Annotated in this window: 49 protein-coding genes and 2 pseudogenes (2 of these 51 cut by a window edge); 30 read left to right on the top strand and 21 right to left on the bottom strand. The window is 62.6% G+C overall.

All coding sequences use genetic code 11. The features are described 5' to 3' along the window. Positions 1-424: the 5' end (the start) of an ABC transporter substrate-binding protein gene (locus GA0061105_RS10300; protein ID WP_092749932.1), read on the bottom strand. 860 nt of this gene lie to the left of the window's left edge; the window shows 424 of its 1,284 coding nt (coding positions 1-424); its start codon is at positions 422-424; the stop codon falls past the left edge of the window. A 44-nt stretch (positions 425-468) separates the two neighbouring features. Then, complete coding sequence (locus GA0061105_RS10295) at positions 469-2,784, bottom strand: alpha-L-rhamnosidase (protein ID WP_092749930.1); 2,316 nt, start codon at positions 2,782-2,784, stop codon at positions 469-471. Between the two features lie 141 nt (positions 2,785-2,925). On the opposite strand from GA0061105_RS10295, the gene GA0061105_RS10290 reads away from it, so the two are divergent. Continuing rightward, positions 2,926-3,984, top strand: a complete 1,059-nt coding sequence (locus GA0061105_RS10290) for a LacI family DNA-binding transcriptional regulator (RefSeq protein ID WP_064695257.1) — start codon at positions 2,926-2,928, stop codon at positions 3,982-3,984. A 51-nt stretch (positions 3,985-4,035) separates the two neighbouring features. Here the strand turns inward: GA0061105_RS10290 and GA0061105_RS10285 are convergent, their stop codons facing one another. Continuing rightward, positions 4,036-4,947, bottom strand: a complete 912-nt coding sequence (locus tag GA0061105_RS10285; RefSeq protein ID WP_064695256.1) for a dihydrodipicolinate synthase family protein — start codon at positions 4,945-4,947, stop codon at positions 4,036-4,038. A 138-nt stretch (positions 4,948-5,085) separates the two neighbouring features. Between GA0061105_RS10285 and GA0061105_RS10280 the strand changes: the two genes are divergently transcribed. Beyond that, positions 5,086-5,790: a GntR family transcriptional regulator gene (locus GA0061105_RS10280; protein WP_064695255.1), complete on the top strand. Its 705-nt coding sequence runs from the start codon at positions 5,086-5,088 to the stop codon at positions 5,788-5,790. A gap of 19 nt (positions 5,791-5,809) precedes the next feature. Here GA0061105_RS10280 and GA0061105_RS10275 read toward each other — a convergent pair whose 3' ends face one another. Both GA0061105_RS10275 and GA0061105_RS10270 read right to left on the bottom strand, forming a co-directional pair. Beyond that, positions 5,810-7,147: an alpha-L-fucosidase gene (locus GA0061105_RS10275; RefSeq protein ID WP_092749928.1), complete on the bottom strand. Its 1,338-nt coding sequence runs from the start codon at positions 7,145-7,147 to the stop codon at positions 5,810-5,812. 89 nt (positions 7,148-7,236) lie between these two features. Continuing rightward, positions 7,237-8,244: a LacI family DNA-binding transcriptional regulator gene (locus GA0061105_RS10270; RefSeq protein ID WP_082929020.1), complete on the bottom strand. Its 1,008-nt coding sequence runs from the start codon at positions 8,242-8,244 to the stop codon at positions 7,237-7,239. 189 nt (positions 8,245-8,433) lie between these two features. Here GA0061105_RS10270 and GA0061105_RS10265 point away from each other — a divergent pair, with 189 nt between their 5' ends. The 12 genes from GA0061105_RS10265 to GA0061105_RS10210 all read left to right on the top strand — a co-directional run bounded on the left by GA0061105_RS10265 (position 8,434) and on the right by GA0061105_RS10210 (position 23,262). Continuing rightward, complete coding sequence (locus GA0061105_RS10265; protein WP_092749926.1) at positions 8,434-10,359, top strand: ABC transporter substrate-binding protein; 1,926 nt, start codon at positions 8,434-8,436, stop codon at positions 10,357-10,359. Positions 10,360-10,460: 101 nt separating this feature from the next. Further along, the gene (locus tag GA0061105_RS10260) at positions 10,461-11,447 is read left to right on the top strand and encodes an ABC transporter permease (protein WP_092749924.1); all 987 of its coding nucleotides are present in this window, start codon (positions 10,461-10,463) and stop codon (positions 11,445-11,447) included. A gap of 13 nt (positions 11,448-11,460) precedes the next feature. Beyond that, complete coding sequence (locus GA0061105_RS10255) at positions 11,461-12,594, top strand: ABC transporter permease (protein WP_064695251.1); 1,134 nt, start codon at positions 11,461-11,463, stop codon at positions 12,592-12,594. Further along, on the top strand, positions 12,584-13,633 hold the full coding sequence (locus GA0061105_RS10250) for an ABC transporter ATP-binding protein (protein ID WP_092749922.1): 1,050 nt from the start codon (positions 12,584-12,586) through the stop codon (positions 13,631-13,633). Before GA0061105_RS10255 ends, GA0061105_RS10250 begins: the two co-directional genes overlap by 11 nt. Beyond that, positions 13,633-14,691, top strand: a complete 1,059-nt coding sequence (locus GA0061105_RS10245) for an ABC transporter ATP-binding protein (protein ID WP_092749920.1) — start codon at positions 13,633-13,635, stop codon at positions 14,689-14,691. Before GA0061105_RS10250 ends, GA0061105_RS10245 begins: the two co-directional genes overlap by 1 nt. Continuing rightward, the gene (locus GA0061105_RS10240; RefSeq protein ID WP_092749918.1) at positions 14,691-15,524 is read left to right on the top strand and encodes a 5-deoxy-glucuronate isomerase; all 834 of its coding nucleotides are present in this window, start codon (positions 14,691-14,693) and stop codon (positions 15,522-15,524) included. Before GA0061105_RS10245 ends, GA0061105_RS10240 begins: the two co-directional genes overlap by 1 nt. A 51-nt stretch (positions 15,525-15,575) precedes the next feature. Continuing rightward, positions 15,576-17,441, top strand: a complete 1,866-nt coding sequence (locus GA0061105_RS10235; RefSeq protein WP_092749916.1) for a GH39 family glycosyl hydrolase — start codon at positions 15,576-15,578, stop codon at positions 17,439-17,441. 11 nt (positions 17,442-17,452) lie between these two features. Then, entirely contained in the window at positions 17,453-18,277 is an 825-nt protein-coding gene (locus GA0061105_RS10230) for a sugar phosphate isomerase/epimerase family protein (RefSeq protein ID WP_092749914.1), read from the top strand. Next, positions 18,274-19,290 (top strand): hydroxyacid dehydrogenase, encoded by a 1,017-nt coding sequence (locus GA0061105_RS10225; protein WP_092749912.1) that lies wholly within the window; start codon positions 18,274-18,276, stop codon positions 19,288-19,290. Before GA0061105_RS10230 ends, GA0061105_RS10225 begins: the two co-directional genes overlap by 4 nt. Before the next feature lies 1 nt (position 19,291). After that, on the top strand, positions 19,292-20,707 hold the full coding sequence (locus GA0061105_RS10220) for an enolase-like domain-containing protein (protein WP_092749910.1): 1,416 nt from the start codon (positions 19,292-19,294) through the stop codon (positions 20,705-20,707). Between the two features lie 82 nt (positions 20,708-20,789). Then, on the top strand, positions 20,790-22,532 hold the full coding sequence (gene araD / locus GA0061105_RS10215; protein WP_245304255.1) for an L-arabinonate dehydratase: 1,743 nt from the start codon (positions 20,790-20,792) through the stop codon (positions 22,530-22,532). Positions 22,533-22,542: 10 nt separating this feature from the next. Beyond that, positions 22,543-23,262 (top strand): ribonuclease activity regulator RraA, encoded by a 720-nt coding sequence (locus tag GA0061105_RS10210; RefSeq protein ID WP_092749908.1) that lies wholly within the window; start codon positions 22,543-22,545, stop codon positions 23,260-23,262. A gap of 367 nt (positions 23,263-23,629) precedes the next feature. Here GA0061105_RS10210 and GA0061105_RS10205 read toward each other — a convergent pair whose 3' ends face one another. From GA0061105_RS10205 to GA0061105_RS10195, 3 genes are all read right to left on the bottom strand, one after another. Continuing rightward, positions 23,630-24,160: a c-type cytochrome gene (locus GA0061105_RS10205; protein ID WP_092749906.1), complete on the bottom strand. Its 531-nt coding sequence runs from the start codon at positions 24,158-24,160 to the stop codon at positions 23,630-23,632. Positions 24,161-24,602: 442 nt separating this feature from the next. Continuing rightward, the gene (locus GA0061105_RS10200) at positions 24,603-27,758 is read right to left on the bottom strand and encodes an efflux RND transporter permease subunit (protein WP_092749904.1); all 3,156 of its coding nucleotides are present in this window, start codon (positions 27,756-27,758) and stop codon (positions 24,603-24,605) included. Continuing rightward, positions 27,758-28,822 (bottom strand): efflux RND transporter periplasmic adaptor subunit, encoded by a 1,065-nt coding sequence (locus tag GA0061105_RS10195; protein WP_092749902.1) that lies wholly within the window; start codon positions 28,820-28,822, stop codon positions 27,758-27,760. Before GA0061105_RS10195 ends, GA0061105_RS10200 begins: the two co-directional genes overlap by 1 nt. Positions 28,823-29,049: 227 nt before the next feature. Here GA0061105_RS10195 and GA0061105_RS10190 point away from each other — a divergent pair, with 227 nt between their 5' ends. From GA0061105_RS10190 to GA0061105_RS10180, 3 genes are all read left to right on the top strand, one after another. Then, complete coding sequence (locus tag GA0061105_RS10190) at positions 29,050-29,736, top strand: response regulator (protein ID WP_092749900.1); 687 nt, start codon at positions 29,050-29,052, stop codon at positions 29,734-29,736. A gap of 2 nt (positions 29,737-29,738) precedes the next feature. Further along, positions 29,739-30,998 (top strand): HAMP domain-containing sensor histidine kinase, encoded by a 1,260-nt coding sequence (locus GA0061105_RS10185; protein ID WP_092749899.1) that lies wholly within the window; start codon positions 29,739-29,741, stop codon positions 30,996-30,998. Between the two features lie 100 nt (positions 30,999-31,098). Next, positions 31,099-32,553 (top strand): efflux transporter outer membrane subunit, encoded by a 1,455-nt coding sequence (locus GA0061105_RS10180; protein WP_092749897.1) that lies wholly within the window; start codon positions 31,099-31,101, stop codon positions 32,551-32,553. A 17-nt stretch (positions 32,554-32,570) separates the two neighbouring features. Here the strand turns inward: GA0061105_RS10180 and GA0061105_RS10175 are convergent, their stop codons facing one another. Genes GA0061105_RS10175 through GA0061105_RS10155 form a run of 5 tightly spaced genes read right to left on the bottom strand, consistent with a single transcriptional unit; the run spans position 32,571 to position 38,481 of the window. After that, positions 32,571-33,407: an HpcH/HpaI aldolase/citrate lyase family protein gene (locus GA0061105_RS10175; RefSeq protein WP_092749895.1), complete on the bottom strand. Its 837-nt coding sequence runs from the start codon at positions 33,405-33,407 to the stop codon at positions 32,571-32,573. Beyond that, a complete protein-coding gene (locus GA0061105_RS10170; protein WP_092749893.1) occupies positions 33,404-33,856 on the bottom strand; it encodes a MaoC family dehydratase in 453 nt (150 codons plus the stop codon). Before GA0061105_RS10170 ends, GA0061105_RS10175 begins: the two co-directional genes overlap by 4 nt. Next, positions 33,856-35,721 (bottom strand): acetyl/propionyl/methylcrotonyl-CoA carboxylase subunit alpha, encoded by a 1,866-nt coding sequence (locus GA0061105_RS10165; RefSeq protein WP_092749891.1) that lies wholly within the window; start codon positions 35,719-35,721, stop codon positions 33,856-33,858. The genes GA0061105_RS10170 and GA0061105_RS10165 overlap by 1 nt, the downstream gene beginning before the upstream one ends. 7 nt (positions 35,722-35,728) lie before the next feature. Then, complete coding sequence (locus GA0061105_RS10160) at positions 35,729-37,339, bottom strand: carboxyl transferase domain-containing protein (protein WP_092749889.1); 1,611 nt, start codon at positions 37,337-37,339, stop codon at positions 35,729-35,731. Continuing rightward, positions 37,336-38,481 (bottom strand): isovaleryl-CoA dehydrogenase, encoded by a 1,146-nt coding sequence (locus tag GA0061105_RS10155; RefSeq protein WP_092749887.1) that lies wholly within the window; start codon positions 38,479-38,481, stop codon positions 37,336-37,338. The genes GA0061105_RS10160 and GA0061105_RS10155 overlap by 4 nt, the downstream gene beginning before the upstream one ends. Before the next feature lie 131 nt (positions 38,482-38,612). On the opposite strand from GA0061105_RS10155, the gene GA0061105_RS10150 reads away from it, so the two are divergent. Continuing rightward, entirely contained in the window at positions 38,613-38,867 is a 255-nt protein-coding gene (locus GA0061105_RS10150; RefSeq protein ID WP_092749885.1) for a type II toxin-antitoxin system prevent-host-death family antitoxin, read from the top strand. Between the two features lie 120 nt (positions 38,868-38,987). Continuing rightward, entirely contained in the window at positions 38,988-39,272 is a 285-nt protein-coding gene (locus GA0061105_RS10145; RefSeq protein WP_425348758.1) for a hypothetical protein, read from the top strand. A gap of 1 nt (position 39,273) precedes the next feature. On the opposite strand, the gene GA0061105_RS10140 is transcribed toward GA0061105_RS10145, so the two are convergent. Further along, positions 39,274-40,332 (bottom strand): AraC family transcriptional regulator, encoded by a 1,059-nt coding sequence (locus GA0061105_RS10140; RefSeq protein ID WP_092750334.1) that lies wholly within the window; start codon positions 40,330-40,332, stop codon positions 39,274-39,276. A gap of 82 nt (positions 40,333-40,414) precedes the next feature. Here GA0061105_RS10140 and GA0061105_RS10135 point away from each other — a divergent pair, with 82 nt between their 5' ends. The 11 genes and pseudogenes from GA0061105_RS10135 to GA0061105_RS33305 form a co-directional block, all read left to right on the top strand. Continuing rightward, positions 40,415-41,182 (top strand): SDR family NAD(P)-dependent oxidoreductase, encoded by a 768-nt coding sequence (locus tag GA0061105_RS10135; protein WP_092749883.1) that lies wholly within the window; start codon positions 40,415-40,417, stop codon positions 41,180-41,182. A gap of 22 nt (positions 41,183-41,204) precedes the next feature. Further along, positions 41,205-42,392, top strand: a complete 1,188-nt coding sequence (locus tag GA0061105_RS10130) for an acetyl-CoA C-acyltransferase (protein WP_092749881.1) — start codon at positions 41,205-41,207, stop codon at positions 42,390-42,392. Between the two features lie 18 nt (positions 42,393-42,410). Beyond that, the gene (locus GA0061105_RS10125; RefSeq protein WP_092749879.1) at positions 42,411-43,538 is read left to right on the top strand and encodes an acyl-CoA dehydrogenase family protein; all 1,128 of its coding nucleotides are present in this window, start codon (positions 42,411-42,413) and stop codon (positions 43,536-43,538) included. 61 nt (positions 43,539-43,599) lie between these two features. After that, a complete protein-coding gene (locus GA0061105_RS10120; protein WP_064695227.1) occupies positions 43,600-44,832 on the top strand; it encodes a 3-methyl-2-oxobutanoate dehydrogenase (2-methylpropanoyl-transferring) subunit alpha in 1,233 nt (410 codons plus the stop codon). 1 nt (position 44,833) lies between these two features. After that, positions 44,834-45,847 (top strand): alpha-ketoacid dehydrogenase subunit beta, encoded by a 1,014-nt coding sequence (locus GA0061105_RS10115; RefSeq protein WP_064695226.1) that lies wholly within the window; start codon positions 44,834-44,836, stop codon positions 45,845-45,847. Positions 45,848-45,850: 3 nt separating this feature from the next. Then, on the top strand, positions 45,851-47,095 hold the full coding sequence (locus tag GA0061105_RS10110; protein ID WP_092749877.1) for a dihydrolipoamide acetyltransferase family protein: 1,245 nt from the start codon (positions 45,851-45,853) through the stop codon (positions 47,093-47,095). Between the two features lie 3 nt (positions 47,096-47,098). Further along, positions 47,099-48,496 carry a dihydrolipoyl dehydrogenase gene (lpdA, locus tag GA0061105_RS10105; protein WP_092749875.1) on the top strand — a complete coding sequence of 466 codons (1,398 nt, stop codon included), beginning with the start codon at positions 47,099-47,101 and terminating at the stop codon, positions 48,494-48,496. A 292-nt stretch (positions 48,497-48,788) separates the two neighbouring features. Continuing rightward, positions 48,789-49,040, top strand: a complete 252-nt coding sequence (locus GA0061105_RS10100) for a type II toxin-antitoxin system ParD family antitoxin (RefSeq protein WP_092749873.1) — start codon at positions 48,789-48,791, stop codon at positions 49,038-49,040. After that, positions 49,040-49,333 (top strand): type II toxin-antitoxin system RelE/ParE family toxin, encoded by a 294-nt coding sequence (locus tag GA0061105_RS10095; RefSeq protein ID WP_092749871.1) that lies wholly within the window; start codon positions 49,040-49,042, stop codon positions 49,331-49,333. Before GA0061105_RS10100 ends, GA0061105_RS10095 begins: the two co-directional genes overlap by 1 nt. Positions 49,334-49,592: 259 nt before the next feature. Then, positions 49,593-49,890 (top strand): annotated as a pseudogene (locus GA0061105_RS10090) (helix-turn-helix domain-containing protein); the annotation flags it as partial. 133 nt (positions 49,891-50,023) lie between these two features. Next, positions 50,024-50,233 (top strand): annotated as a pseudogene (locus GA0061105_RS33305) (ATP-binding protein); the annotation flags it as partial. A gap of 156 nt (positions 50,234-50,389) precedes the next feature. On the opposite strand, the gene GA0061105_RS10085 reads toward GA0061105_RS33305, so the two are convergent. The 7 genes from GA0061105_RS10085 to GA0061105_RS10055 all read right to left on the bottom strand — a co-directional run. Continuing rightward, positions 50,390-51,151 (bottom strand): slipin family protein, encoded by a 762-nt coding sequence (locus tag GA0061105_RS10085; protein WP_092749869.1) that lies wholly within the window; start codon positions 51,149-51,151, stop codon positions 50,390-50,392. Positions 51,152-51,179: 28 nt separating this feature from the next. Next, positions 51,180-52,583: an NfeD family protein gene (locus tag GA0061105_RS10080; RefSeq protein ID WP_092749867.1), complete on the bottom strand. Its 1,404-nt coding sequence runs from the start codon at positions 52,581-52,583 to the stop codon at positions 51,180-51,182. Positions 52,584-52,899: 316 nt separating this feature from the next. Further along, positions 52,900-53,886 carry an ABC transporter ATP-binding protein gene (locus GA0061105_RS10075; RefSeq protein WP_092749865.1) on the bottom strand — a complete coding sequence of 329 codons (987 nt, stop codon included), beginning with the start codon at positions 53,884-53,886 and terminating at the stop codon, positions 52,900-52,902. Next, a complete protein-coding gene (locus GA0061105_RS10070; protein WP_092749863.1) occupies positions 53,883-54,854 on the bottom strand; it encodes an ABC transporter ATP-binding protein in 972 nt (323 codons plus the stop codon). Before GA0061105_RS10070 ends, GA0061105_RS10075 begins: the two co-directional genes overlap by 4 nt. Next, positions 54,854-55,771: an ABC transporter permease gene (locus GA0061105_RS10065; RefSeq protein ID WP_092749861.1), complete on the bottom strand. Its 918-nt coding sequence runs from the start codon at positions 55,769-55,771 to the stop codon at positions 54,854-54,856. The genes GA0061105_RS10070 and GA0061105_RS10065 overlap by 1 nt, the downstream gene beginning before the upstream one ends. Next, positions 55,768-56,688 (bottom strand): ABC transporter permease, encoded by a 921-nt coding sequence (locus GA0061105_RS10060; RefSeq protein WP_092749859.1) that lies wholly within the window; start codon positions 56,686-56,688, stop codon positions 55,768-55,770. Before GA0061105_RS10060 ends, GA0061105_RS10065 begins: the two co-directional genes overlap by 4 nt. Positions 56,689-56,742: 54 nt before the next feature. Further along, positions 56,743-57,671 carry the 3' portion of an ABC transporter substrate-binding protein gene (locus GA0061105_RS10055; RefSeq protein WP_245304252.1) on the bottom strand. Its footprint extends 589 nt past the window's final position, so the window shows 929 of its 1,518 coding nt (coding positions 590-1,518); its start codon lies beyond the right edge, outside the window; its stop codon occupies positions 56,743-56,745.

Raw genomic sequence — 57,671 nt, 5'->3', positions numbered from 1 at the left:
CCGCCATCGCCGTGCCGAAGGGAACGCCGTAAAGCTTGTCTTCGGCGCGGACGACGGATTTGAAACCTTCATCCACCTTTGCCTGCGACGAAAGGCTGCTAAGGTCGACGAGCGTCTGAGCAGGCTTCAGCGCCTGCAGCAGCGAGCCGGAATTATAGAGGAACACGTCTGGCATTTCACCCGTCGCCAGACGCGTCTTGACGATATTGTCGCCTTCGCCGCCGCCCGGCCGCTGTTCGATTTCGATGGTCACGTCGGGCGCCTTGGCCTGGTAAGCAGCAACCAGTGCCTCGGCGGCCGCGACAGTATCGGGACTGTTGTCGATCAGGAATGACAGCGTGGTTTCCGCGTGCGACGGGCTAGCCGCTGCCAGCGCAACAAGCGTGGACGCGCCCGCAAGAATGAGCCTTATCCGATGTGTCATGACGTTCCTCCTCTGAACGGTGTGACCTATATGCTCCTCAGTAATCAGCTAAGGGAAAAGACCAGCCGGTGCGTGCCCGGGGGAAGAACCGCCTCCTCGATGACGGGCTCCCCATTGAGCGACGGGTTCCGGTGCCGCCGGCCGGGCCGGAAGCGGCCGACGCAACCCTCCGGAAGCGTCAGCACGTAGGTGACCTCGCTGCCGGCGCAGGTCCAGCCGGCCTCTATGCGCCCCTGGCTGATATCGTGATAGGCTGAAACCGGGGAAAGCGACGCGATCGGCGCGGGATCGACGATCACCTCGGCAAATCCGGGCGCCTCCGGGCTCGGCGAAATGCCGGCGACGCATTCGAACAGCCATTGGCAGACGGCGCCATAGGCATAATGATTGTAGCTGTTCATATCGGGTTCGTAGATGGTGCCGTCGGGTGCCATGGAATCCCAGCGCTCCCAGATCGTCGTCGCCCCCTTCGACACCTGGTAGAGCCAGCCCGGCACGTCTTCCTGCAGGAAGACCTTTTCGGCAAGGTCGTCCATTCCGAGCTTCGTCAGGGCCGGCAAAAGGGCAGGCGTGCCGATGAAACCGGTGCCGATCTTGTAGTTGGCGTCGACAATCACCTTCCGGAAATGCTGCCGGGCGGCTTGCTGATGCTCCGCCGGTATCAGATCATAGAGGAAAGCCAGTGCATAGGATGTCTGGTCGTTATGGGCGAGCCGCCCCGCCGGCGTGATGAACTCGTTGGCAAAGGCCAGCCGGATCTGATCGGCGCGGCTTTTCATCTGCTCTTCGAGCCCATGCTCGCCGAGAATGCCGGCGATCTTCGCCAGGAGATCCGTCGAGATGAAGTGGTAGAGGGTCGCTGCGCAGTCGTCGGCAATTGTCGGGCGCGGCTTTCTGTTATCGCCGACCGGCTGCAGCCAATCGCCGAAGGTGAAGCCGCGGGCGCCCCAATGCGACGGCGGCCGGACGATCGGGCCATTCGAGATGGACCAGACGAAATCGACCCAGCGAACCATCGAGCCCAGGCATTCCGAAAGAACGGCCCGATCGGCGTAATGGGTGTAGAGCACCCACGGGATCACGACGATCGCGTCCCCCCAGCCGGTCGAGCCGGCATAGCCCGGGAAATTGTCGGGGTGCAGACGCGTCGGGTCGGGCGAGAAATGCGAGACGGCGCCGTCCTCGCGCTGGTCGGCCATTACATCCCGCAGATATTTCCGAAGGAAGGACTGGCTGTCGCTCAGCCAGCAGGCGGTTGCGGCAAACACCTGGGCATCACCCGTCCAGCCAAGCCGTTCGTCGCGTTGCGGGCAATCTGTGGGCACTTCGATAAAATTGCCCCGCTGCGACCAGATGGTATTCTCAACCAGGCGATTGACGAGAGGATTGCCAGAGGTGAAGCCGCCGGCCGGTTCCGGTACCGACGAGATCGGGATCGACGCGATCTCAAGAATTTCGGCATCGCCTTTGATCGTCACCCTTGCATAACGGAAGCCGTGAAAAGTGAAATGCGGCGCATAAGTTTCGTCACCATCTCCGTGCAGCGTATAGAGGGTGTGCGCGGCAGCGGCGCGATAGTTGCGATTGTCGAAGTGGCGCTCCGGCCCGAGGACTTCGGAGTGCTCGACCCGCACTTCGGTGCCGCCGACGCCACGGACCGTGTATCTGACGTAGCCGCCGACATTCTGGCCAAAATCGTAGATCGTCCTGCCTTCATGATCGGTCCAGCTCTCGACAGGGGCGAGCGGCTGCAGTTCCCGCACCGCTGCCGTCTCATGCGCGACGAGCAGTCCTTTGTCGAAGGCCAATCGCTCTGTACCGTGCGTTTCGGCTAAGTTTTCGGCAAGCCCGTCGTAAATCTCGCCGAAATAGATTCCCGACTTCAGGATCGGCAAAAGGCCGCTTTGCCAGGTCGTATCGGTGGAAAGGATGGTGCCGCTGGGGCCGACCAGATCCGCAATGGCCCCGATCCTGTCGCCCCAGCAGTTGGGAATAGACTTGGCGCCCCACATGATGGGCGAGCGGTACCACCCGTCGGCCAGCCAGATTTCTATCCGGTTGACGCCTGACTTCAGCAGTTTCGAGATGTCGTATCGCTGATAGGCAATGCGGTCGTCGTAATTCGTCCAGCCGGGTGTCAGCAGATCGTTGCCGACGCGGGTGCCGTTGATGAAGCAGCGATAGAGACCGAGCGCCGAGATGAAGAGTTCGACCGGAAGGCCGGTGCCGTCATGATCGAAGGTCTTGGAGACGAAGCTTGCGGCCGTTCCCTGGCCGCGGTCCGACAGTGGTGCAATCATCTCTCCGGACCAGGAGCGAGAAACGAGGTTGCCATCGATGGCTGCCGGCTGAAAGTTCATCAATTCCTCCCAACGAGTTGTAGAACGTTCTCCATATAACGTTCTACATTTTTTTCGGGAGCGCAATAGAAATTTCGTCGCCAGTCTGCCATGGTGGTTCTACGGGCGTCGTGACGGCCCGCAGCGTAGCCCAGAGATTTCATGTCAATCGAAGAGAAGAAAAGACTGCAACGAAATGATCGCGTGACGATCCGAACAGTGGCAACGCATGCAGGCGTATCGGTCGCCGCGGTCTCCAAGGTGATGCGGAACGCCTATGGCGTCAGCGAAGCGCTGCGGGCGAGAGTGAACGACGCTATTGAAGCGCTTGGATATCGGCCCTCACGCGCAGCGCGCGGGTTGCGCGGCCGCACTTTCACCATCGGCGTGCTGTTGATCGACATCCGCAATCCCTTCCTTCCGGATGTGATTGCCGGCGTAAACGGCGTGCTGGCGCCTTCGCATTACCAGGCGATGATCGGCGTCAGCGATGCGCGCGTGCAGCTGGAAACGTCGTTGATCGAGTCGATGATCGACTACAAGATGGATGGCCTGATCCTGGTTGCGCCGCGCCTGCCCTCGGAAATCATCGCAAAATTCGCCACTCAGATACCGATCGTCGCGGTCGGTTATCACGATGCCGGCGCAACGGCCTTCGATACGGTCAATGCCGACGATCAGCGCGGGGCGGAAATTGCGGTGGAAGCGCTGCTTGCCTGCGGTTATCGCGACATCGAAATGCTGAGCCTCGGCGAGCGTGAGGGGCACCAGGTCTCTGTCGTGCGCCAGCGCGAGATCGGTTTCCGCCGGGCGATCCAGCGCGCCGGGTTGGGATCGTCTGCGCCGATCACTAAAATTCCGATCGCCCCGCCAAAGCGCGAGGAAACGATGCGAAAGTTCCTGTCGAGGAAGAACAGGCCGCGCGCCGTGTTCTGCTGGAGCGATCTCGACGCCATCACCCTTCTGAGCCTCGCCATGGAGATGGGTGTGCGTGTGCCCGAAGATCTTGCCGTCGTCGGATATGACAATTCGTCGACTGCAGCGCTCGGCCTCGTCAATCTCGCAAGCATCGATCAGTCGGGCAGGGAGCTCGGCCAGGTCGCTACCCGGACATTGATTTCGAGAATAGAGGGCCGCACCGGCGCTGAGCATATTTTCCAGATACCGTCGCTGGTCAGCCGCAATAGCCTCACTCGCTCCGGTAACGCTCCAGACACATAGCGCCGGACATGATAAGGCCGGCTGCCGTTGCGTGCTGCCGGCCTCACAGTCTCAGGCGGCTTTGCCGAGTTTCGAGGGACGCGTGGCGGCAGCCTTCTCGACCATCGCGGTAACTTCGGTGCGCCGTGCCCCCGAAAGCGGCAGGCGGGGCATGCGGACGCGTTCGGAGCCGCGGCCCATGATCTGCTCGGCGAGCTTGATCGACTGCACGAGATCATGCTCGGCATCGAGATGCAGAAGCGGCATGAACCAGCGGTAGATCCTGCGGGCCTCTTCCCAGTCGCCGCGTTCGGCGGCTGCCACGAGTTGCACGGATTCCTCAGGGAAGGCGCTGGTCAGGCCGGAAACCCAGCCCTTGGCGCCGAGCATGAGGCCCTCGAGCGCGACGTCGTCGAGGCCGGCAAAGATATCGAAACGGTCGCCGAAGGCGTTAATGAGATCGGTGAAGCGGCGCGGATCCGGGGCGCTTTCCTTGACCGCCTTGATATTCGGCACGTCGGCAAGCACCTTCAGGACGTCCGCGCCGATGTTGACGCGGTAGGCCGGCGGATTGTTGTAGAGCATGATCGGCAGCGAGGTCGCCTCGGCGACCGTGCGGAAATGCGCGATCAGCTCCTCCGGCTTCGGCACATAGACCATGGCCGGCAGCAGCATCAGGCCGTCGGCGCCGAGCTTTTCGGCATCGCGGGCATAGGCGACGGCGCGGCGCGTATCGAATTCGGAGACGCCCGTCACAACCGGAACGCGGCCATTGACGACCTCGACGGCGGCTTTGAGGATCGTGCGCTTCTCATCGGGATCGAGCGAATTGTTCTCGCCGCAGGTGCCCATGACGATCAGTCCGTTGACGCCGTCATTGACAAGCGCGTCCTGGACGCGCTGGGTCGCGGTCAGATCCACGGACAGATCTTCATTGAATTGCGTCGTTACGGCGGGAAATACGCCCTTCCATCCTGTTGTCATCGATTGAAACTCCGTTAAGGTCGGCTCCTTATATACAAACTGTCGACAAGATTCAACCATTTTGATTTCGACAAACCCATGGGCGTTGCGGAAAACGGCTAAAACGCAATAAAAGGCTCTCATCAAGGGGAGGAATGCATGCAGAATGACGCGGAAAATGTGCGGGTGCGCGGTTCCGGCACGCAGAGCGTCTACGCCGCGCTGCGCCGGGAAATCTTGTCGATGGCGCTGGAGCCTGGCAGTCCGCTCGATGAGGTGCGGCTGTCGGAGCGTTTCGGCATGTCGAGGACGCCCATTCGCGAGGCGCTGTTGCGGCTTTCCGCCGACGGCCTCGTCACGACCCTGCCGAACAGGAACACGATCGTTGCACCGATCGATTTCGCCAACTTGCCCACTTATTTCGAAGCGCTGACCCTGATGTATCGGGTGACGACGCGCGCAGCCGCCGGGCGGCGGAACGATGCGATCATGGCGACTATCCGCCGGCACCAGAAGGATTTCGCCGGCGCGGTTGCCGCGCGCGACGCCTTTGCGATGATCGAGGCGAACCGCGAATTCCACGTGGCGATCGCCGAGCTTGCGGGCAATTCCTATTATACGGCCTTCTTCGCCAGGCTGCTCGACGAAGGCAGGCGCATCCTTCGCCTTTATTATTCGACCTTCGACGACCGGCTGCCGCGCCAATATGTTGATGAACATGAGGAAATCATCGCTGCGATCGAGGCCGGAGACGCCGAACGCGCCGATCGGCTGGCGATTGCCCATGCCGGCCAGATCGTTCGCCAGATCCAGGATTATCTCGCCCGTAACCTCGACCGGCCGGTGGCGATCGGCCTGTCCTGAAGCAACGGGGAGCGAGGCGTTAGGCCTGAATGCCGGCCGCAATCCCCACCTTGAGCTTTACCTCGATGACCGGGACGGTGACCTTAGGGCGGCGCACCGGCAGGACGAATGTCAGTTCATCCTCGGCAACCGGGAACTGAGTATTAGCCCATAGTGTATTGGCCGACGGGCGCAGCCAGGTGACTTCGCTGGCGTCATGCAGGAATTGTGCATATTCGATCTTGCCCGCCAACGCATCGAAATGCAGATGTTTATAGGGCCAGTTGAACAGGTGGATGTAGAGGCGGTCGCCGTTCTGCGTCAGGCGGCAATCGGGCGGAGCGGCAAAGTCCGACTGAGTGCAGCCGACGATGCTGCGCTCGTGCAGTGCCATCCATTCCTCGTAAGCGGCAAGGGCTGCCATCGCGCGATGATCGAGCGTTCCACGTCCCGTCGGCCCGACATTCATCAGCAGATTGCCGCCGATGGCAACGGTGCCGACCAGCATCTGCACCAGCTGCTCGGTGCTTTTCCAGGTGTCCTCGTCACGGTGATAGCCCCAGGAGCCGCTGAGCGTCTGGCAGGCTTCCCAGACGACGCGCCGGCCGTCGCGTTTCGGCCAGGCGCGCGGCATATATTGCTCGGGCGTGACGATGTCCGGCTGCAAGCCGGCAAGATCGAGCCGATTGTTGATGATGATGTCAGGCGCAAGCTCGCGCACCAGGCGCACGAGCTTCTCGCTTTCCCAGTCCCGGTGGCCTTTACCGACCAGATCCCCGAGCTTCCATTGCGGATAGCTGAAATCGAACCACATGATGTCGATCCGCCCGAACTCGGTCAGCAGTTCGCCCACCTGCTCGCGCATGAAGGCGGCGTAGCGCCCGATGTCGCGGCCTTCGTTGATCTTCGCCGCATCGGCATGATTTCGCTGCGGGTGGCGCGGATCGACCGTGAAGTCGGGATGATGCCAGTCGATCAGTGAATAGTAGAAGCCGATCCTCAGGCCCTCGGCGCGGAAGGCGTCGACGAAAGGCCCCAGCAGATCCTTTCCATAAGGCGTGTTGGTCACCTTGAAGTCGGTGGCCTTGGTATCCCAGAGGCAGAAGCCTTCATGGTGCTTGGTGGTCAGCACCACATATTTCATGCCTGCGGCCTTGGCGCGTCTCGCCCATTCCCTGGGCTCGTAGAGATCGGGATCGAAATGATCGAAATATTTTTGGTAGTCGGCGTCGGTGAGCTCTTCGCGGCTCTTGACCCATTCATGGCGCGCCGGCAGGGCATAGAGCCCCCAATGCACGAACATGCCGAACCGGTCGTGAACGAACCAGGCCTTCTTCTCCTCGGGCAAGGCCAGTGACTGCAGGCTATCGGAGTCCATGGATTTTCCTCCTGTTCAGACTTCAAGAGCTGGAAGCATGGTGTCGTCCGAAACCGCGGTAGCCTTCCGGCATCATGCTGAGGTGGCGTTCAAGTCGTTTCGCGGATGATGAGTTCAGGCACGATGACGATGCCGTGCTGACGGTTCTTGGTGGCGATACGGCTGAGCAGCAGGCGCACGGCTTCCTCTCCCATTTCCCGTTTTTGCACGCGCAACGTCGTTAGCGCCGGGGACAGCAGTTCGGCAGCCGGGATGTCGTCGAAACCGATCAGGGCGATCTGCTCGGGGATCGAAATGCCGGCAGCCCGGAAGGCCTTCATGGCGCCGATCGCATTGAGGTCGTTGTAGCAGACGAGGGCATCGATATCGGGCGCTTCCGCCAGCAATTGCGCGGCCGCGGTTTGCCCGCTCGCGGCTGTCGGATCGCAATAGACGATGCCGTGCGCCTTCAGCCCATGGACGGCGAGCGTCTTGCGGATGCCGACAAGACGGCTCTTGCCGCCGAAGGAGCTGCGCGGCCCCGCAATGATCGCAATCCTGCGGCGACCGCGCTCGACCAGATGATCGATTGCACGCGACGCCCCGGTTTCGTAGTCCGTGACAATCGTTCCCGCCACTTCGGGGGGAGCTTCGCGGTTGATGAGCACCGCAGCGCGATGGTGTGCGAGCGCCTTGTGGAGGGCGGCATCCGGCAGGCGCGCGCTGCAGACGATGATGCCGTCGACCCGGTGGCGCAGCAGCGCCTCGATGAGTTCGCCTTCGCGTTTGCTGTTCTCGACGACGTTAGAGAGAAGCAGGTTGTAGCCGGCAGCACTCGCCGCGTCCTCGGCTCCTCTGATGACCTCGGGAAAGAACGGATTGGTGATGTCGGGGACGAGAAGGCCGATGGTCTTCGAGCGGTCGGATCGCAACCCGCGTGCGAAGGGATTGGGTCGGTAGTTGAGTTCGTTCGCGGCTAGGAGAATGCGCTGCGTGGTCTCGGCGCTGGCGCCGCCCTGATCGTTGAGCACGCGCGATACCGTCATCGGCGATACGCCTGCGGCGCGCGCGACATCGGCGATCGTTATCTTGGATTCCGGCTCTTTGGTGCGGCTCAACGGGACAGTCTCTCGGAGGTGCAATGTTTACGATAACGATAACTAACACAATTTCTGAGAATGCCAAGGCGTCCAGGTTCAGTATGCGGACTTCAGAATCTTTTTGACAATTTGGAACGGTAACGTTAACGTAAGAGCTGGAGGAAATACGTTAACGATAAGCTAGAGCGAGATCATTGGGAGGAGACTATGCAACACGTCAGAATTCTACGACGGCAGGTCGTCTCGACCGTTGCCGCTGCTGTCCTCATTGGTTCCGGTTGGGCGGGTGCGGCCTTTGGTTTTCAGGAGGCGCCGGAACTCAAGACGCTCGTCGACGCCGGCAAGCTGCCGCCGGTCGAACAGCGGCTGCCGAAGGAGCCGCTGGTGCTCACGCCGCTGGAATCGGTCGGCAGCTATGGCGGCATCTGGCGCACGGCCACCTTCGGCGGCGGCGACAGCGAGATCGAACGTTCGATCGGCTATACGAGACTGGTCCGCTGGAACCCGGAATGGACCGAGGTGATCCCCGACATCGCCAAGAACGTCGAAGTCAATGCCAATGCGACCGAGTATACGTTCACCCTGAGGCAAGGCACGCGCTGGTCGGACGGCGAACCCTTTAGCGCCGACGATCTGGTCTGGTGGAACGAGAATGTGCTTCGCAACAACAAGATCACGCCCGCAGCACCCAACTGGCTGACCGCGGGTGGCGAGACAGTCAAGGTCGAGAAGATCGGCGACGACAAGGTCGTCTTCAAATTCGCTGCGCCGAACGGCCTGTTCCTGATGAACATGGCGACAGTGCGCGGCTCCGATATCCTGGCGGCTGCCCCGGCGCATTACCTCAAGCAGTTCCACAAGGATTTCAATCCCGACGGAATCGACGCCCTGGTGAAGGCGGCGGGCGCAACCGACTGGGTCCAGCTCTTCAACAACAAGATCGGATTTCCCGGCCGCTGGCGTGATCTCGGCCGCCCGACGCTCGATGCCTGGGTGTTGACTGCGCCCTATAATGGCACGACCCAGGTCGTCGGCGAACGCAATCCCTATTATGCCAAAGTGGATACGGCGGGGAACCAGCTGCCCTATTTCGATCGCATCACCATCGACGTGATGCAGGATACCCAGGCGATCATCCTGAAGGCGATCAGCGGCGAAATCGACATGCAGAACCGCTTCATCGAGACGACGGACGCCCGCACGGTGATCGTGCAGAACCAGCAGAAGGGCGGCTACGGGCTGTTCATCGCCCGGCCGGCCTGGTCGAACGCCCTGCTGATCACGCTCAACCAGACCCATAAGAATCCGGCGCTCCGCGCCGTCTTCTCCAACAAGGATTTCCGCATTGGTCTCAGCTACGCCATCAACCGCGAGGAGCTCAACCAGCTGATCTATGCCGGACAGGCAAAGCCCTATCAGGCAGCACCGCGCGAAGGCACCGCGCTTTATGACGAGAAGATGGCGACGCAATATCTCGAATATAACGTGGATCTTGCCAATCAATATCTCGACAAGGCCGGCCTCACTAAAAAAGATGCCGAAGGCTTTCGCCTCGGCCAGGATGGCAAGCGGATCACCTTTGCAATCGACGCCTTGACCGGAAGCCCGATCCAGGTTGACGCCCTCGAGATGATCCAGCGCTACTGGCGGGCCGTCGGCATCGACATGCAGCCGCGCCCGGCCGAGCGGTCACTGATCTTCTCCCGCCTGCAGAACAACGAGAATGACGGCCTGGGATGGGTGGGCGGCGGCGGTTATGACTTCCTCGGCCTGCTCGATCCCAAATGGTATTTCCCGCACGAATATGAATCGAGCTTCGCGACCGCCTGGGGCCTCTATTACCAGAACCCCAAGGATCCGAACGCCGAGGAACCAAGCGCGGCCGCCAAGAAGCAGATGGATCTCTATCGGCAGGTGCAGGAAGCTCCGACGCTCGAAAGGCAGCTTGCCGCCATGAAGGAACTGCTGGCGATCACCCGTGACGAGTTCTACGTCATCGGTACGAACCTGGAGCCGGACCGCGTCGGCATCGTCAAGACCAACATGCACAACGTCCCGAAGGTCATTCCGAGCACGTCGTTCTACATGACGCCGGGACCGGCCAAGCCGGAGACTTTCTACTACCAGCAGTAAGACACATGATCGTCCGGAATGGCGTCCGCCGGCGCTATTCCGCCACCAGCCTCGCCCCATCATCCAGACCGATCGGTATCGCCGGTTGAAGGAGCTCGAATATGGCCGGCTTCATCATCAGACGTCTGCTCTACATGATCCCGATGATGTTCGCGATCTCGGTCGTGACCTTCATCATCATTCAGCTGCCGCCGGGCGACTTCCTGACCGCGATGACCGCGCGTCTGGCCTCGCAGAACGAAACGATCGATCCCAGCGTCATCGCCGGCCTGCGCGAACGTTATGGCCTCGATCAGCCTTGGGCCGTCCAATATTGGAAATGGATCAGCGGCATCCTGCTGCGCGGCGATTTCGGCCAGTCCCTCGATTGGAACAAGCCGGTCAGCGAACTGATCTGGGCGCGCATGGGATTAACGATGGTGGTCTCGGTCACCACGTTGCTCTTCGTCTGGGCGGTGGCCTTTCCGATCGGCATATATTCGGCCGTGCGGCAATATTCGCTCGGCGACTATTTCGCCACCTTCTTCGGCTTTCTTGGGCTTGCCGTTCCGAATTTCCTGCTGGCGCTGGTGCTGATGTTCATCTCGGCGCAATATTTCGGCCAGAGTGTCGGTGGGCTGTTTTCGCCCACCTATATCAACGCGGTCTGGAGCTGGGCCAAGCTCGGCGATCTCATGTCGCATATGTGGATCCCGGTTGTCGTCCTCGGCACCGGCGCCACAGCCGCCCTGATCCGCATCATGCGCGCCAATCTGCTTGACGAGCTCAACAAGCCATATGTCGACATGGCCCGCGCCCGGGGCTTAAGCGAAATCCGATTGTTGTTGAAATATCCGGTGCGGGTGGCGCTCAATCCGTTCGTCTCGACCGTCGGCTGGGTGCTGCCGCACCTTGTATCGGGTTCGGTGGTGGTCTCCATCGTGCTCAGCCTGCCGATAACGGGACCGCTCCTGCTCAACGCGCTTTTCGCCCAGGACATGTATCTGGCGGGCACCTTTATCCTGCTGATGAGCATGCTGACGCTGATCGGCACGCTGATCTCAGACCTGCTGCTTGCCTGGCTCGATCCGCGCATCCGCAACGGCTGAAGGGGGATAGACAATGACCGATCAAGCCATCGCACTATCGCCCGAACCAATTCGCAATTCCGATGCCGTCGCCGGCCAATGGAAACTCATCTGGCGGCGCTTCTGCCGCCATCGGCTGGCGCTTGCGGCGGGCGTCGTGATCTTCCTAATTTACCTGGTCGCGCTGTTTGCCGAGGTCCTGGCCCCGGTTTCCTCTCAGACCTACGATTCCCGCTACACCTATGCGCCGCCCCAGCAGCTGAGATTCGCCGGCTACGACGCGGCGGGGAGATTTCACCCGCTCTATGTCAACGGCTACTCAATGAAGGTCGATCCGATCGCGCTCAGCCGCACCTATGTGCCCGATCCGGCCGTCGTCATTCCCGTGGGATTTTTCGTCAAAGGCGAGCCTTACCGGCTCTGGGGGATGTTCGATCTCGACCGGCACCTGATCGGCCCGGTCGAGGCGGGCAAGCCATTCTACCTGTTCGGCGCCGACCGGCTCGGCCGAGACGTCTTCAGCCGGACGGTGCACGGCACCCGGATTTCCATGTCCGTCGGCCTGATCGGGGTGGCGATCAGCCTCATCCTCGGCATCATCCTCGGTGGCATTTCCGGGCTCTATGGCGGCTGGGTCGACGATGTCATCCAGCGCTCCATCGAACTCATCAATTCCATTCCGACCATCCCGCTGTGGATGGGGCTTGCTGCCGCCGTTCCGATCAGCGCCGATCCGATCCTGGTCTATCTCTGGATCACGGTCATCCTGTCGCTGATCGGCTGGACCGATCTGGCGCGCGTGGTGCGGGGGCGTTTCCTGTCGCTGAAGACGGAGGACTTCGTCATCGCCGCTCACCTCGATGGCTGTTCGCGGATGCGCATCATCTGGCGGCACATGGTTCCTTCCTTCATGAGCCACATCATCGCCTCGGTGACGCTTGCCATCCCGACCATGATCCTTGCCGAAACCGCGCTCTCCTTCCTCGGCATCGGGCTGCGCCCGCCGGTGGTGAGCTGGGGCGTGCTGCTGCAGGAGGCGCAGAACATTCTCGCCGTCTCGAGCGCTCCCTGGCTGTTTCTTCCCGGCATAGCGGTGATCGTCACCGTGCTCGCCCTCAATTTCCTCGGTGATGGACTACGTGATGCTGCAGATCCCTATGAATACTGATCACAATTTTGCCACCGCTGGCGGCCGGCACGGGCATCGCGACCCGCTGATCGAGGTCGATGACCTCAGGACCCATTTCTTCGGCGGGGCGGGTACGGTGAGGGCAGTCGATGGCGTCTCCTTTGGTATCCCGCGCGGCAAGACGGTTTGCGTCGTCGGGGAATCCGGCTCGGGCAAGAGCATTACCGGCCGCTCGATCCTCAACCAGGTTCCGCGCGGCGGGCGGATCGTCTCGGGCGCCATCCGCTACCGGCCGGATCCGGCGGCACCCGCCATCGATCTGGCGACGCTCCATCCGCGCGGCCGCGACATGCGGGCGATCCGGGGCGCCCAGATCGGCCTGATCAGCCAGGAGCCGATGGCGGCGCTTTCGCCCGTCCATACGATCGGCAACCAGATGGTCGAAGTGATCCGGCTGCATCTGAAGATGGGCCGCAAGGAGGCGCGTGAACATGCGATCGAAACCTTGGCCCTGGTCGGCATCCCCCGTCCCGCCGAACGGATGGAAAGTTATGCCTTCCAGTTTTCTGGTGGCATGCGTCAGCGCGTCTGCATCGCGCTCGCGCTCGCCTGCCGCCCGAAGCTGCTGATCGCCGACGAGCCGACCACGGCACTCGACGTGACCACGCAGGCGAATATCCTCGATCTCCTCGCCTCGCTGCAGGCCGAGTTCGGGTTGTCGGTGCTGTTCGTCACCCATGATCTCGGCGTCGTGGCCGAGATCGCCGACGAGGTCGTCGTCATGTATCTCGGCCGCGTCGTCGAGGCGGGCGATGTCGACACGATCTTCCACGCACCTGTTCATCCCTACACCAAGGCCCTGCTGCAATCGGTGCCGCGCATGCATGGGCAACCGAGCCAACGGCTCGCGACCATCGACGGCATGGTGCCCTCGCGTTTTGCCCGGCCCGAGGGCTGCAGCTTTCATCCTCGGTGCAAGCAGGCGAGGGCGGGCCTCTGCGACCGCAAGGATCCCCAATCCGTCGTCATTGGTGAAGGGCACGTCGCCAGCTGTCTGCTTTATGAGGGAGGATTGTGATGACCGGTTCCGCGACACCACGCAGCCCGCTGCTTGAGCTCAACGATCTCAGGATGCATTTCCCCATTCGCAAGGGCGCGTTTCGGCACGTGGTCGGGCACGTCAAGGCGGTCGATGGCGTTTCGCTTCGCGTCGAGGACGGCGAGACGCTCGGTATCGTCGGCGAATCCGGTTGCGGCAAGTCCACGCTTGCCCGCACCGTGCTGCGCATCTATCGGCCGACAAGCGGAGAAATCCGCTATCGCGATCGCAGCGGCGGCACTGTTGATCTCGCGGGGCTGTCAGGCCCCGGGCTCAAGGAGATTCACCGCGACCTGCGCATGGTGTTCCAGGACCCGCAATCTTCGCTCAACCCGCGCCTTCCCGTTATCGACATCATCGGCGAGGTGCTTGGTGTCAACGGCATCGTCAAAGGCCGGGAACTCGAACACCGGGTCGCCGATCTCATGCAGAGCGTCGGTCTGCGGCCGGAATATATGCGCCGCTATCCCCATGCTTTTTCCGGCGGCGAACGCCAGCGTATCGGCATTGCCCGGGCGTTGGCGTCCAATCCGCGCCTGGTGATTGCCGACGAGGCCGTCTCGGCGCTCGATGTCAGCGTGCAGGCGCAAACCATCAACCTGTTGCAGGATCTGCAGGAACGGTTCGGCCTCACCTATCTCTTCGTCGCCCATGACCTCTCGGTCGTCAGGCACATCTCGGACAACATCGCCGTCATGTATGTCGGCCGTGTCGTTGAAAAGGCTCCGACGGAGCAGATCTTTTCCCGCCCGCGCCATCCCTATACCGAAGCACTGCTTTCGGCGGTGCCGATCGCCGATCCGAGGATGCGCCGTCACGGCAGGCGCATCCGGTTGACGGGCGAGGTGGCCGACCCCGCCCATCCGCCTCCCGGCTGCGCATTCCATCCGCGTTGCCGCTACGCAACCGAGCTTTGCAAGCAGGAGGTGCCGGGCTTACGCACCGTGACCGCCGATGGGCATGAAGTCGCCTGCCACTTCGCCGAATCCTTAACCCTCAATCCCTTTGCCGACCGTACAATTTCGGAGTTCAATTGATGCCCGAATTCATTCCACGCTCCGAGCAGCGTCCCATTGTGGGTACCTCCTCCAGGACGCTCGATCTCATCTATTTCGACCTCGTCACGCTTCCGGCCGATGGCTGGGACGCGCGGCGGCTGCCCTTGCACGAAAGCCTCTACGTCGTGCTGTCGGGGCAGGTGGATATCGAAGTGGATGGTGTTAGCTTCGAAGCCGTGGGCCGGCGAGCCGATATCTGGGGAGGTGACGCGGACTCGGTTTATGCGCCCGTCGACGCCATTGTCCGGATATCGGCCCGTGGCGGCTCCGCGGAAATTGCCATTGCCGGCGGCATTTGCGAGACGCGCTACGCTCCGTTTCGGGTGACGCCCGACGAGGTGGACGCAGTCAATGTCGGCTCGCCCGACACGCATAGCCAGCGGCGGATTGTCCACCTGCTCGGGCAACGCCAGAACGGCCGCTGCGGCAATCTCCTGGTGAGCGAACTCTATGCCGGCGAGGGCTGCTGGTCGGGCTACCCTCCCCACAAGCACGATACCGAAGACGGCGATGCCGAGACCCTGCATGAGGAGCTCTACCACTACCGCTTCCTGCCGGAGACCGGCTTCGGCAGCCAGATCACCTATGACGACGACGGCCCGGTCAAGATCCTCATGACCCGCCACGGCGACACCTTCCTGCTCGACCGGGGCTACCACCCTACGGTCACCTCTCCGGGGCATCGCGGCTATATCTTCACCATTCTCGTCGGCAAGCATCGCCGCGGGCTGATCCAGCGCTTCGACCCCGCCCATCAGCATCTGACCAAGACCATCCCGGGCATCGATGCGATGCGCGACAAGTTCAAATGATCCCGGCGTCTGCCGCTTTGCGGACACTGCCCGTTTGAGGAGAGACGATCCATGCGTGAACGTACGCGAATAAACGTCGACGCCGGTGAGGCGGTGCGCCCTTTCAACCGGTTCTGGCGCGGCACCGGCTTTTCGCCGGCCGAACTGCTGCTCGAACCCGAGATGCGCCAGATGCTCGCCTATATGGGCGGGCTGCCGAACGAAGGCATTCGTTTCCTGCGTGTGCACTATCTCTACAATCTGCTGCGCTCGACCGGTGCCGCCGATTATGACTGGTCCCTGCTCGACCGCGCGCTCGACGTGATGGTCGAACACCGCCTGAAGCCGTTCTTCGAACTGATGGGCAATCCCTCGGGCCTTTTCACCGATTATGAGGACATGGACCAGGTCAGGCGCTGGCGAGATCTGGTGACGACGACGGCGGAGCGCTACGGCGCGCGTTACGGCATGGACGAGTTGCGCAGCTGGTATTTCGAAACGACGAACGAGGCCGACTCCGGCTGGTGGAACTACGGGATCAAAGGCTACACCAATTATTACGACGCCTGCGTCGCCGGGCTTGATGCCGTCGATCCCGGCCTTCCTATGGGCGGGCCCGGCACTGCCCGTACGCTCTCGCCGATCTTTCGCGCCCTGATGGCCCATTGCGACAGCGGCACGAGCTGCCTGACCGGCGAGGGACCGCCGCGCCTCGACTATATTTCGATCCACGAAAAGGGCGTCAACGGCAGCAAGGATGACCTGACCCCGAAAACCCAAGCCATCGTCGACCGCACGCTTCTCGTCGTCGACTATCTCAAGGAGCATCATCCGCGGCTCGCGGGCCTACCCATCGTCAACGACGAATGCGATCCGCAGCTCGGCTGGAGCGATCATCACAGCTGGCACGGCAAGGCCTATTACGCCGGCATCATTGCCCGCATCATCGAGCAGCACGACCGACGGATCATCGCCCCGAAGGCAGCGAATTTCACTTTCCTCAGCAATGACCATGCTTTTATCGGTGGCTGGAGCCAGCGCACGGTCTTTGCCTATTTCGGTTCGCGCAATTTCACCAAGGCGCAATGGGAGCATAAGACCGATCTCGAGACGCTGGTCACCGATGTCGAGCGCGCGCCACCCTTCGACCTCATCAAGAAGCCCGGCCTCACATCGATGGAATTGCTGGCAACGCTTGGCGACACTGTCTGCAACGTCACGGCCGAGCCGCCGCTGACGCCCGACCAGGACGGCCTGGCGATCCTGCCGACACGGCTGCCGAGCGGCGGTGTTTCAATCAGCCTCATCCACAGCGTCGACGCCATCAACCGTTCTGGCCGGACGGCCGTGCGCCTCGAAGTGAGCGGACTGGTTCCCGGCCGCCATGCTCTGTGCCTGCTGCGCATCGACGAGGAATTCACCAATCCTATGGAGGTCTGGGAGGCCCAGCGGGACGAAAGCAATCCCCGCGGGCCCTTCGAGCCGGTCGGCGCACCGCCCGAGCCAACCGAAGCGCAATTTGCCGAACTGCGCCGGGCGCAGGAGCCCGCCTTGCTGCACCCGATCAGCACCATCGAGTGCGGCGAAGGCCGGCTCAGCGTCGATCTAGACGTGCCGCTGCCGTCGCTGACGCAGGTGCTGGTCGTTCCCGACCCCGGCAGACCTCCGGCCGCGCCCACAGGCCTTGTCGTCGAACGTTATCTTGGTCTCGGCGGCCGGGAGGAGCGCATGTTGTTCTGGGCCGCCGGCGATGCGAGCCCAGCCATCTTTTATGATGTCCTGGTCAGCAGGGATGGCGAGACATTCGAAAAAGCCAGTCCCGTGCCGCTGATCTCGACGGCATTCCTGCACATGTCGCCGCCAGACGGCGCGCAATACGCGGTTTGCGCCCGCGATGCATTCGGCCGCCGCAGCGAGCTTTGCCTTTCCAGCCGATGAGCAGGGAAATCATGGATATTGCCTATTTCACCAAGACCCTGGAGGGCCTGCCGCTCGAGACGGCGGCGGAGATCACGGCGGGGCTGGGGTTCGATTGTGCCGATCTTCTCGTTCGCGTCGGCCACGCCGTTTCCCCTGACCGGCCTGACGAGATCGTCAAGGCCGCAAGGCTTTTTGCCGCGGCCGGTCTGCGCATGCCGATGGCGACTACTGATGCAACGACGCCCGACGATGCCACGTCACGGCTTCTGTTCTATTGCGGCGAAGCCGGCATCGGCCAGGTCCGGCTCGGCTTCTGGCGGTATGATCCGGCGCGGCGCTGGACTGTCCAGGTCGATCAAGCGCGGCGTGACCTCGACGGCTTTGAACAGCTTGCCGAAAGGATCGGCATCAAACTGACCATCCAGCTTCATGGCGGCACGCTGCACAGCTCCGGCGCGTTGGCGATGCCGTTGCTCAGCGGGCGCGATCCCGGGAGGATTGGCGCCTATCCCGATCCGGCCAATCAGTCTCGCGAGGGGAGCGAGGACTGGCGTGTGACCCTCGACATTCTCGATCCGTGGGCCTGCTGCATCGGCGTCAAGAACGGCGGCTGGTTCCCCGGCACTTACGACGCCGGGGGTCATCGCGCATGGCATTCGGATTGGCAGGGGCTCGACGAGGGCATGGTGCCTTGGAACGAAATCATCCCCCATCTGGTCGCCACCGGATTTGACGGCGTGCTGTCGGTGCATTCCCAATACCGGATTCCCCGACAACAGGCGCTCGATAAGGTCCGCGCCGATGTTGCCTATCTCAGGCGCCTGGTCGCCGCAGCGAGGAAAGTAGAACCATGAACGAACCGGCTTCCGTCATTGCCGTCCTTCTGACCGAGAAGACCCGCCGCATGATGCTGGACGATGCCGCCGTCACCCAGCTGAACTCCCTCGGCCAAATACGCTGGCCGACCAGCGCCACGATCGACACCGCCGATGTTGACAACTTGCTGGAGGGCGCTACCGCCTGTCTGACGGGATGGCGCACGCCGCCATTCGATGACGCCACGCGCCAGCGCCATCCGCAACTTGCCCTCGTCGCGCATTCGGCCGGTAGCGTTCGCACACTCATTCCCATGCGTCTGTTCGAGGAGGGTCTTCGCGTCAGCCATGCCGCCTCGAAAATCGCCGCCTCGGTCGCCGAGTTCGTCGTCGCCGAAGCGCTCTTCGCCATGCGCGGCATTCATCGGCTGCATCACCAATTGCGCACTGGCGGCGAATGGCTCGACGTCCGCGCCGCCGTGCCGCAGAGATTGCTGGGAGCTCGAACGGTCGGCATCGTCGGCGCCGGATATGTCGGCCGGGCGGTCATGCGCCTGCTCGTCCCCTTTGGCTGCCGCGTGCTCGTCGTCGACCCCTATTTGGACGAGAGGGAGGCCGCAGCACTTGGCGTCCTCTGTACTGCGCTGGAGGAGGCACTGGCTCAAAGTGATGTGATTTCCCTGCATGCGCCCGTCCTGCCCGAAACGCGGCGCATGATCGGCGCCCACGAATTGGCGCTGCTGCGCCCCGGCACCCTCTTCATCAACACGGCGCGTGCCGAACTGGTGGACCAGGCAGCACTGCTCGCCGAAATCCGCTCCGGTCGTATCGAGGCGGCTCTCGATGTCTTCGACAATGAACCGCTGCCGCCGGACAGCCCGTTCCGCGACCCCGCGCTCGCAAATGTCACCATTTCGCCGCATGCCGCCGGCCACACCGACGAGGCGCATTTCGCTCAAGGACAGGCCATGGTGGACGAGATCGGCCGGCTGCTGCGCGGAGAACCGCTCCATCATGAAGTGTCGCGCTCCATGCTCGACCGGATGGCATGACATGGGCAAAAGTATCGGAAGTTCCGTGACGGCGCCGCGCATCAGAATTGTCGAGATCGACGCCTTCGAGCGCGACATCAGCCTGCGCCTGCCGTTCCGTTTCGGCGCGGCCACCCTTAAAAAGGCGCCGCAGGCATTTCTCAGGGTGCGCGTCGAGGATGAGCAGGGAAAGACGGCCGTCGGCGCTGCCGCCGAAATGATGGTGCCGAAATGGTTCGACAAAAACCCGGCGCTGACGGCGGCGCAGAATGTCGATCAATTGCGCGGTTCGATCCGCGTTGCGGCCGCTGCCTCGCTCGAAGCGTCCGCGCCGGCAACATTGTTTGCCGCCGCCCGTCTGAACGAGTTGGAGACGGTGCGGCGCCTGCCTGGAAATCCGTTGGCAGCAGGCTTCGGCCCTTCAATTGTTGCCCGCGCCGCGCTCGATGCCTATTGCCGCCTTGCGGGCATTTCCTTCTTCGATGCGGTGCGCCGCAATCTCATCGGTATCGGCGGCCCGATGCTGCCGGCGGATATCGATGCGTATGCGGGGTCGGCAATGCTTGCCGATCTTCGCCCTGCCGGCGCGATTGCAGCCCGGCATACGATCGGAATTCTCGACCCAATCACCGAAAGCGATGTCGTCGATCCCATCGGTGACGGCTTGCCGCAAAGTCTCGAGGCGGTGATTGCGCGTTACGGCAACCGCTGGTTCAAAATCAAGCTTTCGGGAGCGATCGATGCCGATATCGACCGCCTGGCCCGGATCGCCGCGGTGCTGGACCGCTTGAACGACTATCGGGTGACGGTCGATGGTAACGAACAGTTCGTTGCGGGCGAGCAGCTCGCCGCCTTACTGGCGCGGATCGATGAAGCACCGCGGCTGGCGAGGCTGCGCGCCGCTATCGCCTTTGTCGAACAGCCGTTCTCGCGCGAGATCACGATGGAAACGCCGCTCGGGGACCTGAGGGCCCGACTGCCCTTCCTCATCGATGAGAGCGACGACGGCGACGGCGCTTTCGCCCGTGCCAAGGGGCTCGGTTATACCGGCGTCTCCTCGAAGACCTGCAAAGGCATTTACCGTTCGCTCATCAAGGCGATCCGCATCAGAACGGGAACGGAGCCGGGGCTGTTTCTTTCGGGCGAGGATCTGACCTGTCAGGCCGGGCTTGCCGTGCAACAGGATCTGGCGCTGGCCTCGCTGCTCGGCCTCTCCCATGTCGAGCGAAACGGTCATCACTATGTGGCCGGGATGCAGGGCGCGCCACAGGCGGAAAAGGCTGTCTTTGCTACCGCCCACCCGGATCTTTACGAGCAACGCGGCGATGGGCCGATCCTGTCGATCCGCGATGGCCGGATCGCCATCGGTTCGCTGACGGCGATCGGCTACGCCAGCGGCGCCTTGCCCGATTTCGAAGCGATGGAGCGGCTCTCTTGACAGCGATGGACGTTCAGATCGGAGCCTGTATCTTGCTGGCCTCGGACACTTCAAGCTATGTCAATATCGGAGGCAGGTCGGCATGTCGTTGAAAACCGTCAAGACACCGGGGGAGCTGCGATCGGCGCGCTGGTTCGCATCCGAAGACCTGCGTGGCTTCGGCCATCGTTCACGTCTCATGCAGATGGGCTACGATGCTGGTGACTGGGGCGGAAAGCCGCTGATCGGCATCCTGTCCACCTGGTCGGACCTCAATCCCTGCCACGCCCATTTCAAGCATCGCGTCGAAGACGTGAAACGCGGCGTTCTGCAGGCGGGCGGCTTTCCGGTGGAAATGCCTGCGCTGGCGCTGTCGGAAAACTTCATGAAGCCCACGACCATGCTCTACCGCAACCTCCTGGCGATGGAGACCGAAGAGCAGATCCGCGCCCATCCTGTCGACGGCGTGGTGCTGATGGGCGGATGCGACAAGACCACGCCGGGCCTGATCATGGGCGCGCTCAGCGCCGGCGTGCCGATGATCTACCTGCCGGCCGGGCCGATGCTGCGGGGCAACTATGCTGGTCAGCATCTCGGCTCCGGTTCGGATGCATGGAAATACTGGGACGAGCGGCGCGCGGGAACAATATCGGACAAGCAATGGGCCGGCATTGAAGCCGGTATCGCGCGCTCCTACGGCCATTGCATGACGATGGGCACCGCATCGACGATGACTGCGATCGCCGATGCGATGGGTCTGACGCTGACGGGGGTCTCTTCGATTCCCGCGCCCGATGCCAATCATATCCGCATGTCGGCCCAGACCGGCCGGCGGATCGTCGAAATGGTCTGGGAAGACCTGACGCCGGACCGGATCGTCACTCCAGCGGCCATTCGCAATGCCGCGACGGTCGCCATGGCGACCGGCTGTTCGACCAACGCCGTCATCCATCTCCTGGCGATGGCGCGCAGGGGCGGGGTCGCGCTGACGCTCGACGATCTCGACGCGCTTGGCAGAGTCACTCCGGTCATCGCCAATGTCCGTCCGTCCGGAAAGACCTATCTGATGGAGGATTTCTACTATGCCGGCGGTCTTCTGGCGCTGATGTCGCAGATCCGCGAGCGGCTCGATCTCGACGCATTGACGGTTTCGGGGGAAATGCTGGGGGCGGCACTGGCCGATGCAAGGATCTACAATGACGACGTGATCCGGCCGCTTTCCAACCCGATCTATCCGGAAGGCTCGCTTGCCGTGCTCAAGGGCAATCTGGCGCCCGATGGCGCGGTGATCAAGCCGGTAGCCTGCGACCCGCGCTTCCATGTCCATCAAGGCCCGGCCCTGGTCTTTGACAGTTACCCCGACATGAAGGCGGCGGTCGAGGACGAGACGCTCGATGTAACGCCTGATCATGTGATGGTGTTGCGCAATGCCGGACCACTCGGCGGCCCCGGCATGCCGGAATGGGGCATGCTGCCGATGCCGAAGGCGCTGCTGAAGCAAGGCCATCGCGACATGCTGCGGCTGTCGGATGCGCGCATGAGCGGCACCAGCTACGGCGCCTGCGTGCTGCATGTGGCGCCCGAGGCCCATGTCGGCGGACCGCTCGCTCTGCTGCGCAACGGCGACATCGTCAGGATCGACATCCCCAACCGCCGGCTGGATATGCTGGTCGACGAGGCGGAGCTGATCCGGCGCCGCGCCGCCTGGATGAAGCCGGCGGATCGTTTCGGCCGCGGCTACGGCTGGATGTATGCCTCCCATGTCAGCCAGGCCGACAAGGGATGCGATTTCGATTATCTGCTGCCGGAATTCGGAGCGGCAGCCGGAGAACCGGACATTTTCTAGGAGGACATGCATGACGACACTTTCGGACAGCACGCGCGACAAACTCATGCGGGTCAGCGTCGCCACCATCAGCACGGCGCTCTTCAAGCGCGGCCTGCGCAACCAGACCATTCAGGATGTGCAGCCGGTTGCCCGCAAAGGCCGCAATATGGTCGGCCCGGCCTATACGCTGCGCTACATTCCGGCGCGCGAAGACCTGAACAAGCTCGAGGTATTCCGTAATCCGGAACACCCGCAGCGCGCCTGCGTCGAAAGCTGCCCGCCGGGCGCCGTGCTGGTGATGGACAGCCGCAAGAATCCGCGCGCCGCCTCCGCCGGCTCGATCCTCGTCACGCGGCTGATGGTGCGTGGGGTGGCCGGTGTCGTCACCGACGGCGGCTTTCGCGACAGTCCAGAGATCGGCGGCCTGGCGATCCCCGCCTATCACAACCGTCCTTCGGCGCCGACGAACCTGACCCTGCACCAGGCGCTCGACATCAATGTGCCGATCGGTTGCGGCGACGTGGCGGTCTGGCCGGGCGATATCATGGTCGGCGACGACGAAGCGGTGATTGTCATTCCAGCGGAACTCGCCGACGAGATTGCCGAGGAGGCTGTAGAAATGACCGCCTATGAGGACTTCGTGACCGAGCGGGTGCTGGCCGGCGAGTCGATCATCGGTCTCTATCCGGCGACGCAGCCGCGCAATCTCGAGGAATTCGCCGCCTGGCGCGCCAAGCACGGCCGGTGACACCTGTCGCGAAGTCGCATGTTCGGCTGGACGAGGAACGGCAGGACGCAAGCGGCGTGATGCCGCATGCGCAGAAAGACGTCCCGCGGTGACCAATCTTGGTTGGGACCGGCGAGTTCCAGCGGCTCAATGCGAAGGAGTTTATGCTTGTCCTTTCCAAGCCTGGTTCTGGCCTCAAGCCGTTCCGGCGACAGGCTGTCCGTCGCGACGAAGCGGCTTGACGTCGAGAATATGACACCTTCCCACCACCGGGAATCGGCCGTGATTTCCCAAGGGAACCGAGTGATCGAGCATTCTCGGGTGCTGCGACAATGGCAGTCTCGGCAGACTACCTGCTTCCATCACCTTATCGCAGCATCCGTCACTTCTAGTTTGGCGCGCTGGCTGCGGTTTCACCTGGCGGCAAGATCCGGAACAAAAAGGTTGATACCTTCTCCCCCGGCTTGAAAGGTCCCGGGACCTGATGAGTTACTGGTTTCAAGCTTTGAAGGTACGCTGCAACTGATGTCACGTCCTCCTCGGTGAGCTGCGCGAATGCATGCCATGGCATGATTGGCGCCAGGACGCGACCGTCGGGTCGCTGCCCGGACTGAAGGGCAGTCACAATTTGTTCCCTGGTCCAGCTGCCGATGCCGGTCTCCTTGTCAGGCGTAATGTTGCGGCCGACAAAAACCCCCTGGCCCGGGATCTCAAAGCCAACATCCGATCCACCGAGAAATCGATCGGTGTCCGGCTTTCCGAAGAAATATCCCGGTGTGTGGCAGTCGTTGCACCCGCCGATCGTGACGAGATATTCGCCGCGCGCAATCTGCGGATCATCGGCCGCTGCTGCCATGCTCGCCGGTAGCTCCAACGCACAAGCGGCTAGAAATGCGAGCCGAACGCTCAATCCAAACATCTTACCCTCCGTGTTACAGCCGCACGCAGCCGAAAACCACTGAATATCACGATGAAGTTCTTCGATATATTAGCCACTTCGAATTAACGAATTGTCTGGGGACGCAGGCCCCCAGGCAGGTAGCGAAAAAGCGCCAAGATGCGAGCAGGCCTCCATGTGTTTTCGCGAGCACGGGGCAAGGCCGCTACTATTCGATCCGCGACGGCCGGATTGTAATCGCTTCGCTCCGGGGGCGATCGGCCACCAGCGGCACCTTGCCCGAATTTCGAAGCGATGGAGCCATTGTCGAACGCATAGCAGGACGCGCAGGCGGCTTGTGGCCGCCTGCGGGGGAACACGTCCCGCGGCTTTGTTCCTGGGGAGGAACTCCACCGAAGAGGCTGCCGTCACCGACCGTTGCCCGGTGCGGGACCGTCTGCCCAATCGATTGGGCGAGCGGAGATCATCTCTGAGCGTGCCCCCGCCTTGATTGCTCGGGCTGGAAGGCGATGGCCGCGTGATCGTTAGAGGCCTGCGGTTTATCCTCGCCGATCTCCTGGACCAGACCGATCCGGAGCAGCAACCGTTTGAGCGCCTCGTCCAGGTCGTCGACGAAGGTGAAGATGACGGGGATGACGACGAGGCTGAGCAGCGTCGACATCATCACGCCGCCGATCACCACGATCGCCATCGGCTGCCGGAAGCTCGAATCGCCGCCGGTCAGGCTGAGAGCGACCGGAAGCATGCCGCAAGCCATCGCGATGGTAGTCATGACGATCGGCCGCGCGCGCTTGTGGCAGGCATCCACGAGTGCATCGAACCTGGACATGCCCTGGCGGCGCGACATGATCGCGTATTCGATCAGCAGGATCGAGTTCTTCGTCACCACGCCCATCAGCATGAGCAGCCCGATGACGGCGGCCAGCGAGAAGCTGGTCCCGGTCACCACCAGTGGCACGAGCGCACCGCCGAGCGAGAGCGGCAGAGCCATCAGCAGAGTGAGCGGCTGCAGGAAATCATGGAAGAGCAGGACAAGGACCGCGTAGATGCAGAAGACGCCGATCGCCATTGCCAGCGCGAAGCTCTGAAACAGTTCCGAGCTGCGCTGAAGTTCGCCCTGCTCGACAAGTGTGACGCCCGAGGGCAGATGCTGGAGCGCCGGCAGCGCCTGAGCCTCGCGATTGACGTCGCCGAGGATGCGGCCGTTGAGTTCGACCGATAGGGTGACGTTACGCATCCGGTCGATGCGGTCGATTTCGGAGGGGCTGCCGCCAATCCGGATATCGGCGATCGATCCGAGATCGACATTGCCGTTCGTGCCCGCCACCCGCATGCTCTTGATATCGTCAAGGCTGGTGCGCGACTCCGGGCTGAAGCGGACGACGATCGGAACCTGGCGCTGCGGCAGGTTGAGCTTCGGCAGACTGGCGGAATATTCGCCGTTCGTCGCCACGCGCGCGGCCTCGGCAATGGCGCTCGACGTCACCCCAAGCGCGGCCGCGCGCGCGAAGTCGGGGGTGATCTGGATCTCCGGCGCTTGCCTTGCCGCGGTCGATGTTACCGCTCCGATTCCGTTCAGCGTGCGAAGCTGCTCCTCGAGCGCCGTGCTCGCGCTGTCGAGGGCGTTGGCGTCGTCGCTGGCAAAGGTGATCTCCAGCTTGGTGCCGTTGGCGCCATTGCCGACTGCGACCCGCACGCCGGGAAGGACCGACAGAGCCTGCCGGATGTCGTTTTCGATTTCGGACTGCTTGCGGTCACGCTCGCCGATCGGCGACAGCACGGCGACGATCGTCGCGGATCCGACGCTACTCGTGGTGGAACCATCGACGGCGCCGCCGGAGGATGAGGACCCGACAGAGGAAAGGACATGCGTGACGTTCTCGAGTTTGCCGACGAGATCGGCGGCCTTCCTGGTCGCGGCGTCCGTTTGTTCGATCGTAGCTCCCGGCTGCATGGTCAGGGTGATCTGGGTGCGCGCGTCGTCCGAAGCCGGCAGGAAGCCGGATTTCAGCAGCGGAATGGTGGAGAGAGAAAGCGCGACCACAATGGCAGTCACGGCCACGGTGATCTTCCGGCGATTCATGGCGGCTTTCACGATTGCCAGATAGGCGCGCATGATGCGCCCATCCTTTTCCTCCGTCGGAGTGGCGGCCTTCATGAAATAGGCTGCCATCATCGGCGTCAGCAGGCGGGCAACGACGAGCGAGGCGAGAACGGCGACGGCGGCCGTGACCCCGAACTGGCGGAACAAAAGTCCCGGAATACCGCTCATGAAGGCCGTCGGCAGGAAGACCGCGACCAGCGTGAAGGTGGTTGCGATGACGGCGAGCCCGATCTCGTTGGCGGCTTCGAGGGCGGCATCGATCGGCCGCTTGCCCATCTGCAGGTGGCGGGCGATATTCTCGATCTCGACGATGGCGTCGTCGACGAGGATGCCGACCACCAGCGACAGCGCCAGCAGCGTGATGATATTAAGGCTGAAGCCGCAGAGGTACATGACGAGGAAGGTCGGGATCACGGACAAGGGCAGCGCCACGGCCGACAGGATCGTCGCGCGCCAGTCGCGAAGGAAGAGCCAGACGACGATGATCGCCAGGATCGCCCCTTCGTACAGCATGTGCATCGAACCATCGTAGTTGTCGATGATCGGCCCGATCGTGCTGTAGGCTTCGTCGATCTGGACATTGGAATGTTTTGCGGCAAACTGTTTCATGGCCTTGTCGACACCGCCGGCGACACCGCTGTCGGAAAAACCGTTCGAGCGCTTGATCTCGACGGCGATCACCGGTTTTCCGTCGAGATAGGCCATCGAAGACCGCTCCGCGAAACTGTCGGTGACGGATGCGACGTCGTCGAGACGAACCTGCTGGCCGTTGGCCAGGGGAATTCTGAGCCCCTTCAGATCGTCGACCGAGGCTACGGCGCCGAGCGTGCGCAAGGTTTGCCGAGTGCCGCCGATTTCGCCGAGACCGCCTGACGTATCCGCCTGCACGGCCTTCAGCTGCGACGACACGGTCGCTGCCGTGACCCCGAGCGACGCCATTGTCGCGGGATCGAGATCCACGTGAACTTCGCGGTCGATCCCGCCGATGCGGTTGACTTCCCCGACGCCGGGCACCGACAGCAGCGCCTTGGTCAGATCATTGTCGATAAACCACGAAAGCTCGGTTTCGTTGAGAGCAGTCGAGCGGACGGCATAGGTGACCAATGCCGAACTCTGCACCGTAACCTTGGTGACGACAGGCGTCTCCATCTGCGCCGGAAGATCGCCCTTTACGCTGTCGACGGCATTGCGGACTTCGTTGAGCGCCGCTTCGCTGTCCTTCTCCAGCTTGAAGGAAATCTTGATCGAAACACTGCCGTCGGTGATGGTCGTGGCGATATGATCGAGATAGCTCAAGGCGGCGAGGCTGTCTTCGATGGTGCGGGCGACCTCGGTCTCGAGCTGTGTCGGCGCTGCGCCGTCGAGCGTCGCCGTGACGCTGATCGTCGGAAGATCCATGTCGGGGAAGTTCTGAACCGCCAGTTTCTTGAAGGCGAGCAGCCCCCCGGCGGTCAGCATCACAAACAGCAATATTGCGGGGACAGGGTTGCGGATCGACCATGCCGAAAAATTCATCAGTTTTTCTCCGCGATCTTCACGAGATCATTGTCCGAGAGGAACGCGCCGCCCGAGGTCACCACCTTCGATGTGCGATCCATGCCCGAGACGATTTCCACCTCGCCATTGTTGCGACGGCCGGTTTCCACCCGGACCCTTTGCACCCGTTGATCCTCGCCTGCGGTGAAGACGTAACTGATCCCATCCCGGAACACGATTGCGGTCTCGGGCACGGTCAGAGCGGGCGAGGTCTCGAGCTCGATGTCGCCCGTGACATAAAGGCCCGTGCGCGGACGGGCGTCGCCCGGCAGCGTGACATAGACGATTGCCCGGCTGGTGTCGGTGCTGACCGATGGCCCGACAAGTCTCACCTTGCCTTCGATGGCGTGGCCTTCCGGCCCGTTGACCTTGACGCTCAGGCCTTCTGAAATGCGCGGGAGGTAACGCGAGGAAACCTCGGCCTGCCACTCGATCCGCTGCTGGCGAACCATGCGGAACAATTCGGTGCCGGCGGAGACGACAGCACCGAGATCGGCGGAACGCGAGGTGATGAGACCGTCGTCGACGGCCATAATGGTCGTCTGCGCAAGCTTGATCTTTTCGCTGTCGAGCGCGGCCTCTTCTGACGCAAGACTTGCCGTCGCCGTCTGTTCGTCGGCGAGATATTCGACGATCTTCTCGTCGGAGAGCGCCCCCGAGGGCTGCAGCTGCCGCGCCCGGTCGGCATTGGCTTTGGCCTTCGAAAGGCTTGCCTTGGCGGTCGCGACGGCGGCCTCCTGCTTGCGAAGATCGGCAAGCACGCTCTCCTGGGAAAGCCGGACGAGTGTCTGGCCCTTCGTGACCACGGATCCGACATCGACCAGAACATCGGTTATACGCAACCCGCTCGTCTCGGAGGCGATGACGGCTTCCTGCCATGGTTTCAGCCACCCGCTCGCCGGAACGGTTTCCGGCCAGTCCCGCTGCGCCGGCGCCGTGAGAGAGACGGTGAGGGCGGTTGCCGCGGCCTGTTCCGCGCGCACGGGTGAGACAAGCGCAGCCGCAACCACGGTGGCGGCGATCAGTCTGGACGGTTTTCTCAACGATGCACTCCTTGTGGTCAAGGCATCAGTGCCTTTCCCGATCGGCGCAGACTGAGGGATTGCCGCTCATGCACGGCAACCGGGTTTCATCGCGCCGACGATGTCATGGCAGGATAAGTACCGGGGCGAACGTTAAGTGCGGTCAAGTTAGTGTTAAGTTGGGTAAAACTTACCGCATGAGTTCGGTTGTGCTGTATGGCTTGCCCGATTGATAACGGATAACGCGAATGAACAAGGTTCTCCTGATCGACGACGATGCGGAGCTGACGACGCTTCTGCAGGAGTATCTGGTCGAAGAAGGATATGATGTCGTAACGGACACGGATGGCCGCGCCGCCATTGCAGCGGCGGCCGGTAATACGGTCGACATCATCGTGCTCGACATCATGATGCCCCGCATGAACGGGATCGAAGTTCTTCAAAGGATCAGGAAACTGAGCCAGGTCCCCGTTCTGATGCTGACGGCCAGGGGCGATGATGTGGACCGGATATCGGGCCTCAATCTCGGCGCCGACGATTATGTGCCGAAGCCGTGCTCGCCGGGCGAGCTTGCGGCGAGGCTACGCGCTATCCTGCGCCGCGCAGGTCAGCCGGCGGCAGGCGTATCGACCGACACGGTCAGGGCGGGGCAACTCGTGATCCATCCGGGCAGCAGGCTTGCCGAGTGGCGCGGTGAAACCCTTGATCTGACCGGCACAGAGTTCAGCCTGCTCGAGGTTCTCGCCCGCAGCGCCGGCCAGCTCGTGTCGAAACAGGATATTTCGAAGCGGGCCTTCGGCAAGCCGCTCACGCCGTTCGACCGCCGGATCGACGTCCATATCAGCAGCGTACGTCAGAAGCTCGGACTGAGGGAGGACGGACAATCCTGGATCCAGTCCGTTCGCGGCCAGGGCTATCAACTTCTCGTGGACTGACCATGCCCCGGCTTTTCTGGAAGTTCTTCGCGATCATCTGGCTGGCGCTGACCACGACGGTCGGCGTGATCATCCTGCTCGTCAATTTTCTCCAGGGCGTTCCTTTTGCGCGGGAACTGGAACAGGAGCGACGTTCGATCGCGTTGAACCTGACCGCAAATGTGCTTGCGAGGGACGGCGAGGACGCGGCAACATATTTCGTGCGTTCAAGCGATGAGACGCTGCCGCACGGTCTGACCATTTCCAGAACCGCTAAGCCCGAGGCCTGTTCGGATCCGAAGGCGGCTGATACGCGATCCGTTCTGAAGGAGGGGATCTGCTATCGGATATTCCTGCCAGCCCCTCCCACTTTCACCTTCGAGAATTTTGGCCCGTTTCTGCCGTGGCTCACGATCCTGATCTCCAGCACGATATCCGCCTGGGCACTGGCACGATACCTCATCCGGCCCGTGGTGCATTTGCGCGATGGCTTGAGCGCGCTTGCGCATGGCCGCTTCGACTTCCGCATCGGCGACAAGATGGCCGGCCGGAAGGACGAGGTGACAGCGCTTGCCCATGACTTCGACTCGAGCGCCGCACGGCTTCAGGAACTTCAGGACGCGCAGCAGAGGCTATTTCACGACGTTTCTCATGAACTGCGTTCGCCTTTGTCCCGGCTGCAGGCCGCCGTCGGGGTGCTCCGGCAGAGTCCGGCCAAACTTGGCGCCATGCTGGATCGCATGGACCGGGAAGTCGAACGGCTCGACGTGCTGGTGGGAGAGGTTCTGACGCTTGCCAGGCTGACGGCGGGATCCGGCCTGCCGCTGAAGACGCAGACCGTCGATGTCATCGAGTTGTTGAATGAAATCCTCGGTGATGCGGCCTTCGAAGCCCAGGCACGGGAGGTCTCGATCACGACGAGCGTCGCGGGGGTCTTCCGAGCCGAGGTCGAAGGCGAGCTGATCTACCGGGCGCTGGAAAATGTCGTTCGCAACGCGGTCAAATACACGGCCGAGCATTCGTTCATATCCGTCTCCTGCGAGACAGCTGCCGACCGCATCAAGATCTGCGTCACGGATCAGGGGCCAGGCGTCAAACGGGACGAACTCGAACGGATCTTCCAGCCGTTCTCACGCGGGAAAGAGGCGGTGCCGAGAGGCGGATACGGCCTCGGCCTCGCCATCACCAGGCAAGCTATCGAACGCCATGGCGGGCGTGTGCATGCGTCGTTGCCGGAGGCGGGGGGGCTGGCGATCACACTGGAGCTTCCCAGAAAGCGCTGATCCCTTCTGCCGAGTTTTACCTAACTTTACAGTTTCTTAACCGCCATTAACGCTGGCGTCGCTAAGCCTGAACCCACGATCCCCGTTCGGAGGCTTCCCCGTGAGTACGTCGCTTCGCACAAGATTATCGTCCCTCCGCTACGCCGCATCCGCTTTCACACTGCTGCTGACGGGCTGCGTCAGCGGCCCCGATCACGTTCCCCCTGATATGCCGCTTCCCGCGAAATTCGTGGAGGGGGGTAACAAGAGCAACGGCGATGTCGCGACGGCAGAGTGGTGGACGGCCTATCGCGACAAGAAGCTCGACGGGCTGGTCGCTTACGGCCTCAGCGACAATCTCGATGTGCTGCAGGCGCTCGAGAGCATCAATTCGGCTTCTGCCAACGTGACGGTTGCCGGTGCCGGCGCTCTGCCGCGTCTGACGATCGACGGATCGCATACTCTGTCCGGCGAAAAGGGGCGGCTGCGCACGACGGTTGGCACCACGAACACGACGGGCGGCGATGTCGGTCTGTCCTGGCTGCTCGACGTCTTCGGCCAGTACCGTCGCTCGAAGGAGAGCGCGATTGCTTCACTCGGAGCCGCTTATGCGACGGCCGACAATGCGAAGCTCACCTTTCTGAAAGACCTGGTCGAGAGTTATATCGACGCCCGCTACTATCAGGAGCGGATTGCGCTCTCACAGGCGAATTTGAAGTCCCGTCAGCAGACTTACGAACTCACGCAGCTGCAGCTGAAAGCCGGTGCGGCCTCCCGCCTCGACGTCGTTCAGGCCGAGGGCCTGGTACAGTCGACAAAGGCCGACATTCCCGGCCTCGAACAGAGTTTTACCGAATCGGCCCATCACATTGCCACTCTGCTCGGAATGCCGGCGGCGGCTTCGCTGACGGACGAGCTGCGCAAGAATGCAGGCCAGCCGGTCTTCCGCGGCGACATTCGTGCCGGCATTCCGGCCGATCTCATTCGCAACCGTCCCGATATAAGAAAGGCCGAACGCGAGCTTGCGGCGGCGGTGGCCGATATCGGTGCAGCCGAAGCCCAGCTCTACCCGTCTATCTCGCTCTCCGGCTCGATTTCGCCGAGCTGGGTCAAATCCTCGGGCGCGAGCGGCGCAAGCCTGACCAGCTGGTCGTTCGGACCGACGCTCAACCTGCCGATTTTCGATGGCGGCAAGTTGCGGGCCAATGTCGATATCGAGAAATCCGATGCCAGAACTCAATATCTCGCGTGGAAGGCGACGGTGCTGAACGGAGTCGAAGAGGTCGAGAATGCGCTTGCGGCCGTTCGCCACGATACGCAGACGCTGGGACCGTTGCGCAGACAGGTGCAGACCGCGCAGGAAGCACTGGCGCTTTCGACCACGAGCTACAAGGATGGCGCCTCGTCGCTGCTCGACGTTCTGGACGCGCAGCGGTCGGTCTCAGATGCTCAGGAAAGCCTTGCAACCACCGTGCAGCAGGTCGCGAAGGATTATGTGGACCTCTATGTCGCCATCGGCGCCGGTTACCTGGAGCCGGAGCAGGCAGCCTCCAGGCAAACGGCAAAGTCGGGCTAATTCGCCGTAGCTTCGGCCTATTGTCCGGCGCTTTCCAGAATGCGCAGCGCAAGTTTGAGATGCGGCAGGTCAAGCATGCGTCCGTCAAGCTGGATGACGCCGGCGTCTGGCCTGGCGGCAAAGGCGGCGGCGACTTTCTCGGCCCAGGCGACCTCGGAGGCGTCAGGCGTGAAAGCGTGATTGATTGCTTCGACCTGACTTGGATGAATGGCCATCATGCCGGAAAAACCGTCGCGCCGGGCGCGGCCGAGGTAGGCCCTGAGACCGCTGAGATCGCGAAAATCCGGATAGACGGTTTCTATTGCCGGAACGGCGGCGGCATGGGCTGCGAATAGGGTCAGCGAGCGGGCAAGCTCGTAAGGCGGGGTATAACGGCCGTCCGTCCGTCGCGCGGTCGAAGCCCCGATCGCGGCGGGCAGATCTTCGGCGCCCCAGGTCAGACCGCAAAGGTTCGCCGAGACCTCGCGGTAGCTGCCGATCTCGAAGATCGCCGACGGCGTTTCGGTCGCGATCGGCAGGATGGGAATGGCGGAGGCAAGCGCGCCTGCGAGCGTGAGCACGGAAGCGGCACCCTCGGCTTTCGGCAGCATGACGGCGAAAGGATGAAGGTCGTTCAGGGCGGCAAGATCGGCTTCGAATTCGGGGGAGGTGAGGGGATTGACGCGGATCAGCAGAGCGGTCTCGCCGGTATGGGCGAGGGCGAATTCGTGTACAGCCGCCCTTGCTCTTGGCTTATTGGTAGGCGCGACCGAATCTTCCAGATCGAGAATGACGGCATCGGCGCCCGAGGCGAGCGCCTTTTCGAAACGCTCCGGCCGGTCGCCGGGCACGAAAAGCAGCGAGCGCAGCCTCATGACGGCTTGACCTTCAGCATCGCCGTGCGCAGGCATTGGCAGACGATCTCGTCACGCTGGTTCAACGTGACATGCCCGAAAGTGATGATGCCGGCATCGGGGCGGGAGTTCGAGCGGCGCAGCTGCGTCACCTCGGTTTCCACCCGCAGCGTATCGCCGATGAAAACCGGCTTCGGCATCGTCACCTTGTCATAGCCGAGATTGGCGACGAGCGTGCCAAGCGTGGTGTCGCCGACCGACAGGCCGATGGTGAGCGCAAAGGTGAAAGTGCCGTTGACGACGATCCGGCCGAACTCGGTGCCGGTGGCATAATCGGCATCGAGATGCAGCGGCTGCGGATTGTGGGAAAGCGTGGTGAACAGCAGGTTATCGGTCTCGGTGACCGTGCGGCGGATCTCGTGGGCGATGCGGTCGCCGACTGTCCATTCGTCGAAATAGCGGCCGGCCATCACGCTTGCTCCTTCATCACGGTGACAACAAGCTGGTTTTCCGAAACCCGGCCCCCCGTGGAAACCTGCAATTTCCCAACGATGCCGTCGAAGGGCGCGCGCAGCGTATGTTCCATCTTCATTGCTTCAACCGTCAGCAGACGATCCCCCTTGGCAACAGTGTCGCCTTCGGCGACATCGACCGATATGACGAGTCCGGGCATGGGCGAAAGGATGGCGCCGTCGCCCGAACCCTGGCTTGCCTCGACCTCGCCCGCATGGGGCAGGCCGATCGGCCAGGCATTGCCGGCGTCGAAAAGCACGGTCTTCTCGTCGACCTCGACGGAATTCGCCTCAAGGTCGGGGCGCACGCGCCCCCAGTGGAGGTGGCCGTCGATGCGCACCCGAACGCGGCCGTCGCCTGGCCCGGCGATGCGAAAACCGGTCAGCACCGACCAGGGATCCCCGTTCGCGGCCTTCGAAAGTGCCGTTGCCGCTTTGTCGATTGCCGTCTCATCCGGCTCCGTCGCCACAAGGCTTTCACCGTGGCGGTCGAGGAAGCCGGTATCGATCCGGGCGGCGCGAAAATCGGGGTCGGCGGCGACGCGGGCGAGAAGGCCGGCATTGGATCTGACCGGCCAGACCTCGATGCCGGCACAGGCGGCGGCGAGCCTCGACAGTGCGGCCTCCCGGTTCGGCCCGTGCGCGATGATCTTGGCGATCATCGGATCGTAAAAGGCGGTGATCTCGTCGCCCTGTTCGACGCCGCTATCGACCCGGACTGTTTTCGGAAGTTTCAGATGTTCGAGCCTTCCGGTCGAGGGCAGGTAGCCGGCGGCGGGATTTTCGGCATAGAGCCGGGCTTCGATGGCCCAGCCGCTCATGGTGATTTCGCCCTGGCTTCTCGGCAGCGGCTCGCCGCTTGCGACCGTCAATTGCCAGAGCACCAGATCCTCGCCGGTGATTGCTTCGGTCACGGGGTGTTCCACCTGCAGACGTGTGTTCATTTCCATGAACCAGATCCGGTCGGGACGCAGACCTTGAGAGGCATCGGCGATGAATTCGATCGTGCCGGCGCCGACATAGTTCACCGCTTTTGCCGCCTTCACCGCTGCATCGCAGATCGCCGCCCGGGTGGCGGTATCGATCCCAGGCGCTGGGGCTTCCTCGATGACTTTCTGGTGCCGGCGCTGCAGCGAACAGTCGCGTTCGAAGAGGTGGACGCAGTTGCCGTGCTGGTCGGCAAAAACCTGCACCTCGATATGACGCGGATTGGCGATATAGCGCTCGATCAGGACGCGATCATCGCCGAAGGAAGCGGCTGCCTCGCGGCGGCAGGAGGAAAGCAGCTCGCTGAAATCCTGCGGGCGGTCGACGCGGCGCATGCCCTTGCCGCCGCCGCCGGCGACGGCCTTGATGAGGACGGGAAAACCGATGGCCGCAGCCTCGGCGGCGAGCTTTTCCTGGCTCTGGTCCGGCCCGAGGTAACCGGGCGTGACCGGCACGCCGGCTGCCTGCATCAGTTCCTTTGCGGCGTCCTTCAGCCCCATCGCCCGAATTGCGGACGGGGGCGCGCCGACCCAGATGATGCCGGCCTTCTCGACCGCTTCGGCAAATTCGGCATTCTCAGACAGGAAACCATAGCCAGGATGGATGGCGGCCGCGCCGGTTTTGCGGGCGGCTTCCAGGATACGCTCCTGCGACAGATAGCTTTCGCGGGCCGGCGGTGGCCCGATGGCGATCGCTTCGTCGGCTTCTTTGACGAAGGGCAGGCCGGCATCGGCCTCGGAATAGACAGCGATGGTGCGGATGCCGGCGGTCTTTGCCGTGCGGATGATGCGGCGGGCGATTTCGCCTCTGTTGGCGATGAGCAGGCTTTCCATCATTGCCGCCTCACATTCGAAACAGGCCGAAGCGCGGCGCTTTCGGGATCGGTGCATTCAGGCAGGCTGAGAAAGCAAGGCCGAGTACATCCCTCGTCTGGCTGGGATCGATGATGCCGTCGTCCCAGAGGCGGGCGGTGGCATAATAGGGACTGCCCTCCGCCTCGTAGCCGGCGCGGATCGGCGCCTTGAAAGCTTCCTCCTCATCGGCCGGCCAATTCTCTCCGCGCGCCTCCAGCGCATCGCGGCGGATGGTGGCGAGCACGGAGGCCGCCTGTTCACCGCCCATGACGCTGATGCGGCTGTTTGGCCAGGTGAAGAGGAAACGCGGGCGATAGGCGCGGCCGCACATGCCGTAATTGCCGGCGCCGAAGCTGCCGCCGATGATGACGGTGATCTTCGGCACGGTCGCGGTGGCGACCGCCGTCACCAGCTTTGCCCCATCCTTGGCGATGCCGCCGGCCTCATAGCGGCCGCCGACCATGAAGCCGGAGATGTTCTGCAGAAACAGCAGCGGCACGCGGCGCTGGCAGGCGAGCTCGATGAAATGCGCGCCCTTCAGTGCGCTTTCGGAAAAAAGCACGCCGTTATTGGCGATGACGGCGACCGGCATGCCCCAGATGCGGGCGAAGCCGCAGATGAGCGTGGTGCCGTAGAGCGGCTTGAACTCGTGCAGTTCGGAGCCGTCGACGATCCGGCCGATCACCTCGCGCACGTCATAGGGCGAGCGCACATCGTCCGGAATGATGCCGTGGAGGTCGTCGACGTCGAGCTTCGGCGGCCGCGGAGGCTGGATGTCGATATCGACCGATTTGACGCTGTTGAGGCTGGCGACGATATCGCGCACCAGAAGCAGCGCATGCTCATCATTTTCGGCGACATGATCGACGACGCCGGAACGGCGACCATGGGTCTCTGCGCCTCCGAGCTCTTCGGCCGAGATGATCTCGCCGGTCGCGGCTTTGACCAGCGGGGGGCCGGCAAGGAAGATCGTGCCCTGATTGCGCACGATTACCGTCTCATCAGACATGGCGGGCACATAGGCACCACCGGCCGTGCAGCTTCCCATGACGCAGGCGATCTGCGGAATGCCTTCGGCGGACATCTGCGCCTGGTTGTAGAAGATCGCGCCGAAATGGTCGCGGTCTGGAAAGACTTCGGCCTGATGCGGAAGATTGGCGCCGCCGCTATCGACCAGATAGAGGCAGGGCAGCCGGTTCTGCAGGGCGATCTCCTGCGCCCTGAGATGCTTCTTCACCGTCAGCGGGTAATAGGCGCCGCCTTTCACCGTCGCGTCATTGGCGACAATCATCACCTCGCGACCGCAAACGCGGCCGATGCCCGCGATGATGCCGGCGCCCGGCGCCTCGCCACCATACATGCCGTTGGCGGCCAGCGCGCCGATTTCCAGGAAAGGGCTGCCGGCGTCGAGCAGCAACTGGATGCGGTCACGCGGCAGGAGCTTGCCCTTGCCGGTATGGCGCTCGCGCGCCGTCTGTGATCCGCCCTCGCGCGCTTTGCCTGAACGTTCGTAGAGCTCGGCGACGAGGGCCTTGTTCTTGGCGGTATTGGCTTTGAAGCTTTCGCTGTCGCGATCGATCGCAGTCGAAATCACCGTCATGAGGAAATGAGCTCCCGACCGATCAGATAGCGGCGGATTTCATTCGTGCCGGCCCCGATATCGTAGAGCTTGGCGTCGCGCAGGAAGCGCTCGACCGGCCATTCCTTGGTATAGCCGGCGCCGCCAAGCGCCTGGATTGCTTCCAGCGACACCTTCACGGCATTCTCGCTGGCAAAAAGGATCGCGGCGGCCGCATCAGTGCGTGTCGCGCGGCCGGCATCGCAGGCCCGCGCCACGGAATAAACATAGGCGCGGGCCGAATTCAGTGCCACATACATGTCGGCAATCTTGCCCTGCATCAGCTGGAAGTCGCCGATCGCCTTGCCGAACTGCTTGCGCTCGCGCACATAGGGTAGCACCACGTCGAGACAGGCCTGCATGATGCCGAGTGGGCCAGCGGCAAGCACGGCGCGTTCGTAATCGAGGCCGGACATCAGGATTTTTACGCCTTGTCCCTCCCGTCCCATCAGTGCCTCGGCCGGTACCTCGCAATCCTGAAAGACCAGTTCGGCCGTGTCGCTGCCGCGCATGCCGAGCTTGGAAAGCTTGTTAGAGACGCTGAAGCCGGGCAGGCCTTTTTCGATGATGAAGGCGGAAATGCCTTTCGGGCCGGCGGCCGGATCGGTCTTGGCATAGACGACGAGCACATCGGCATGCGGCGCATTGGTGATCCAGAACTTCGTACCGTTCAGAATATAGCGGTCGCCCTTTTGCTCTGCACGCAACCGCATTGAGACGACATCGGAGCCGGCGCCAACCTCCGACATGGCGAGCGAGCCAACATGTTCGCCGGAAATCAGTTTCGGCAGATGGCGGCGTTTCTGCTCCGGCGAGGCCCAGCGGCGGATCTGATTGACGCAGAGATTGGAGTGGGCGCCGTAGCTTAAGCCGACCGAAGCCGAGGCGCGCGAGACCTCCTCCATGGCGACGACATGCTCGAGATAACCGAGACCGGCGCCGCCGAACTCTTCCTCAACGGTGATCCCATGCAGGCCGAGTGCGCCCATCTGAGGCCAGAGCTGGCGTGGAAACGTGTTGCTTTCGTCGATCTCCGCAGCCAGCGGAGAAATATGGTCGGCGGCAAATCGCGCCGTCGTGTCGCGGATCGCATCCGCGGTTTCGCCGAGCGAAAAATCGAACATGGCAATCCTCCCGCTGAAATATGTAGCGCGGGTTGCGGCAGGTTCAAAGTGCCTCCGAATAATGGGTATAAGACTCCATTTTCTAGAAATATGGAAATCATGGAATATATGGAAATCAAATAGGAGACACTATTCGATGCGACACGGGTGATCTCAACAAACAGGTCGGTGACGTCACCGATGCCGCAAGCCGCGAACCGGTCGTTCTTACCCGCCACAACAAGCCGCGTTTTGTGCTGATGAGTTATGAGCATTATGAGCGCCTGCGCAGTGGCACAGATCCGCGCCGCGCCCATGCCGCCTCGGAGATGCCGGGCGCGCATGCCGAGTTGTTTGGTGATGTTGAGCGGCTGGCAAAGGGCGAAGGCTACGACGATGAGACATGAGTTCGTCCTGGCGAGCTGATAATCTATCCCTATCTCTGGGCATGGCAGCAGCAACGTGGCGAGACTGAGGGACGAAACAGCGGCCGGTCTGTGTCGTGATTGCAATCCGCAGTGCCAGTGATGGAAATACGCACCTCGTCCTGCTGGCAATTACCCCACCGCCGCAGCCGGGGAGGGTTGCCCCTGGAAATCCCCGATATCGAGCGCCGACGGGCCGGTCTTGGAGATCTCAAGCAGAGCTGGATCGTCGTTGACGAATACAATTACGACATCGTCGAGCACTCCTGGTACATCGAGCCTCATCAACAGGCCCTCGGTCGCTTCAGCAAATCCTTTATGATGAAGATTGCCGCCATGTTCTCGAAGGCGCGAAGTCAGTCGGGTGGGGTTAAGCGTCTCGAGTGATCTATGTTGAATTCTCCGCATCCTCTCGCCGGAATGCCTCGGGGCTTTTGCCCATCCATTTCCGGAAGGCGCGAAAGAAGGCGCTGTGTTCGGAATAGCCGAGCTGCAGGGCGATTTCGCCGATCGTTTTCGAGGTATTCAGCAGTAATTCGACCGCGAGGTCCCGGCGGATGTCGTCCTTGATCGCGGCGTAGCTTTGTCCTTCGTCGTGCAAGCGGTGGCGCAGCGTTGAAGGCCGCATGCGCATCTCGGCGGCAAGTTCGGCGAAACTTCGCCAAGCAGCAGGCGTTGCCTGGCTCAAGCGCCGGCGCACAGCGGCGGCGATGCCGGCGTCGTAGCGATAGCGCACCAGAATATTGGCGGGCGCGCCGCGCAGGAACTGTTTAAGCGCCTGTTCGCTGCGTGAAATCGGCAGGTCCAGCATGACGCTGTCGAAGCCGAGGCGGCTGATGGCTTGCGAGAAGCGCACTGGCGCCCCGAAGAACAGTCGGTAGTCGGCGCCTTGTTTCGGCTCGGCACAGCGGAAATCGACGAGCCGGATCGGGAAGCGGCGGCCGACCAGCCAGCAGATGATGCCGTGCAGGATGATCCAGTAGGTGCGGTAGGCGAAGGCCGAGCGCGCGCTGCCGGCATCCCTGAGTTCGATCTCGGCCAGACCGTCGCGGATGACAAGCCGTCCTCTGGGATCGTCGAGCACGACATCGAGAAAACGCAGCGCCCGGCGTAGCGCCTGACCAAGCGTCGGCGCATGCAGCACGCAGTGGCAGAGCAGCGTGAAGCTACCGCTGCGCATCGGCCGGCCGCTCATGCCGAAGAATTCGTCGTCAAGCTCGGCGGCAATTGCCAGCCAGAGCGCGCCATAGGTCTCGGCAGACACCGGCTGATCGACAACCGCCGGCAAGCCGACCCGCGCAAGGATCGGCGCCGTCGGCTTGCCGAGCCGCCGCAGGCTGTCGAGCGCCTCCTCGACGAAGCCCGGTGCGATCATGCGTCGCTCGATCTCGGCCATTCCAACCCCGCTATGGCAAAACTGGCCGAAATAATGGAGCAGTTCTGTCATCGCTTGCAATAGGCTGAGCGCATAGAATCCTGTCTGCCGGCAATGTCTGGAGGAGATGGCCGGCGGCGAGGAGAAGAGATCCATGCTGATCCGCGGCGCAAGTTTCATCGTGACGGGAGGCGGCTCCGGGTTGGGTGCGGCGACCGCACGCATGTTCGTCGAGGCCGGCGGGCGCGTGACGATCGCCGATCTCAATGTTGAGGCGGGCGAGGGTATCGCTCGGGAGTTCGGCAGCGAGGCCCGCTTCGTCAAGGCCGATGTGAGCGACGGCGAGGCGGGAGCAGCCGTGGTCGCCGCAGCGCTCGAAGCCTTCGGCAGCGTGCGCGGGCTGGTCAATTGCGCCGGCGTGGCGCCGGCTGAAAAGGTGATCGGCCGCGACGGTCCGCACCGGCTGGAGAGTTTTGCGCGCACCGTCGGCATCAATCTCATCGGTACCTTCAATATGATCCGGCTTGCCGCCGCGGCGATCAAGAGTGCGGAGCCGGATGGCGAAGGCGAACGCGGCGTCATTGTCAATACGGCCTCGGTTGCCGCCTTCGACGGCCAGATCGGCCAGGCCGCCTATGCCGCCTCCAAAGGCGGGGTGGCGGCGATGACATTACCGATCGCCCGCGAGCTTGCCCGTCACGGCATTCGCGTCGTGTCGATCGCGCCCGGCATCTTCGAGACGCCGATGATGGCAGGCATGCCGGCCGAAGTTCAGGCGGCACTCGGCCAGAGCGTGCCCTTTCCGCCGCGGCTCGGCCGGCCGGCTGAATTTGCTGCGCTGGTGCGCCATATGTTTGAAAACAACATGCTGAACGGCGAGGTCATCCGCCTCGACGGCGCATTGCGGATGGGCGCGCGTTAAGCGTGACGCCCAAGGAGGAAAGATGGTTTCGCAGGATCCTATCGTCATCGTCGGTGCGGCGCGCACGCCGATCGGCAGTTTGCAGGGAGAGCTGAAGGAGGCGACAGCGCCGGAGCTCGGAGCAGCCGCGATCCGCGCAGCACTTGAGCGCAGCCATATCGCGGCCGAGGCGATCGAGGAGGTCGTCTTTGGCTGCGTCCTGCCGGCGGGCCTTGGCCAGGCGCCGGCGCGCCAGGCGGCGATCGGCGCCGGCCTGCCCTTTGCGACAGGGGCAAGCACCGTCAACAAGATGTGCGGCTCGGGCATGAAGGCGGTGATGATGGCGCACGACCTGATCGCTGCCGGCAGTGCTTCGATCGCGCTTGCAGGCGGCATGGAAAGCATGACGAATGCGCCCTATCTCCTGGACAAGGCCCGCGGCGGCTACAGGCTCGGCCATGGGCGTGTCGTGGATCACATGTTCCTCGACGGGCTGGAGGATGCTTATGACAAGGGGCGCTTGATGGGCAGCTTCGCGGAGGATTGCGCCGAGGCCTATCAGTTCACGCGCGAGGCGCAGGATAATTACGCCATCGCCTCTCTGACCCGGGCGCAGAAGGCGATCGCGGACGGCAGTTTCGAAAGCGAGATCGTGCCGGTCACGGTCAGGTCGGGGAAAACCGAGCAGGTGGCGAGCCGCGACGAACAGCCGGGCAGGGCCAAGCCCGACAAGATCCCGACGCTGAAGCCCGCCTTCCGCGACGGCGGCACCGTGACCGCCGCCAATTCCAGCTCGATCTCAGATGGCGCGGCAGCGCTCGCGCTGATGCGCCGCTCCGAGGCGGAGCATCGCGGCCTGACCCCGCTCGCCACCATCCTCGGCCATGCCACCCACTCACAAGCGCCCAATCTTTTTGCCACCGCGCCGATCGGCGCGCTGCAGAAGCTGTCGGATCGGACCGGCCTGGCGCTTTCCGACGTCGACCTCTTCGAAATCAATGAGGCTTTCGCCGTCGTCGCCATGGCGGCGATGCGCGATCTCGACCTGCCGCATGAAAAGGTGAACGTGCATGGCGGCGCCTGCGCGCTCGGCCATCCGATCGGCGCATCGGGAGCCCGGATTCTGGTGACGCTGCTTGCAGCTTTGGAGCGCTATGACCTGAAGCGCGGCATGGCGGCACTCTGCATCGGCGGCGGCGAGGCGACCGCCGTCGCCATCGAACGGCACTAGGCGGAGGGGAGAAGCCATATGATCCTTTCCGAACTCCAGCAGCAGATTTCGGATCTCGCCCGCGACTTTGCCCGCGACCGGCTGGCGCCGGGCGCGGCCAAACGCGACCGGGAGCATCTTTTCCCGCGCGAGGAGCTGAAGGAGATGGGCGAACTCGGGCTGCTCGGCATGCTGGTGCCGGAAGCCTATGGTGGCTCGGATACGGGTGTCGTCGCCTATGCTGCGGCACTCGAGGAGATTGCCGCGGGCGACGGGCCCTGTTCGACGATCATGAGCGTGCACAGCTCCGTCGGTTGCGTGCCGATCCTGAAATTCGGCACCGAGGAGCAGCGGCAGCGCTTCCTGCCGAAGCTTGCGACCGGCGAATGGATCGGCGGCTTTGCGCTCACCGAACCGCAGGCCGGTTCCGATGCCTCGAACCTGAAGACCCGGGCCCGGCGTGACGGCGACCACTACGTGATTGACGGCGCCAAGCAGTTCATCACCTCGGGCAAGAACGGCAATGTGATCATCGTCTTCGCCGTCACCGACCCCGACGCCGGCAAGAAGGGCATCACCGCCTTCATCGTGCCGACGGAGACGCCGGGATACGAGGTGATCCGCATCGAGGAAAAGCTCGGGCTGCATTCCACCGATACCTGCCAGATCGCCTTTAACGCCATGCGCATTCCTGCGGAGCTGAGGCTCGGTGGAGAAGGCGAAGGTTATCGTATCGCGCTTGCCAATCTCGAGGGCGGGCGGATCGGCATTGCGGCGCAAGCCGTCGGCATGGCGCGGGCAGCTTTCGAGGCGGCGCGTGACTACGCCAAGGAACGAACGGCTTTCGGCAAGCCGATTTTCGAGCACCAGGCCGTTGCCTTCCGCCTTGCCGACATGGCGGTGCGGATCGAGGCGGCGCGCCAGCTCGTCTTTCATGCCGCCGCCCTCAGGGAAGCCGGGCTGCCCTGCCTAGCGGAAGCTTCGATGGCGAAGCTCTTTGCCTCGGAGATGGCGGAGCGCGTCTGCTCGGACGCAATCCAGATTCACGGCGGTTATGGCTACATGGCCGATTATCCGGTCGAGCGCATCTACCGCGATGTGCGCATCTGCCAGATCTATGAGGGAACGAGCGACGTGCAGCGCATGGTGATCGCCCGCAATCTATAGAACCACATCCGGCCGTGCTTCCGGGGAGGGGGCACGGCTGGCATAGGGAGGAAAGAAAAGCATGGTGGATTCTGCTCATTTGAGCCTGCATGTCCCCGAACCCGCCGTCCGCCCGGGCGGCCAGCCCGATTTTTCCAACGTCAAGATCGCCAAGGCCGGTTCCGTGCCGCGGCCGGAGGTCGATGTCGCATCCGAGGACATCCGCGATCTCGCCTATTCCATTATCCGCGTCTTGAATCGTGATGGCGAGGCCGTCGGTCCCTGGGCCGGATCGCTCACCGATGAGGAGCTGCTGACCGGGCTTCGCAACATGATGAAGCTGCGCGCCTTCGATGCCCGCATGCTGATGGCGCAGCGCCAGGGCAAGACCTCCTTCTACATGCAGCATCTCGGCGAAGAGGCCGTCAGCTGCGCCTTCCGCAAGGCGCTCAACAAGGGAGACATGAATTTCCCGACCTATCGCCAGGCAGGCCTCCTGATTGCCGACGACTATCCGATGGTCGAGATGATGAACCAGATCTACTCGAACGAGAGCGATCCGCTGCACGGCCGGCAGCTGCCGATCATGTATTCCTCCAAGGAACACGGCTTCTTCACCATCTCGGGCAATCTCGCTACCCAATATGTACAGGCCGTCGGTTGGGCGATGGCCTCGGCGATCAAGAACGACAGCCGCATTGCCGCGGCCTGGATCGGCGACGGATCGACGGCGGAATCCGACTTCCATTCGGCGCTGGTCTTCGCCTCGACCTACAAGGCACCTGTGATCCTCAATATCGTCAACAATCAGTGGGCGATCTCCACCTTCCAGGGAATTGCCCGCGGCGGCTCCGGCACCTTTGCCGCCCGCGGCCTTGGCTTCGGCATTCCGGCCCTCAGGGTCGACGGGAACGATTATCTCGCCGTCCATGCCGTCGCCCGCTGGGCGGCTGATCGCGCCCGGCGCAATCTGGGGCCGACGCTGATCGAACATGTCACCTATCGCGTCGGCGCACATTCGACCTCCGACGATCCGAGCGCCTACCGGCCGAAGACGGAATCGGAAGCCTGGCCGCTCGGCGACCCGGTGCTGCGGCTGAAGAAACATCTGATCGTCAAGGGCATCTGGTCGGAGGAGCGGCATGTGCAGGCCGAAGCCGAAATCATGGACGAGGTGATCGAGGCGCAGCGCCAGGCCGAGGCGCACGGCACGCTGCATGCCGGCGGCAGGCCTTCGGTGCGCGACATTTTCGAGGGCGTCTATGCCGAGATGCCGGCGCATATTCGCCGCCAGCGGCAGAAGGCGGGGTACTGATATGGCCAGGATGACGATGATCGAGGCCGTGCGCAGCGCCATGGACGTGTCGATGGCGAAGGACGACAATGTCGTGGTCTTCGGCGAGGATGTCGGCTATTTCGGCGGCGTCTTCCGCTGCACCCAGGGCCTGCAGGCAAAATATGGCAGGACGCGCTGCTTCGACACGCCGATCAGCGAGTCCGGTATCGTAGGCACGGCGATCGGCATGGCAGCCTACGGGCTGAAGCCCTGTGTAGAGATCCAGTTCGCCGATTACATGTATCCCGCCTATGATCAGCTGACGCAGGAGGCGGCGCGCATCCGCTATCGGTCGAACGGCGATTTCACCTGCCCGATCGTCGTGCGTATGCCGACTGGCGGCGGCATCTTCGGCGGCCAAACGCACAGCCAGAGTCCGGAGGCGCTCTTCACCCATGTCTGCGGATTGAAGGTGATCGTGCCTTCCAATCCCTATGACGCCAAGGGGCTGCTGATCGCAGCGATCGAGGATCCTGATCCTGTCATGTTCCTGGAGCCGAAGCGGCTTTACAACGGCCCCTTCGACGGCCATCACGAACGGCCGGTCACACCCTGGTCGAAACATGATCTCGGCGAGGTGCCGGACGGCCATTACACCATCCCGATCGGCAAGGCCGAGGTGCGGCGGGCGGGATCGGCGGTAACAGTCGTTGCCTACGGCACGATGGTGCATGTGGCGCTGGCGGCGGCCGAGGACACTGGCGTCGATGCCGAGGTGATTGATTTGAGAAGCCTGCTGCCGCTCGATCTCGATACGATCGTCAAATCGGTCACCAAGACGGGCCGCTGCGTCGTCGTCCATGAGGCGACCTTGACGTCGGGCTTCGGCGGCGAAGTCGTGTCCCTGGTGCAGGAACATTGCTTCTATCATCTCGAATCCCCGGTCGTGCGGGTCGCCGGCTGGGATACGCCCTATCCGCATGCGCAGGAATGGGACTATTTCCCCGGTCCCGGCCGGGTCGGGCGGGCGCTTGCCGAAGTCTTGGAGGCCTGAGCCATGGGCGAATTCATCATCAAAATGCCCGATGTCGGGGAAGGGGTGGCCGAGGCCGAGCTTGTCGAATGGCACGTGAAGACCGGAGATCCCGTCCGCGAGGACATGGTGATTGCCGCCGTCATGACCGACAAGGCCACAGTGGAAATTCCCTCTCCCGTCGAGGGCACGGTCATTTGGCTCGCCGGCGAGATCGGAGATCGTATTGCGGTGAAGGCGCCGCTGGTGCGGATCGAGACAGCCGGCGATAGTGTCGAGGCTCAGCCGGCGCCAGTTGCGCAGACGCCGGTTGCCGAAACCGCCAAGACCGAAATTGCCAAGCCCGTCCCGGCGCCGCCGGCGCCTGCCGCACCACCCGTTGGCGCACCACCCGCCGAAAAGCCTCTGGCCGCTCCCTCCGTTCGGCTCTTCGCCAGGGAAAACGGGGTCGATCTCAGGCAGGTCCAGGGCAGCGGCCCGGCCCGGCGTATCCTGCGCGAAGATGTCGAGCAATTTCTGGCTCAGGAAACCGCTCCCGCACCGGTCAAGGGGGGGGTCGCCAGGAAGACGGCGACTGAGGAGATCAAGCTCACCGGCCTGCGCCGCCGGATCGCCGAGAAAATGGTGCTGTCGACCTCCCGCATTCCCCACATCACCTATGTGGAGGAGGTTGACATGACCGCGCTGGAAGAGCTGCGCGCCACCATGAACGGCGACCGCAGGGAAGGCCATCCGAAACTGACGGTACTGCCCTTCCTGATGCGGGCGCTGGTCAAGGCGATCGCCGAGCAGCCCGCGGTCAACGCCACCTTCGACGACGATGCCGGCATCATCACGCGTTATAGTGCCGTGCATATCGGCATCGCCACGCAGACGCCGGCCGGCCTGACCGTACCGGTGGTGCGACATGCGGAAGCACGCGGCGTCTGGGATTGCGCCGCCGAGATGGTCCGGCTGGCGGAGGCGGCGCGCTCGGGCATGGCGACGCGCGATGAGCTTTCCGGCTCCACCATCACCATCAGCTCGCTCGGAGCGCTCGGCGGCATCGTATCTACGCCCGTCATCAATCATCCCGAGGTGGCGATCATCGGCGTCAACAAGCTCGCCACGCGACCGGTCTGGGACGGCACCCAGTTCGTGCCGCGCAAGATGATGAACCTCTCCTCCAGTTTCGATCATCGCATCATTGACGGCTGGGATGCGGCGACCTTCGTCCAGCGCATCCGCACGCTCATCGAAACGCCGGCGCTCATTTTCATCGAAGGCTGAGCCATGAAAGAAATTGTCTGCAAGCTCCTCGTCATCGGCGCCGGTCCGGGCGGTTATGTCTGCGCCATCCGCGCCGGGCAGCTCGGCATCGATACCGTCATCGTCGAGGCCGGCAAGCCGGGCGGCACCTGCCTGACGGTCGGCTGCATACCCTCCAAGGCACTGATCCATGCCGCGGAGGAGTTCGACGGCACGCAGAAGATGCTCGCCGGCAAGAACCCGATGGGCATCCGCATCGAAGGCGCCTCGATCGATCTCGCAAGGACGATCGCCTGGAAGGACGGCATTGTCGGCCGGCTCACAGGCGGCGTTTCGGGTCTGTTGCAGAAGGCGCGGGTCAAGATCGTCCACGGCCGCGCCCATTTCCGTGACGGCAAGACGGTGGAGGTGGAGACCGAAACCGGCCAGCAGGTCATCCGCGCCGAGACCGTAGTGATCGCCACAGGCTCCGATCCGGTCGAGCTTGCCAACCTGCCATTCGGCGGCCGCGTCATTTCCTCGACCGAGGCGCTGTCGCTGACGGAGCTGCCGAAAAAGCTCGTCGTCGTCGGCGGCGGTTATATCGGCCTGGAACTCGGCACGGCCTTTGCCAAAATGGGATCGCAGGTAACGGTCGTCGAGGCGATGCCGCAGGTGCTGCCGCAATATGATGCCGAACTCGTGCGGCCCGTCCTGCGCAAGCTCACCGAAAGTGGCATTCGGGTGCTCACAGGCGCGAAGGCGACAGGCCTTGCCGATGATGGCGAGGCATTGATCGTTGAAACGTCAGACGGCCGGCGTGAGACACTGCCGGCGGATCGCATCCTTGTCACTGTAGGCCGCCGCCCCCGAACGGCAGGTTCCGGTCTCGAAGAGCTCGATCTCGATCGCGCTGGCCCCTATCTGAGGATCGATGATCGTTGCCGCACCTCGATGCGCGGCGTCTATGCGATCGGCGACGTGACCGGCGAGCCGATGCTGGCTCATCGGGCGATGGCGCAAGGCGAGATGGTGGCTGAGATCATCGCCGGCAAGAAGCGCGCCTGGGACAAAAGATGTATCCCCGCCATCTGCTTCACCGATCCTGAGATCGTCAGCGCCGGTCTCTCGCCGGCGGAGGCGCAGGCGCAGGGATATGAGATCCGTATCGGCCAGTTTCCTTTCAGCGCCAATGGGCGCGCCATGACGATGCTCTCCGAAGAGGGCTTTGTGCGCGTCGTTGCCCGCGCCGACACCAATCTCGTTCTCGGGCTGCAGGCGGTGGGGGCAGGGGTTTCCGAACTTTCGGCAGCTTTTGCGCTGGCAATCGAAATGGGTGCGCGCCTGGAAGACATCGCCGGCACAATTCACGCGCATCCGACCCGCGGTGAAGCGGTGATGGAGGCGGCACTCAAAGCTTTGGGAAGCGCCCTGCACATCTGAGTCGGGCTGCCAAGATCAGGGGTGGCGTCTGCCGGTTCGGATCCCATCAACTGAGACCGGAATAAGGCCGTGCCGATGCCGAAAAGCTTCGCCCACAAGGGCAAGAGCCCGACCTGTCGCACGAGGATCAGCGTCACACGGACACAGGCCGACTACCCCCGCCATTCCCTGAATCGCTGACTTTGTCATCGCGTAGGCGGCAATCCCTGGACATGACACAGATCGCCGTTCGTCTAGCCGATTGACAAACTTTGCCAAGTCCAGATAGCCTACTCGCACCATGGAGGCTCGAATGGCTACGATGAACGTATCGCTTCCGGACCCGATGAAAGATTGGGTTGAGGCACAAGCAAAGAGCGGGCGATATTCCAATGCGAGTGACTATGTGCGCGACCTGATCCGGAGGGACCAAATTCGCAGTGATAAGGTTGCCGCCATGCAACGTTTCGTTGATGACGGTTTTAAAAGCGGTATTGGCAGCCGGTCGAAGGACGAACTCTTTGCCGCGGCAGTTGCACGTGCAGAAACGCGCGGCAGCAGATAATGCGCTTTGACCTTTCAGTCGAAGCAGAAGAGGACATCATTGCGATCGCCGAACAAGGAGTGCGCGTGTTCGGAGCCGCACAGGCTAGGCAGTATCATGACGAGTTGTTTACCGTGCTTGATCTGATTGCCGCTAATCCGCGAATGGCGCGTGAGCGAGAAGAGATTTCGCCGCCAGTTAGAATTCATCCGTTCAAAGCCCATCTCATTGTCTACCGGATCGAGGAGCACGGAACTATATTCGTGATCCGAATACGCCATGGACACGAAGACTGGGCCAACGATCCTGCTTAGGCCTCGCTGAGTGAATGGACAAGCACAGTTGCATGGGGGCATCAGGGCCCGGGAATATCGTCAGCAAAGCCTGCTAAGAGAACGCCGACCGATCGCTGGAGGAACCGCGTCGTCTCCTCGCATAGCAGGGGGCGAGGTGTTCGCCGCGATCAGCCCCTGCGAGAGGCAAACACGTAATCGCCTCCCATGCGATGAATCGATTGTGAGGTGACGATGCGAGCCGAAGCTGATTCAACATCCATATCGGAAGAGGTGGATGATGGGACGAGCACTGAGCGATGATCTTCGATTACGCGTGTTGAAAGCATCTGCGGCGGGCATGTCTGCACGCCAGGCGGCAGCCCGGTTCGGGATTGCGATTTCGACGGCAATTCGCTGGATCGCAAGAGCGAAAGTGGCGAGCCCACATCCCGGTCGAAGGTTAGCGGCGCCCCTCGGTCCTTGATGCACATGAGGCGTTTGTCGTCGAGATGATAGAAGACCGCAAGGACGTGACGCTTGATGAAATGGTCGAGCGTCTGTGCGTTGAGCGGCAAGTGGGTATCAGCCGGAGCGCCTGGTGCCTGAGCTGCGGGGCTTTGGGAAACGCTTCGCACATCTGAGTCGAGCCGCCAAGACCACGGGTGGCGGCGTTCCGTCAAACCTACCGGCTTCTTATCATCGATGGGCTGGTCTGGTGCCGCTCTCCCAGAATTGTGCTTCGAGCTGATCCCGCAACGCTGCGAATGGAGTGCAACCCTGATTACCAGCAATCTTTCCTTTGACGTATGGACGAAAACATGAGGGGCCGTGCGTCCGACCGGCGCACTGGTCGATCGTATCACCCACCACGTCAATATCCTTCAGATGAATGGCGACAGCTATCTTCTTATGCAAAGTCGCGCCGGAAAGAACGGCTGAAATCCACTCGAAAATCGCCGCGCGCGCATGAGATCCCGGGCAACGCCCTTCGGAGCCGCATGCAACCCGTGGCCGACTGTTTCTCTGGGCCGTGACCTCATTTTGCGCGAGGTTGACATCGAAGCTGGATCAATCATCAACGCCAGGGCCGTCCGATCACTTCGGCTTAGTGGCCATCAGATTGCCCAACTCCATCGGGAAGGGAAATAAGATCGTCGAAGCCTTCTCGCTGGCGATGACGTTCAAAGTGCTCAGGTAACGAAGTTGCATTGCCTCCGGCTGCTTTGCCAGAATTTCGGCCGCTTCCAGCAGCTTCGCTGCAGCCTGTTGTTCGCCCTCGGCATTGATGACCTTTGCGCGGCGTTCGCGTTCGGCTTCCGCCTGGCGGGCAATCGCACGAATCATCGACTCGTTGATATCCACATGTTTGATCTCGACGGTGGCTACTTTAATTCCCCAAGCGTCTGTCTGAGTATCAAGGATTTCCTGAATATCCGAGTTGAGCCTGTCGCGTTCTGCCAGCATTTCATCGAGATCGTGCTTGCCGAGCACCGAGCGCAACGTCGTCTGGGCAAGCTGGCTCGTTGCCATCATGAAATCCTCGACCTGTATCGTCGACTTCTCGGGGTCGATAACCCTGAAATAGATTACCGCGCTGACACGCACCGAGACATTGTCATGTGAGATGACGTCCTGGCTGGGCACGTCGAGTACGCGCGTGCGCAAGTCGACCCGGATCATCTGCTGGACATAGGGCACGAGCAGAATCAAGCCGGGTCCCTTGACGCCTGTAAAGCGGCCGAGCGTGAACACGACGCCGCGTTCATATTCCCTCAGGATCTTAACCGCGGATGCGAGGACGGCGACCAAAATGAAAATGGCCACCAAATAGAAGGCAAGATCTGTAAACATATCCATGACTTCTCCTCCTGCTTCCTGAGTGTCGTCAAGTGTCCTTAGGACGGCTGGCGACCTCGAGCGCCAGCCCGTTGCGGCCGGTCACCCTGACAGGGTCACCAGCAACAAGGGGTTCGGCGGAAACCGCCTTCCAGCGTTCGCCATGCGCAATGACGTACCCGCTGAGCCCCGTCCAACTCTCAACTTTACCGGAAATGCCAATCATCTCCTCTGCGCCGGTGGCAACCTGGCGCAAGCGCGAGGTGAATGCCAGGCGAGCAACGACAAGACTGAAGGCAAGAGTCGCAACTGCAATTGCGGCTAGTAGGGGGCGCGACACCTCCAGGCCGGGTATATCGGTATCGAACAAGATGGTTGCTCCCAGGATCACGGCTACCCCGCCGCCAATGCCAAAAGCCCCGAGGCTTGGTGAATGCGCCTCAGCCACAGTCAATGCTACGCCGAGCAAAATAAGCCCAAGGCCGGCAAAACTCACCGGCAGCAATGCCAGGGCATAGAGACCGAGGAGGAGGCAGATGCCGCCGATCGTGCCAGGAAGCATTGTCCCGGGTGCGAGAAATTCGAAGATCAGGCCATAGATACCGACCATCATCAGGATGATTGCGATGTTCGGATCGGTAATGACGGACAGCAGCCGCGTGCGCCAGTCAGGCTCGAATTCCTGCACGGCCAAACCGGCGGTATCGAGCCGGACGTCCGTTTGACCGACCCGCACCACGTGCCCCTGTGCCTTTGCAAGGAGATCATTGACATCGACCGCCATGAAATCGATGGCATGTTCGCGCACTGCCGCAGTGGATGAAAGGCTCGCAGCGTCGCGGACAGCACGCTCTGCCCAGTCGGCGTTGCGATTGCGCAATTCCGCAAGCCCGCGAATGTAAGCGACGGCATCGTTGACCGCTTTTGCTTCCTGGGCATTGCCTGGACCTGCCGGCTGCTTGCCGCTAGGTTCGTTCGGCTTTTTTTCGGGTTCCTCATCACCGCCCAAAGGCTTAAGGCCGAGTGCGATTGGTGTCGCCGCGCCGAGATTGGTGCCAGGCGCCATGACCGCGATGTGGCTTGCGTAGAGAATATAGGTGCCGGCGCTGGCAGCCCGTGCCCCGCTTGGCGCGACGAAGCTCGCGACAGGCACCGGCGAGGCAAGGATCGCGCGAATGATTTCCCGCATGGAGGTGTCAAGGCCACCTGGTGTATCCATTTGCAGGACGATCAAGACCGCTTCACGTTCGCCAGCACGCTGAATGCCTCGTACCACGTAGTCAGCTATAGCAGGCCCAATGGCGCCGTTCACCTTGAGGACGACAGACGTGCGGTCAGACGCCGATGGTGCGCCGAAGCTCCAAGCTGAAAGCAGCAAAAACAACAAAGTGAAGATTGGCGGTTGCCATCGCCAACACCTTAATCCCCGCGTGCCAATCAGCGGAACGTACATAGCATTTAATGTATGTCGGAAATTACAAAGTAAAAGGCAGAGGTGCCAAAGGCTCATGTTCAAGCCGTCTTACGCGCTCGTAAAGGCGAAGCTGGCTAAGCGCCTTGCACGGATGAGAGCCCGCGCGGCAATGTCTTTTGAAGGTCGCTGGCGGCCAGCGACGCGCATTCCGATGCAGCGAAACGGCTGTGGCGCCGCCGCTGAAGGCTTGGCAGGCTCGGGGGGCGAGGTGCTGGCCAGCCCCTGCGAGAGGCAAACACGTAATCGCCTCCCATGCGCTTGCCGCCGGTGCCGTAAGAAAGCCCTACGAGAAGGCTCAGGCGGCGGCCTCGGAAAGATCCGGATCGGCGTGATGGCAGGCGGTCAGCAGTCCGGGGGCTGCCGTCCTGTTCCTCAAGGCCGGCTCCTGTTCGGCGCAGATCGATGTCGCCTTCCAGCAACGCGTTCGAAAGCGGCATCCGCTCGGCGGATTGACGGGGCTCGGCAGGTCGCCTTTCAGCACGATGCGCCTGCGTTGTCCGCGAAGCCGCGGATCCGGTGTCGGGACGGCCGACATCAGGGCTTGCGTGTAGGGATGGGCGGGCGCGCTGAAGATCGAGTGTTTCGGTCCTGTTTCAATGATTTTGCCGAGATACATGACCATCACCCGGTCCGAGACGTGCCGCACGACGGCCAGATCATGGGCGACGAACAGCATCGCCAGATTGCGTTCGCGCCTCAGCCTGGCGAGCAGGTTGACGACCTGCGCCTGGACCGACACGTCGAGGGCCGAGACCGGCTCGTCGCATACGAGGAGCGCCGGATCAAGCGTCAGGGCACGCGCGATGCCGAGCCGCTGACGCTGGCCTCCCGAAAATTCGGAGGGATAGCGGTTCGCATGTTCGCCGCGCAACCCGACCGATTCGAGCAGTCTGACCGTCTGCTCTCGCCACCGGGACTTCGGCAGGACGCCAGGATGCAACGCCCAGGGTTCGGCGATCAATCGGTCGACCCGAAGGCGCGGATTGAGCGACTGGTAGGGGTCCTGGAAGACGACCTGCATCTTTCGGCGCAAATCATGCAACTGGCGGCCACTTGCCTCAGTGATCTCGACGCCGTCGAGCAGGACGCTGCCGCTCGTTGCCGGCCCGAGCTTCAGGAGCGTGCGTACCAGTGAGGTCTTGCCGCATCCGCTTTCGCCGACAAGGCCGACCGTTTCCCCCCGGGCGATCTCGAAGCTGACCTCGTCGACGGCGCGTACTGCTGTTGCGCCACTGCCGAAGTGCCGAGAGAGGTTTTGCACTTTAAGAAGAGGTTCGATCATGCTGGCGGTACCGGGAAGTGGCAGGCGGCCTGGCGGCCTGGGCCCACGGTTGCGAGATGAGGGGCAAGCTCGGCGCAGACCGCCTCGGCGCGCGGACAGCGCGTCCTGAACGCACAGCCGGACGGCAGGGCGACGGGATTGGGAGCCGAGCCGGGGATCGGGACCAGCTCGTCCTCGTCGGTGTCGATGCGCGGCTGCGAGGCAAGCAGTCCGACGCTGTAAGGATGGCGGGCATCGTCGAAGAGTTCGAAGACGCTCGCGGTCTCGACGATACGGCCGGCATACATGACCGCGACACGGTCTGCGAGCTCTGCCACCACGCCAAGATCGTGGGTGATGAAGATCATGCCCGCATTGCTGCGTTCGCGGATCGTGCGCAGCAGATCGACCACCTGCGCCTGGATCGTCACGTCGAGCGCTGTCGTCGGCTCGTCGGCAATGATGATGTCCGGTTCGAGCGCTACCGCCATGGCGATCATGATGCGCTGGCGCATGCCGCCGGAAAATTCGTGCGGATATTGCCTGGCGCGACGTTGGGGGTCGGGGATGCCGATCGCCGTCAAAAGCTCGATCACCGCATTTTCCACACCGCCTACCGGGCTGCGCCCGTGGATGCGGAACATTTCGGCGATCTGCCAGCCGACCGGATAGACCGGATTGAGAGAGGCAAGCGCGTCCTGAAAGATCAGGGCGATCCGGTCGCCGCAGAGATCACGCCGCTCGCTGCGGGGAAGTTGCAGCAACTCGGTGCCCTCGAAGCGAATCGATCCGCGGTCGATCGCGCCAGGCGGATTGGGAACGAGGTCCATGATGGCCGAGGCGGTCACCGATTTTCCGGAGCCGCTTTCTCCGAGAAGCGCCAGAACCTCGCCGCGCTCGAGCGAGAAGGAAACCCCGTTGAGTGCGAGGATTCGGCCGGCAGCCGTGTCAAAGCTGACCTGAAGGTCCTTGACGTCGAGAAGGGCCATCAGCGCCTCCGGCTTAAAAGCCGCCAGTGCTGCGACGGATCATTGACGATCCGGAACCAGTTGGCGAGAAGGTTGAAGGACATGGTGGTGAACATGACGGCGAGGCCCGGGAAGAAGCTGAGCCACCAGGCAGACGACAGGTAGCCCTGTCCCTGTGCGACCATGAGTCCCCAGCTGACCGAAGGCGGCTGAATGCCAAGCCCGAGATAGCTGAGACCGGATTCAAATAGCATGACCATGGCAAGATTGACGGAGGCGAGCGTCAGCATTGTCGGTGCGACGCTCGGCAGAATGTGCGTGCGCAGGATCCAGGCTGGGCCGCCGCCGAAAACACGCGCCGCATCGACGAAAAGCCTCTCGCGGACCTCCAGTGTTTCGGCCCGGGCGACGCGGATATAGGCGGGCATGCGGGTCACGGCGAGCACGATGACGAGGTTGCTGACGCTCGGGCCGAACAGATATAGGCCGAACAATGCCACCAGCAGCGTCGGAAAGCCGAGGATAATGTCGCAGATCCGCATGATGAGGCTACCGACAATGCCGCCGAAATAACCTGCGATCACGCCGAGCAGCGTCCCGCCGGTGAGGCTTGTCAATACGGTGACGAGAGCGATCCCGAGCGTCGTCGATGCCGCCTCTATGAGACGCACAAGGAGCGGGCGCCCGAGCGCATCGGCACCCAGCCATAACGTCCAGGATTGCCCGAAGTTGAAGGGCGCCAGGTTGCGTGCCTTGAGCGAGATGCGATTTTCGCCGAGGAGTGAAAGGCTGTCGGCGGCAATGGCAAGGACGACAATCAGCAGCCAGATGCTTGCCACCACCGCCATCGGGTCACCCGCGAGCGCCCGCATGAGCCAGGCGATGCGTCGGCCGCGGCGCTCTCGGACGGGGAGGAACTCAGCCGATGTGTCGGTCATTCGACCCTCACGCGCGGATCGATCGAGGCATAGAGCATGTCGACCAGGATGTTGATGAAGAAGATGACGACGGCGACGGCAAAGATCGACGCCTGAACGATCGCGAAATCACGTTTCAGGATGCCGTCGATCAGAAGTTTGCCGATGCCGGGAAAGCCGAAGACCACTTCGACGACACCACCGCCGCCGGCGAACTGGGCGGCAAGATCGCCCGTCACGGTGATCGCCGGAAGGAGAGCGTTGCGCAGTGCGTGCACGAAGGTGACGCGTCCGTCGCGGGCGCCCTTGGCGCGGGCCGTCCGGACGAATGTCGCGTTCAGCGCTTCGATCATCGAGCCGCGGACGATCTGCACCAGAGTTCCGAAAGGTCGGGCAAAGAGACAGGCGACAGGCAACACCCAGTAGGCCGGGCCGCCGAAGCCTGACGTCGGCAGAATGCGGAAGGTGACCGCGAACAGCAGGACGCCCATCAGGCCGAGCCAGAAATCGGGGACGCTTGCGGCTGCCTGCGACAGGACGTTGACACCCCGGTCGACCCAGCCGCCGGCGTTGACCGCAGCGACCGACCCGACGACGATCGCGGCGGCAAAGGCCAGCGCCAACGCGATGGCGCCGAGCGCCAATGTGTTCGGCAGCGCTTCCAGCACCACGTCCATGGCCGGGCGATTGTGCCAGAGAGACATTCCGAAATCGAGGCTGAGCATATCCCAAGCCCAATCGAAGAACTGGGCGAGGAGCGAACGATCGAGCCCAAGGCGGGCGCGCATGGCGTCGCGCGCCGCAACCGAGGCGTCGACAGGCAGATAGAGATTGACGGGATCGCCCGTCAGCCGCACGAGGAAGAAGGCCGACGTCATCAAAGCCGCAAGCGCGAGCGCCGCGAAGGCTGCACGTCTCAGAAAATAGGTCAGCGACATCCGCTCTCCTCAGGCGACAGATGTTAGGTTCGATCAGCGGTAGCTAATCGCCGATCAGCGGTAGCTGATCGACTTCAGCTTGATCTCGTTGCCGGCCTGCACATCGGGGGTGTAGTTCACGTCCTTTGCGACCCGGGCGATCGAGACCATGTGGAAGAGCGGCGCGATGTTTGCCACATCGACGGCGATGTATCGGAACGCTTCCTGAAACAGCTTCTTGCGCTCGTCGCCGGTTGCCTTCGAACCCTTTGCGATCAGCTCGTCGAGCTTGGCATCTGCGATTGTCGACTGATTGCCGTCAGTGGTGAAGCGGTTGGGAAGGGTGAAGACGGCGTCCCCTTCGGCATTGTCGATCTGCGTCTGCAGGATGGACGGCCGGCGATCCTTGTCCCACGGCTTCAGAAGCCGCTTCAGCCAGGGGCTCGTCTCGAGCATTTCAAGCCGCGCGTTGAAACCGGCATCCGCCAGCATCGCCTGAATAGCCTCCAGACTTTCGGAGGAGTTGGGATAGATGCCGATGCGACCGTAGATGACGATTTCCTTATCGACCGGCACGCCATCGGCCTTGGCCGCAGCAAGCAGCGACTTTGCCTTTTCCGGATCATAGGCCCAGACGGGAATGTCGGGATTGAAGCCGAATACCGAAGGCGGCACGACCTGCATCGCCTTTTTGGCGTCGCCATGGAAAATGGTTCCGATGAGACCGTCACGGTCGATGGCAAGATTGAGCGCTTCGCGCACGCGTCTGTCGTCGAGCGGCGCGACCTGCGCATCGATCCTCAGCAGCGAAGTTTCAGCGTTCGGAAAGGCCTGATCCTGTTCGGTCGTGCCATCTTGCGGCGCAATTTCGTAGGCGATCTGCGCTTCGCCGGTCTCCACCATGGCCGCGCGCACTGCGGATTCGGCACGCCAGATGATCGTCGCATTCTTGATTGCCGGCTTATCGCCCCAATAGCCGTCATAGGCCGTCAGCGTGACGGACT

The organism is Rhizobium aethiopicum, assembly GCF_900094625.1.
Taxonomy (GTDB): Bacteria; Pseudomonadota; Alphaproteobacteria; order Rhizobiales; family Rhizobiaceae; genus Rhizobium; species Rhizobium aethiopicum.
The sequence above is the reverse complement of the archived record's forward strand: the minus strand, read 5'-3'. Positions and strand labels throughout refer to the sequence as shown.

Coding starts and splice junctions, on each gene's coding strand:
- GA0061105_RS10295 (WP_092749930.1), bottom strand. CDS start 2,784: ATGAACTTTCAGCCGGCAGCCATCGATGGCAACCTCGTTTCTCGCTCC.
- GA0061105_RS10290 (WP_064695257.1), top strand. CDS start 2,926: ATGTCAATCGAAGAGAAGAAAAGACTGCAACGAAATGATCGCGTGACG.
- GA0061105_RS10285 (WP_064695256.1), bottom strand. CDS start 4,947: ATGACAACAGGATGGAAGGGCGTATTTCCCGCCGTAACGACGCAATTC.
- GA0061105_RS10280 (WP_064695255.1), top strand. CDS start 5,086: ATGCAGAATGACGCGGAAAATGTGCGGGTGCGCGGTTCCGGCACGCAG.
- GA0061105_RS10275 (WP_092749928.1), bottom strand. CDS start 7,147: ATGGACTCCGATAGCCTGCAGTCACTGGCCTTGCCCGAGGAGAAGAAG.
- GA0061105_RS10265 (WP_092749926.1), top strand. CDS start 8,434: ATGCAACACGTCAGAATTCTACGACGGCAGGTCGTCTCGACCGTTGCC.
- GA0061105_RS10260 (WP_092749924.1), top strand. CDS start 10,461: ATGGCCGGCTTCATCATCAGACGTCTGCTCTACATGATCCCGATGATG.
- GA0061105_RS10255 (WP_064695251.1), top strand. CDS start 11,461: ATGACCGATCAAGCCATCGCACTATCGCCCGAACCAATTCGCAATTCC.
- GA0061105_RS10250 (WP_092749922.1), top strand. CDS start 12,584: ATGAATACTGATCACAATTTTGCCACCGCTGGCGGCCGGCACGGGCAT.
- GA0061105_RS10245 (WP_092749920.1), top strand. CDS start 13,633: ATGACCGGTTCCGCGACACCACGCAGCCCGCTGCTTGAGCTCAACGAT.
- GA0061105_RS10240 (WP_092749918.1), top strand. CDS start 14,691: ATGCCCGAATTCATTCCACGCTCCGAGCAGCGTCCCATTGTGGGTACC.
- GA0061105_RS10235 (WP_092749916.1), top strand. CDS start 15,576: ATGCGTGAACGTACGCGAATAAACGTCGACGCCGGTGAGGCGGTGCGC.
- GA0061105_RS10230 (WP_092749914.1), top strand. CDS start 17,453: ATGGATATTGCCTATTTCACCAAGACCCTGGAGGGCCTGCCGCTCGAG.
- GA0061105_RS10225 (WP_092749912.1), top strand. CDS start 18,274: ATGAACGAACCGGCTTCCGTCATTGCCGTCCTTCTGACCGAGAAGACC.
- GA0061105_RS10220 (WP_092749910.1), top strand. CDS start 19,292: ATGGGCAAAAGTATCGGAAGTTCCGTGACGGCGCCGCGCATCAGAATT.
- araD (WP_245304255.1), top strand. CDS start 20,790: ATGTCGTTGAAAACCGTCAAGACACCGGGGGAGCTGCGATCGGCGCGC.
- GA0061105_RS10210 (WP_092749908.1), top strand. CDS start 22,543: ATGACGACACTTTCGGACAGCACGCGCGACAAACTCATGCGGGTCAGC.
- GA0061105_RS10205 (WP_092749906.1), bottom strand. CDS start 24,160: ATGTTTGGATTGAGCGTTCGGCTCGCATTTCTAGCCGCTTGTGCGTTG.
- GA0061105_RS10200 (WP_092749904.1), bottom strand. CDS start 27,758: ATGAATTTTTCGGCATGGTCGATCCGCAACCCTGTCCCCGCAATATTG.
- GA0061105_RS10190 (WP_092749900.1), top strand. CDS start 29,050: ATGAACAAGGTTCTCCTGATCGACGACGATGCGGAGCTGACGACGCTT.
- GA0061105_RS10185 (WP_092749899.1), top strand. CDS start 29,739: ATGCCCCGGCTTTTCTGGAAGTTCTTCGCGATCATCTGGCTGGCGCTG.
- GA0061105_RS10175 (WP_092749895.1), bottom strand. CDS start 33,407: ATGAGGCTGCGCTCGCTGCTTTTCGTGCCCGGCGACCGGCCGGAGCGT.
- GA0061105_RS10170 (WP_092749893.1), bottom strand. CDS start 33,856: ATGGCCGGCCGCTATTTCGACGAATGGACAGTCGGCGACCGCATCGCC.
- GA0061105_RS10165 (WP_092749891.1), bottom strand. CDS start 35,721: ATGATGGAAAGCCTGCTCATCGCCAACAGAGGCGAAATCGCCCGCCGC.
- GA0061105_RS10160 (WP_092749889.1), bottom strand. CDS start 37,339: ATGACGGTGATTTCGACTGCGATCGATCGCGACAGCGAAAGCTTCAAA.
- GA0061105_RS10155 (WP_092749887.1), bottom strand. CDS start 38,481: ATGTTCGATTTTTCGCTCGGCGAAACCGCGGATGCGATCCGCGACACG.
- GA0061105_RS10145 (WP_425348758.1), top strand. CDS start 38,988: ATGGAAATACGCACCTCGTCCTGCTGGCAATTACCCCACCGCCGCAGC.
- GA0061105_RS10140 (WP_092750334.1), bottom strand. CDS start 40,332: ATGACAGAACTGCTCCATTATTTCGGCCAGTTTTGCCATAGCGGGGTT.
- GA0061105_RS10135 (WP_092749883.1), top strand. CDS start 40,415: ATGCTGATCCGCGGCGCAAGTTTCATCGTGACGGGAGGCGGCTCCGGG.
- GA0061105_RS10130 (WP_092749881.1), top strand. CDS start 41,205: ATGGTTTCGCAGGATCCTATCGTCATCGTCGGTGCGGCGCGCACGCCG.
- GA0061105_RS10125 (WP_092749879.1), top strand. CDS start 42,411: ATGATCCTTTCCGAACTCCAGCAGCAGATTTCGGATCTCGCCCGCGAC.
- GA0061105_RS10120 (WP_064695227.1), top strand. CDS start 43,600: ATGGTGGATTCTGCTCATTTGAGCCTGCATGTCCCCGAACCCGCCGTC.
- GA0061105_RS10115 (WP_064695226.1), top strand. CDS start 44,834: ATGGCCAGGATGACGATGATCGAGGCCGTGCGCAGCGCCATGGACGTG.
- GA0061105_RS10110 (WP_092749877.1), top strand. CDS start 45,851: ATGGGCGAATTCATCATCAAAATGCCCGATGTCGGGGAAGGGGTGGCC.
- lpdA (WP_092749875.1), top strand. CDS start 47,099: ATGAAAGAAATTGTCTGCAAGCTCCTCGTCATCGGCGCCGGTCCGGGC.
- GA0061105_RS10100 (WP_092749873.1), top strand. CDS start 48,789: ATGGCTACGATGAACGTATCGCTTCCGGACCCGATGAAAGATTGGGTT.
- GA0061105_RS10095 (WP_092749871.1), top strand. CDS start 49,040: ATGCGCTTTGACCTTTCAGTCGAAGCAGAAGAGGACATCATTGCGATC.
- GA0061105_RS10085 (WP_092749869.1), bottom strand. CDS start 51,151: ATGGATATGTTTACAGATCTTGCCTTCTATTTGGTGGCCATTTTCATT.
- GA0061105_RS10080 (WP_092749867.1), bottom strand. CDS start 52,583: ATGTACGTTCCGCTGATTGGCACGCGGGGATTAAGGTGTTGGCGATGG.
- GA0061105_RS10075 (WP_092749865.1), bottom strand. CDS start 53,886: ATGATCGAACCTCTTCTTAAAGTGCAAAACCTCTCTCGGCACTTCGGC.
- GA0061105_RS10070 (WP_092749863.1), bottom strand. CDS start 54,854: ATGGCCCTTCTCGACGTCAAGGACCTTCAGGTCAGCTTTGACACGGCT.
- GA0061105_RS10065 (WP_092749861.1), bottom strand. CDS start 55,771: ATGACCGACACATCGGCTGAGTTCCTCCCCGTCCGAGAGCGCCGCGGC.
- GA0061105_RS10060 (WP_092749859.1), bottom strand. CDS start 56,688: ATGTCGCTGACCTATTTTCTGAGACGTGCAGCCTTCGCGGCGCTCGCG.